This window comes from Streptomyces sp. NPDC050422, assembly GCF_044458665.1.
Lineage (GTDB): Bacteria > Actinomycetota > Actinomycetes > Streptomycetales > Streptomycetaceae > Streptomyces.
Map to the genome: position 1 here is coordinate 1 of NZ_JBITIE010000007.1, position 57,671 is coordinate 57,671.

At 70.7% G+C, this 57,671-nt stretch carries 44 protein-coding genes, 1 tRNA gene and 1 pseudogene (1 of these 46 running past the window's edge); 21 read left to right on the forward strand and 25 right to left on the reverse strand.

Annotated elements, in window-relative coordinates:
- The 4 genes from ACIBJG_RS11745 to ACIBJG_RS11760 form a co-directional block, all read right to left on the reverse strand.
- A partial coding sequence (locus tag ACIBJG_RS11745) for a LamG-like jellyroll fold domain-containing protein (RefSeq protein WP_399307230.1) occupies positions 1 to 8,538 on the reverse strand: 8,538 nt, incomplete at its 3' end.
- A 236-nt stretch (positions 8,539 to 8,774) separates the two neighbouring features.
- The gene (locus ACIBJG_RS11750; RefSeq protein ID WP_399307232.1) at positions 8,775 to 9,347 is read right to left on the reverse strand and encodes a BMP family ABC transporter substrate-binding protein; all 573 of its coding nucleotides are present in this window, start codon (positions 9,345 to 9,347) and stop codon (positions 8,775 to 8,777) included.
- A 47-nt stretch (positions 9,348 to 9,394) separates the two neighbouring features.
- Complete coding sequence (locus tag ACIBJG_RS11755) at positions 9,395 to 9,766, reverse strand: hypothetical protein (protein ID WP_399307234.1); 372 nt, start codon at positions 9,764 to 9,766, stop codon at positions 9,395 to 9,397.
- A gap of 317 nt (positions 9,767 to 10,083) precedes the next feature.
- On the reverse strand, positions 10,084 to 10,695 hold the full coding sequence (locus tag ACIBJG_RS11760; RefSeq protein WP_399307236.1) for a TetR/AcrR family transcriptional regulator: 612 nt from the start codon (positions 10,693 to 10,695) through the stop codon (positions 10,084 to 10,086).
- Positions 10,696 to 10,780: 85 nt separating this feature from the next.
- Between ACIBJG_RS11760 and ACIBJG_RS11765 the strand changes: the two genes are divergently transcribed.
- The gene (locus ACIBJG_RS11765; RefSeq protein WP_399307238.1) at positions 10,781 to 11,554 is read left to right on the forward strand and encodes an SDR family oxidoreductase; all 774 of its coding nucleotides are present in this window, start codon (positions 10,781 to 10,783) and stop codon (positions 11,552 to 11,554) included.
- A 105-nt stretch (positions 11,555 to 11,659) separates the two neighbouring features.
- Here ACIBJG_RS11765 and ACIBJG_RS11770 read toward each other — a convergent pair whose 3' ends face one another.
- On the reverse strand, positions 11,660 to 12,418 hold the full coding sequence (locus tag ACIBJG_RS11770; RefSeq protein WP_399307240.1) for an HNH endonuclease family protein: 759 nt from the start codon (positions 12,416 to 12,418) through the stop codon (positions 11,660 to 11,662).
- A gap of 132 nt (positions 12,419 to 12,550) precedes the next feature.
- The gene (locus ACIBJG_RS11775) at positions 12,551 to 13,429 is read right to left on the reverse strand and encodes a hypothetical protein (RefSeq protein WP_399307242.1); all 879 of its coding nucleotides are present in this window, start codon (positions 13,427 to 13,429) and stop codon (positions 12,551 to 12,553) included.
- Positions 13,430 to 13,545: 116 nt separating this feature from the next.
- Here ACIBJG_RS11775 and ACIBJG_RS11780 point away from each other — a divergent pair, with 116 nt between their 5' ends.
- Entirely contained in the window at positions 13,546 to 14,124 is a 579-nt protein-coding gene (locus tag ACIBJG_RS11780) for a TetR/AcrR family transcriptional regulator (protein ID WP_399307244.1), read from the forward strand.
- A 260-nt stretch (positions 14,125 to 14,384) separates the two neighbouring features.
- Here ACIBJG_RS11780 and ACIBJG_RS11785 read toward each other — a convergent pair whose 3' ends face one another.
- The 4 genes from ACIBJG_RS11785 to ACIBJG_RS11800 form a co-directional block, all read right to left on the reverse strand.
- The gene (locus ACIBJG_RS11785; protein ID WP_399307246.1) at positions 14,385 to 15,695 is read right to left on the reverse strand and encodes an MFS transporter; all 1,311 of its coding nucleotides are present in this window, start codon (positions 15,693 to 15,695) and stop codon (positions 14,385 to 14,387) included.
- On the reverse strand, positions 15,692 to 16,312 hold the full coding sequence (locus ACIBJG_RS11790) for an ArsR/SmtB family transcription factor (RefSeq protein WP_399307248.1): 621 nt from the start codon (positions 16,310 to 16,312) through the stop codon (positions 15,692 to 15,694). Before ACIBJG_RS11790 ends, ACIBJG_RS11785 begins: the two co-directional genes overlap by 4 nt.
- An 81-nt stretch (positions 16,313 to 16,393) precedes the next feature.
- Positions 16,394 to 19,924, reverse strand: coding sequence for a transcription-repair coupling factor (gene mfd, locus ACIBJG_RS11795; RefSeq protein WP_399307250.1), 3,531 nt, complete (start codon positions 19,922 to 19,924; stop codon positions 16,394 to 16,396).
- A 319-nt stretch (positions 19,925 to 20,243) separates the two neighbouring features.
- Positions 20,244 to 20,576, reverse strand: coding sequence for a helix-turn-helix domain-containing protein (locus ACIBJG_RS11800; protein WP_399307252.1), 333 nt, complete (start codon positions 20,574 to 20,576; stop codon positions 20,244 to 20,246).
- 322 nt (positions 20,577 to 20,898) lie between these two features.
- Here ACIBJG_RS11800 and ACIBJG_RS11805 point away from each other — a divergent pair, with 322 nt between their 5' ends.
- On the forward strand, positions 20,899 to 21,438 hold the full coding sequence (locus ACIBJG_RS11805) for a phospholipase (protein ID WP_399307254.1): 540 nt from the start codon (positions 20,899 to 20,901) through the stop codon (positions 21,436 to 21,438).
- Between the two features lie 106 nt (positions 21,439 to 21,544).
- On the opposite strand, the gene ACIBJG_RS11810 is transcribed toward ACIBJG_RS11805, so the two are convergent.
- From ACIBJG_RS11810 to ACIBJG_RS11820, 3 genes are all read right to left on the reverse strand, one after another.
- Positions 21,545 to 24,130 (reverse strand): ABC transporter permease, encoded by a 2,586-nt coding sequence (locus ACIBJG_RS11810; protein ID WP_399307256.1) that lies wholly within the window; start codon positions 24,128 to 24,130, stop codon positions 21,545 to 21,547.
- Positions 24,127 to 24,915, reverse strand: a complete 789-nt coding sequence (locus ACIBJG_RS11815) for an ABC transporter ATP-binding protein (RefSeq protein ID WP_399307258.1) — start codon at positions 24,913 to 24,915, stop codon at positions 24,127 to 24,129. The genes ACIBJG_RS11810 and ACIBJG_RS11815 overlap by 4 nt, the downstream gene beginning before the upstream one ends.
- 336 nt (positions 24,916 to 25,251) lie before the next feature.
- Positions 25,252 to 25,857: a TetR/AcrR family transcriptional regulator gene (locus ACIBJG_RS11820; RefSeq protein WP_399307260.1), complete on the reverse strand. Its 606-nt coding sequence runs from the start codon at positions 25,855 to 25,857 to the stop codon at positions 25,252 to 25,254.
- A 75-nt stretch (positions 25,858 to 25,932) separates the two neighbouring features.
- Between ACIBJG_RS11820 and ACIBJG_RS11825 the strand changes: the two genes are divergently transcribed.
- Both ACIBJG_RS11825 and ACIBJG_RS11830 read left to right on the forward strand, forming a co-directional pair.
- Positions 25,933 to 26,625, forward strand: a complete 693-nt coding sequence (locus ACIBJG_RS11825) for an NAD(P)-dependent oxidoreductase (RefSeq protein ID WP_399307262.1) — start codon at positions 25,933 to 25,935, stop codon at positions 26,623 to 26,625.
- Positions 26,622 to 26,894, forward strand: a pseudogene (locus ACIBJG_RS11830) (pyridoxamine 5'-phosphate oxidase family protein); the annotation flags it as partial. The gene ACIBJG_RS11825 and the pseudogene ACIBJG_RS11830, both read left to right, overlap by 4 nt.
- Positions 26,895 to 27,032: 138 nt before the next feature.
- On the opposite strand, the gene ACIBJG_RS11835 reads toward ACIBJG_RS11830, so the two are convergent.
- Entirely contained in the window at positions 27,033 to 27,707 is a 675-nt protein-coding gene (locus tag ACIBJG_RS11835) for a helix-turn-helix domain-containing protein (protein WP_399307264.1), read from the reverse strand.
- A gap of 288 nt (positions 27,708 to 27,995) precedes the next feature.
- Between ACIBJG_RS11835 and ACIBJG_RS11840 the strand changes: the two genes are divergently transcribed.
- On the forward strand, positions 27,996 to 29,444 hold the full coding sequence (locus ACIBJG_RS11840; RefSeq protein ID WP_399307266.1) for an NCS2 family permease: 1,449 nt from the start codon (positions 27,996 to 27,998) through the stop codon (positions 29,442 to 29,444).
- 100 nt (positions 29,445 to 29,544) lie between these two features.
- Here the strand turns inward: ACIBJG_RS11840 and ACIBJG_RS11845 are convergent, their stop codons facing one another.
- Entirely contained in the window at positions 29,545 to 31,002 is a 1,458-nt protein-coding gene (locus ACIBJG_RS11845) for an MFS transporter (protein WP_399307268.1), read from the reverse strand.
- Between the two features lie 193 nt (positions 31,003 to 31,195).
- Here ACIBJG_RS11845 and ACIBJG_RS11850 point away from each other — a divergent pair, with 193 nt between their 5' ends.
- Positions 31,196 to 31,651: a MarR family winged helix-turn-helix transcriptional regulator gene (locus tag ACIBJG_RS11850; protein WP_399307270.1), complete on the forward strand. Its 456-nt coding sequence runs from the start codon at positions 31,196 to 31,198 to the stop codon at positions 31,649 to 31,651.
- A gap of 56 nt (positions 31,652 to 31,707) precedes the next feature.
- On the opposite strand, the gene ACIBJG_RS11855 is transcribed toward ACIBJG_RS11850, so the two are convergent.
- The 3 genes from ACIBJG_RS11855 to ACIBJG_RS11865 all read right to left on the reverse strand — a co-directional run bounded on the left by ACIBJG_RS11855 (position 31,708) and on the right by ACIBJG_RS11865 (position 36,228).
- Entirely contained in the window at positions 31,708 to 32,601 is an 894-nt protein-coding gene (locus ACIBJG_RS11855) for a cellulose-binding protein (RefSeq protein WP_399307272.1), read from the reverse strand.
- 226 nt (positions 32,602 to 32,827) lie between these two features.
- The gene (locus ACIBJG_RS11860; protein ID WP_399307274.1) at positions 32,828 to 35,245 is read right to left on the reverse strand and encodes an SUKH-4 family immunity protein; all 2,418 of its coding nucleotides are present in this window, start codon (positions 35,243 to 35,245) and stop codon (positions 32,828 to 32,830) included.
- 5 nt (positions 35,246 to 35,250) lie between these two features.
- On the reverse strand, positions 35,251 to 36,228 hold the full coding sequence (locus ACIBJG_RS11865; protein WP_399307276.1) for an SMI1/KNR4 family protein: 978 nt from the start codon (positions 36,226 to 36,228) through the stop codon (positions 35,251 to 35,253).
- A gap of 304 nt (positions 36,229 to 36,532) precedes the next feature.
- Here ACIBJG_RS11865 and ACIBJG_RS11870 point away from each other — a divergent pair, with 304 nt between their 5' ends.
- Both ACIBJG_RS11870 and ACIBJG_RS11875 read left to right on the forward strand, forming a co-directional pair.
- Positions 36,533 to 37,066 carry a YwqJ-related putative deaminase gene (locus ACIBJG_RS11870; RefSeq protein WP_399307278.1) on the forward strand — a complete coding sequence of 178 codons (534 nt, stop codon included), beginning with the start codon at positions 36,533 to 36,535 and terminating at the stop codon, positions 37,064 to 37,066.
- 10 nt (positions 37,067 to 37,076) lie between these two features.
- The gene (locus tag ACIBJG_RS11875; protein WP_399307280.1) at positions 37,077 to 37,610 is read left to right on the forward strand and encodes an SUKH-3 domain-containing protein; all 534 of its coding nucleotides are present in this window, start codon (positions 37,077 to 37,079) and stop codon (positions 37,608 to 37,610) included.
- 188 nt (positions 37,611 to 37,798) lie between these two features.
- Here the strand turns inward: ACIBJG_RS11875 and ACIBJG_RS11880 are convergent, their stop codons facing one another.
- Positions 37,799 to 39,100, reverse strand: a complete 1,302-nt coding sequence (locus ACIBJG_RS11880) for a sensor histidine kinase (RefSeq protein WP_399307282.1) — start codon at positions 39,098 to 39,100, stop codon at positions 37,799 to 37,801.
- A 201-nt stretch (positions 39,101 to 39,301) separates the two neighbouring features.
- Here ACIBJG_RS11880 and ACIBJG_RS11885 point away from each other — a divergent pair.
- The 6 genes from ACIBJG_RS11885 (at position 39,302) to ACIBJG_RS11910 (ending at position 44,073) form a co-directional block, all read left to right on the forward strand.
- Positions 39,302 to 39,373 (forward strand) — tRNA-Gln (locus ACIBJG_RS11885).
- Positions 39,374 to 39,482: 109 nt separating this feature from the next.
- Entirely contained in the window at positions 39,483 to 40,931 is a 1,449-nt protein-coding gene (glmU, locus tag ACIBJG_RS11890) for a bifunctional UDP-N-acetylglucosamine diphosphorylase/glucosamine-1-phosphate N-acetyltransferase GlmU (protein WP_399307284.1), read from the forward strand.
- Between the two features lie 121 nt (positions 40,932 to 41,052).
- On the forward strand, positions 41,053 to 42,027 hold the full coding sequence (locus ACIBJG_RS11895) for a ribose-phosphate diphosphokinase (protein ID WP_148019072.1): 975 nt from the start codon (positions 41,053 to 41,055) through the stop codon (positions 42,025 to 42,027).
- Between the two features lie 195 nt (positions 42,028 to 42,222).
- Positions 42,223 to 42,801 (forward strand): 50S ribosomal protein L25/general stress protein Ctc, encoded by a 579-nt coding sequence (locus ACIBJG_RS11900; protein WP_399307286.1) that lies wholly within the window; start codon positions 42,223 to 42,225, stop codon positions 42,799 to 42,801.
- Positions 42,802 to 42,907: 106 nt separating this feature from the next.
- The gene (gene pth, locus ACIBJG_RS11905; protein WP_399307288.1) at positions 42,908 to 43,501 is read left to right on the forward strand and encodes an aminoacyl-tRNA hydrolase; all 594 of its coding nucleotides are present in this window, start codon (positions 42,908 to 42,910) and stop codon (positions 43,499 to 43,501) included.
- A 101-nt stretch (positions 43,502 to 43,602) separates the two neighbouring features.
- Positions 43,603 to 44,073: a hypothetical protein gene (locus tag ACIBJG_RS11910; protein ID WP_399307290.1), complete on the forward strand. Its 471-nt coding sequence runs from the start codon at positions 43,603 to 43,605 to the stop codon at positions 44,071 to 44,073.
- 100 nt (positions 44,074 to 44,173) lie between these two features.
- Here ACIBJG_RS11910 and ppc read toward each other — a convergent pair whose 3' ends face one another.
- Positions 44,174 to 46,903 carry a phosphoenolpyruvate carboxylase gene (ppc, locus tag ACIBJG_RS11915; RefSeq protein WP_399307292.1) on the reverse strand — a complete coding sequence of 910 codons (2,730 nt, stop codon included), beginning with the start codon at positions 46,901 to 46,903 and terminating at the stop codon, positions 44,174 to 44,176.
- 344 nt (positions 46,904 to 47,247) lie between these two features.
- On the opposite strand from ppc, the gene ACIBJG_RS11920 reads away from it, so the two are divergent.
- From ACIBJG_RS11920 to ACIBJG_RS11935, 4 genes are all read left to right on the forward strand, one after another.
- Entirely contained in the window at positions 47,248 to 48,228 is a 981-nt protein-coding gene (locus tag ACIBJG_RS11920; RefSeq protein WP_399307294.1) for an acyl-CoA desaturase, read from the forward strand.
- The gene (locus ACIBJG_RS11925; RefSeq protein ID WP_399307296.1) at positions 48,225 to 48,911 is read left to right on the forward strand and encodes a TetR family transcriptional regulator; all 687 of its coding nucleotides are present in this window, start codon (positions 48,225 to 48,227) and stop codon (positions 48,909 to 48,911) included. The genes ACIBJG_RS11920 and ACIBJG_RS11925 overlap by 4 nt, the downstream gene beginning before the upstream one ends.
- 213 nt (positions 48,912 to 49,124) lie before the next feature.
- Positions 49,125 to 50,855, forward strand: a complete 1,731-nt coding sequence (locus ACIBJG_RS11930) for an FG-GAP repeat domain-containing protein (RefSeq protein WP_399307298.1) — start codon at positions 49,125 to 49,127, stop codon at positions 50,853 to 50,855.
- Positions 50,856 to 50,962: 107 nt separating this feature from the next.
- Positions 50,963 to 52,711: an FG-GAP repeat domain-containing protein gene (locus ACIBJG_RS11935; protein ID WP_399307635.1), complete on the forward strand. Its 1,749-nt coding sequence runs from the start codon at positions 50,963 to 50,965 to the stop codon at positions 52,709 to 52,711.
- Between the two features lie 66 nt (positions 52,712 to 52,777).
- Here the strand turns inward: ACIBJG_RS11935 and ACIBJG_RS11940 are convergent, their stop codons facing one another.
- Both ACIBJG_RS11940 and ACIBJG_RS11945 read right to left on the reverse strand, forming a co-directional pair.
- Positions 52,778 to 53,134: a VOC family protein gene (locus ACIBJG_RS11940; RefSeq protein ID WP_399307300.1), complete on the reverse strand. Its 357-nt coding sequence runs from the start codon at positions 53,132 to 53,134 to the stop codon at positions 52,778 to 52,780.
- Positions 53,134 to 53,931, reverse strand: coding sequence for a trans-aconitate 2-methyltransferase (locus tag ACIBJG_RS11945; protein ID WP_399307302.1), 798 nt, complete (start codon positions 53,929 to 53,931; stop codon positions 53,134 to 53,136). The genes ACIBJG_RS11940 and ACIBJG_RS11945 overlap by 1 nt, the downstream gene beginning before the upstream one ends.
- Positions 53,932 to 54,019: 88 nt before the next feature.
- On the opposite strand from ACIBJG_RS11945, the gene ACIBJG_RS11950 reads away from it, so the two are divergent.
- Positions 54,020 to 54,520: a MarR family winged helix-turn-helix transcriptional regulator gene (locus ACIBJG_RS11950; protein ID WP_399307304.1), complete on the forward strand. Its 501-nt coding sequence runs from the start codon at positions 54,020 to 54,022 to the stop codon at positions 54,518 to 54,520.
- Here the strand turns inward: ACIBJG_RS11950 and ACIBJG_RS11955 are convergent.
- Complete coding sequence (locus tag ACIBJG_RS11955) at positions 54,476 to 55,300, reverse strand: LuxR C-terminal-related transcriptional regulator (RefSeq protein WP_399307306.1); 825 nt, start codon at positions 55,298 to 55,300, stop codon at positions 54,476 to 54,478. The two genes, ACIBJG_RS11950 and ACIBJG_RS11955, sit on opposite strands and share 45 nt — an antisense overlap.
- A gap of 267 nt (positions 55,301 to 55,567) precedes the next feature.
- On the opposite strand from ACIBJG_RS11955, the gene ACIBJG_RS11960 reads away from it, so the two are divergent.
- Entirely contained in the window at positions 55,568 to 56,008 is a 441-nt protein-coding gene (locus tag ACIBJG_RS11960; RefSeq protein ID WP_399307308.1) for a GNAT family N-acetyltransferase, read from the forward strand.
- A gap of 40 nt (positions 56,009 to 56,048) precedes the next feature.
- Here ACIBJG_RS11960 and galK read toward each other — a convergent pair whose 3' ends face one another.
- Both galK and galE read right to left on the reverse strand, forming a co-directional pair.
- Entirely contained in the window at positions 56,049 to 57,215 is a 1,167-nt protein-coding gene (galK, locus tag ACIBJG_RS11965) for a galactokinase (RefSeq protein WP_399307310.1), read from the reverse strand.
- On the reverse strand, positions 57,212 to 57,671 hold the 3' portion of the coding sequence (gene galE, locus ACIBJG_RS11970; protein ID WP_399307312.1) for a UDP-glucose 4-epimerase GalE. 521 nt of this gene lie beyond the right edge of the window; the window shows 460 of its 981 coding nt (coding positions 522–981); its start codon lies beyond the right edge, outside the window; its stop codon occupies positions 57,212 to 57,214. The genes galK and galE overlap by 4 nt, the downstream gene beginning before the upstream one ends.

The following is a 57,671-nucleotide window of genomic DNA, read 5'->3' on the forward strand; positions in this document are numbered from 1 at the left end:
GATGCCCATCAGCGAACCGTCGACGTTGCGGCTGTACGACGTGCCGCCGTCGGACGCCACGTCGTTGCCGGCCCCGCTGTACGCGAAGTCGTACAGCGTGCCGCCCTGGCCGTCCGTGGCGGTCAGCGTCCGGTCCAGACCGTCGTACGTGTACGTCCGCTGGCCCTCGCTGATCACCCGGTTGAAGGCGTCCGCCTTCACCGAGGTCTGCACACCACCCTCGTCCGTAACCGAACTCATCGTGCCGCGCGCGGTGTACGTGTACGTGCTCTGCCCGTCCGAGCTGAGTCGGTTGCGGGCGTCGTACGTGTACGTGTCACCGCCCACGCGGGTCCGGTTGCCGGACGCGTCGTAGCCGTACTGCTCGGTCGCACTCCCGTTGTTCCAGGACGACAGGCGGTTCGCCCAGTCGTACGTGTACGTGTTCGTGGCCGCCCCGGCGACACCCGTCGTCGTCTTCGACGTCTCGTTGCCGTTCAGGTCGTAGCCGTACGTGAACGACGCCAGGGACTTGCCCGTCGGCGACGTCAGCCTGTCCGTCGTGAGCTGGCCCAGAGAGTCGTACGAGAAGTCACGCCTCCCCTTGCCCTGCCCGTACTCGATCGACGTCACATTCGACTCGGTGTCGTAGCCGTACGTCATCGACGTACCGCTCGCACCGTCCACCGCCGACTTCAGGCGGCCCGCCGTGTCGTACCCGAAGGTCGACGTGCCCGACGCGTCCTTGCGCGAGGTCATCGCCCCGTTGCCGTCGTAGGCGAAGGAGGAGCTGCCGGAAGGGCCGTTGGCGCTCAGGAGCAGGCCGCGGTCGTCGTAGGAGAAGGTGTTCTTCTCCTCGTCCGTGCCGGCCACCGAGGTGACCTGGTCGTCCTCGTCGTAGGTGTACGTGTGGTCGGTGGTCGCCGCTTCCGCGCCCGTGCCGTGCTGGCGGACCAGCCGGCTCCGGTCGTCGTACTCGTTGCTGACGACCACCCCGCCCGGGGAGCGCTGCTCCTGGGGGCGGCCCGCCGCGTCGTAGACCATCGTGAACGTACGGTCCACGAGGTCCGGATGCGCCGGGGTGGACGGCTCGATCTCCTTCTCCGCCATGCCCCACGTGTTGTACGTGGTGAGGAAGGCGTTGCCGCGGCCGTCGGTAAAGCGCGTGCGGTTGCCCGCCGCGTCGTAGCCGAAGGTCGTGGTGATCGACTCGGTCTCCGAGACCGGCTGGACGGCCTTGGTGATCAGGCCCGTCGCGTCGCTCGTGAGCGTGACCGTGTGGCCCCGGTAGTCCGTCACCGACGTCGGGTTGCCCGCACGGTCGTAGGTGGAGCTGCTGGTACGCAGCACCTTGCCCGTCGCGTCCAGGTCCTTCGTGGCGGTCAGCTGGCCGTAGCCGTCGTAGGTATTGGCGGTGCTGGTGCCGTCGGCGTCCACCGACGTGAGCGGCCGGCCGTCCATGTCGTACGTGAAGCGGCTGGTGGCGCCCGCGGCGTCGGTCACCTCCGTCGTCTCGCCGAGGACGTTGTACTTGTAGGACTCGCTCACCCCGGTCGGGCTGACCGTCCGGGAGAGTTCACCTCCCGGTGCCTTGTACTCGTTGATGGACGTGTACGCCCGCTCGGTCGGCTGGCGCACGATGTCCGTGTCCGTGACCGGGCGGCCGAGGTAGTCCCAGGTCGTCTCCTGGCGGGCGCCGCCGGGCCGGGTGGCCGACAGCTGGTCACCGTTGGCGGTGTACGTGTACCGCGTCGTGGCGCCGCCGGGCTCCTTGACCGAGGCCAGGTCGCCGAGCTGGGTGTAGGCGTACTCGGTGCGCTTGCCCAGCGGGTCGACCTCGGCGGTGACCTGGCCGAGCTTGTTGTACTCGTTCCAGGTCGCGGCCGTGATCGGGGCCGAGGCCCCCGGCGGGGTGTAGTCCGGCATCGTCGTCGAGGACTCCTGGCCCTCGGCGTCGTACGCCGTCGTCACCACGTTGCCCAGCGCGTCGGAGGACTCGGTGTCCTCGCCGAACGTGTTGTAGCCGATCATCGACACCGGCCGGACCGACACCGCCGTGCCGCCTCCGGTCTCGCTGTTGACTGCGGGCTCGGTGACGCTGGTCTGCTGACCGGCCTCGTCGTAGCCGTAGTCGGTGGTGACTCCGTTGTCGTCGGTCATGGACAGCGGCAGTCCGCGCTGGTCCAGCTTCCAGCTGTTGGTGCGGACGGAACTGCCCGCGGCCGGCAGGGTGCCGCCCTTGAGTGCGGTCACCTGGGCCGCGGTCAGTGCCTCGCCGTAGACCTGGATGTCGTTGAGCGAGCCGTTGGTCTCTTCGCCGTAGCTGCCGTCATACAGCCTCCGCCCGATCTGTAGGGGGCCGGTGGCGTCCCAGGGAGTGGTGAAGGCTGCGGGGGTCCCGGACAGTACGCCGTTGACGTACAGCCGGATCTGGGCGGCCTCCTTGTCGTACACACCCGCCAGGTGGGTCCACGTACCGGCGGTCGCGGCCGCGGTACCGGAGCTGGTCCGCACAATGGTGGGCTTCAATGCGTCCGTACTGTGCCGGTTGAAGGTCCACCCGAGGCCTGTCGAGTAGTACAGCTGGAAGCCGCTCGCGGTCTCACCGTCCTGCGCGAGGAACGTGCTGTTGGCCGCAGTGGAGTTCAGCTTGACCCACGTGGAGACGGTGAAGGAGCCGCCGGTGTTGACCGCCGCGCCCTTCGTCCGGCCGTAGGCGTTCGCCGTACCGTCGAAGACGGCCGAGCCGCCGCGTTCGGTGGAACGGGTGACCCCGCTGCCGAAGGTGGCGGTGTTGTTACCGCCGGAGGAGTCCGCGGCCGACGTACCGCTGGTCTCGGCCATCTTCCATCGGGCCACCGGTGCGGTGGTGCCGTCGTGCAGGGTGGATCCGGTGACGTTGCCGAGGTTGTCGTAGAGCGTGTCCTCGGTGCTCGTACGGCCGTTGGCCGGGTCGAGGTCGGTCTCGGATACGACGTTGTCGTCCGGGTCGTAGCTCACCTTCGTGGTCCGGGCGAGACCGCCCGGGTCCAGGACCGACGACGTGGTGCGGTCGGACGCGTCCACCGTGAACGTGGAGACGGTCTGGCCGTCGTTGGTGACCTGCTTGACCAGGTTGCCGGCCGCGTCGTAGGTGTTGGCCTCCTCGGTGAAGGAGAGCCCGTTGGCAGGGTCCTTGCGCACCACCGAGGCGGCGAGACCGTCGTCGGTGTACGTGTACGCCGTGACGTGGCCCATCGCGTCGGTGATCGACGCGAGGCGGCCCGCCGGGTCGTAGGCGCGGGACTCCTGCACGAGGGTCGTGGGCGACGAGGGGTTCGCCGGGTCGCCCGTGTAGTTCAGCAGGTTGGTGGTGAGGGGCCTGCCCTCTCCGTCGAAGGTGTAGGTGTTGACGTTGCCTGCCGGGTCGGTCTCCTTGACCTTGTTGCCGTACACGTCGTACTCGAACGACGTGGTGTCGCCGCCCGGGTCGGTCCTCGACGCCATGCGGTTGTACGCGTCGTACGTGATCGAGGTGGCGCGGGAGGCGTCACCGCCGGTCAGGTCGGCGATCGTCTGCGAGGAGACGTTGCCGTCGGCGTCGTACACCGTGCTGGTCCGCCCGGTGTGGACGGCGCCGGTGACCCGGTTGGTGACCGGCGGGTCGGTCTCGGTGAGGACCTGGTCGTCCTTGTCGTACGTCAGCGTCGTGGTGAGGCCGGCCGGCTGGGCGTCGGTCACCTCGGTCCTGGTCAGCTGACGGCCGAGGCTGTCGTAGGTGCTCTTCTCCTTGGCGCCGTTGGCGTCGGTCACCTCGGCGACGTCACCGTTGGCGAAGTAGGAGTACGCGGTCCTCCTGCCGCCCGGAGTGACCACTTCGGCGACCAGTCCGGCCGGCGCCTTCGCGGTGCCGCCCTCGGCCGCCGCGGTGGTGGCGGTCGTGTACGCGGTGGTGGCGGTCCGCCCGTCGGGGTGGCCCGGCACCGGTGGCGTCGTCACCGAGGTGAGGTTGCCCGCCGTGTCGTACGCGTAGCTGGTCAGGTAGGTGTTGTCCGTCGGCCCCGAGGAACGGCCGTCGCGCTCGGTGAGCACCAGGTCGTTGCGCGGGTCCATCGGCGGGAACGCCGTGGTCGAGTCCGGGTAGTACGTGTAGTAGTCGGTGGCGCACTTGTCCGCCGCCGTGTCCTGGCACATGGTCTGGGAGACCGTGTTGCCGCGGATGTCGTGGCCGGTGATCGAGCGGTTGCCGTTGGCGTCGGTCACGGTGCGCAGGAAGCCCGCCGTGTCGTATCCGTAGGTGGTCCGCTTGCCGTTGGTGTCGATCGCGGTCAGCAGACGGTTGCCCATCTCCGCGTCGTACACGTAGGTGAGTGTCTTCTCGGTGGGGTCGGTGAGCTTCACCGTCCGCACCGGGGCGACGCCCGAGGATGCCTTGTACGCCGACCAGTGCTGCTCGACCTGCTCCTCGGTGAGGCCGGCCGCGTGGACGGCGACCTCGGCTATGGAGCCGGTGAAGTAGCTGATGTCGGCCGGCGCGCTGAACCAGCCCTTGGCGTAACCCGCGCCGATGTAGGTGTGCTTGTTGTTCTCGTCTCCGGCCGCCCCCTTGAAGACGCCCTGCTTGACGCCGTCCAGGTACATGGTCTGTGTGCTGCCGGCGGCGGAGAGAACGGCGTGGTGCCAGCCGTTGTCCGTGACCGTCGACTTGGAGCCGAAGTCCGTCGCCGCACCGGCGCTCGCGCTCCACCAGTGGCCACGCAGCTTGCCGTCGGCACCGACGTACAGCACCGGGGACCGTGAGCCGCCGAGCCCTGCCGGATCATCGATCGCCTGGTCCTGCTCGGTGATCAGTACGCCGGGCTTCGCCGTCTTGAACCACAGCTCGACGGACCGGTCGCCCTTGGCGTGCCAAGACCCGTAGGGCACCTCCGCGTACGAGCTGGTGCCGTTGAACTGCGCCGCCGTGACATCACCGGCACCGAACGGCCCGGCCACGCCCTGGGTGACGCTGTTGTACGTACCGAAGCCCGTATGCAGCTCGTTGGCGGCCTGCGCGGCTCCCTGGGTGTCGTCCAGGCGCCAGTAGCCGGCCGGAGCCGAACCCATCACCGAGGAGCGGTAGACCTGGGACGAGCCGGTGACCGTGGCGGGGTTCAGCTTCCAGGTACCGCCGTCGCCGTCGGTGGCCTGGAGCACCAGGTCGTCCGTGGTGCCATAGGTGACGGCCGACTGGACCTTGCCATTCGGCGTGGTGATCTTGTTGAGCAGTCCCGCGGACCTCTTGGCGGCCTGGTACTGCGCGGCGATGGCGGACGGATCGAGCGCCTCGGTGTAGATCGCCACCTCGGCGATCTGACCCGTGTAGTGCCCCAGTGTGTCGTTGGGGTTCATGGCGGGCCAGCCCGCGGTGTTCTTCCCGGCGCCCAGAGAGAGGTAGGGCTGCTCCCAGTCGTTGATGGCGCCGGAAAGGGTGCCCTGCTTCGCGCCGTCCAGGTAGAGCGTCTGGCTGTTGCCCGCACCGGTCAGTGCGGCGTTGTGCCACTGGCCGTCCGTGACGGTGGGCGTGGAGACGATGGTCGTCGCGCATGACGCCATGGCCAGACAGCCTCGGAGCTTGCCGTCCGTGCCGACGTACACCGCCGGGGTGTTCTTCTTCGTGTTCGCGACCGGGTCGGCGTCACTGAGCGGCTTGTCCCCGTAGTAGAAGAGGACACCGCCCGCCTGCGTGGTCTTGAACCACAGCGACACCGTCGTGTACGAGGGCGTGGCGCCGGGGGCGCTCGGCATCTCGACGTACGACGTGGTGCCGTTGAACGTGGCGGCCTTCTGCGTGGAGCCGGCCAGCGGGCCGGTCCCGCCGAGGGTCACGTTGCGGTAGAGGCCGTTGAACTTGCCCTGGTTGAGGTCGACCGTGTCGCTCGCGACCGTGCCGCCGGTCTCCCCGAGCCGCCAGTACGCGAACGGGTCCGCGTCCATGACGGTCGTGCGGTAGTGGTTGCCCGTGGCGTAGCCGTAGACCGTGCACTTGGTGGGGTCGGCGGGCGGGCAGACCTTGGTGAGCTGGTCGCCGGTGTAGCCGTAGTTCCAGACCTGGGCGGTGCTCGCGTCCCCGGCCTTGGCGGGGTCCGTGGTCACGGTCGACACGTGCGGGGCGGTGGCCCCGGTGGGCGTCTGCCAGGCGAAGGTCAGCGACCTGTTGGACGTGGTGTTGGTGACCTTGCTGAGCTTGCCGCTCGTGTAGGTGAAGGTCTCCGCCCGGTTCGCGTAGTCCTTGATGGAGGAGATCGCGAACGTGCCGGTCCGGCCGGTCACCGCCTGCTGGAAGGCATAGGCGGTGAAGTCCTTGTCGGTCAGCGTGTAACCGCCGCCCGACGTGGCCGCTGCCAGTCGCGCATACCGTCCCATCGGCGGCACGAAGGTGCCGTCGCCGTTGCGGCCGAAGGCGACCTGCTCGCCGCCCGGGTAGGTGATCACGACGCTGGTGAGCGTGCCGGCGCCGTCCTTCACCTCCACGGCCGTCATGTCGGTGACCGTCGCCCAGCCGGCGCCGAAGGCTCCGTCGGTGCGCGGGTCACGGCTGTTGTACGAGCGCTCCACGGACAGGGACGGGCCGACGACCTCGATCTCGGCGTCGGTTTCCTCGGTGGTGTAGTTGGCGTCGCTCGGGTCGAACTCGTGGCCGTCGGTGTTCTGGGCGAGGCCCGAGGTGACCGGCGGCTGTGGCACCGCGGTGGCGAACCGGCTCGCCGAGTACATCACCGAGTCGTATCCGTCGGTGACGCTGACGTACCAGGCGTAGTTCTTGCTCCACTTGAGCTTGCCGGCGGGTATCTTCCAGCTGCTCTTGGTGATGATCCCGGAGGTGGCGACGGGCGTGGTGCTGTCGCTGTCCGCGTCGTACACCTCGAAGGCGTACGTCAGAGCGGCCATCGGCCACTTGTCGGCGTCGCTCGCGTAGACGAGCAGCTCCGGCTGGAGGGTGTTCGACTGGTGGTTCTCCGGCGGGTACTGGGCGTTGATCTGCGGCGCCTTGTTGGCCGTGTACGTCAGGTCCAGTGCGGGCCGGAAGGCCGCCGTGGTGCTGTTGTCGGAGTGGAACTTCTTCCAGTGCAGCCCGTCGGCGGTCGGCGCGGTCAGGGCCAGGCCGTAGTTGGCGCTGCCGGTGGCGATGCCGTCGAACCATCCGGTGGACAGCTTGACCGGCATCTTCGTGCCGACGCTCAGGGAGTTGGCGCTGTTGCTGCAGGAGGCTCCGGGGGCGACGGTCGCGGTGCCGATCGCGGCGCCGTACGCCGGGCCGGGGTAGGAGGTGACTCCGGCCGGGGTCCAGGACTTGGTGACCGGGTGCACCGAGAACGGCTCGGCGGTGCAGGTCGCGGACCAGATCGCGTACACGTTCAGGGTGGCGGCGGTGACCCGCTGGCCCTTGAGCGTGGTGCCCAGCGAGGAGAACTGGAGGAACGAGTTCGCCTTGTTGGTGCCGGAGTCGTAACTGCCGACCTTGATCTGGTTCTCGGTGGAGTGGTCACCGCCGATGGTGTTCTGCGCGTACGTCGTGTTGCCGGCGGTGACCGTCGGGTCCACGGTGACGGGATAGGCCCGGGCGGGATCGTCCAGCCAGTCGCGGTCGGCGGTCAGCCGCAGGGCGGGCTTGCCGTCGGCGGTGGTCAGTTCGTACGTCACCGCGCGGGACATCGCCGCGTCACCGGAGTGCGGGTCGATCCTGGAGTCCTCCATGAAGGCGTGGGGAATGGTGGCGGTCACCTCCCCGTCCCCGTCGGTGAACTCCACGTCGCCGTTGTCCGCGATGCGCGGGGTGAGCCCCTGGACATCGAGGGGGAACAGCCAGGAGTTGGGGGCGTCGGCCGACCGCAGGACCAGCCGCTCCTTGAATCCCTCGGCGAGCGGGGACAGCAGCAGGTCGGTGTCCGGCAGGACGTCGGCGTACGTGGCCGTGTTGTCGGCGTCGACGGTGACGGCGGCCTTCTTCGCGCCGCGGAGCGAGTAGGCGAGGCTGCGGCCCGCACCGAAGTCGACCGAGGCGAGCTGCTGGTCGGCTCCGTCCGGGGCGAACTCGACGTCGAGGGAGTTGGCGGCCTGCTGGAGCCTGCCGTCCTTGTCCTGCGTCAGGTCGGTGTCGATCGGCTTCCAGGTGCCGTCGGCGCCCTTGAAGTTGGACCGGCCGGCGTAGTGCCGGACGGTGGTCGATCCGTCGGTGTTGACGAAGTAGTCGGAGGTCGCCGTGGACTTCTTCGCGTTCCGCTTGCTGGTCTTCGCGTCGAAGCTCTTGGCGTTGCCCGCGACGGAGTCGGTGACCGACGTGCCGGGGCGGTCGTCGGCCCGGGTGTAGGCGTCGAGTTCGCCCTTGCCCTTGCCTGCCTTGTGACCGACCGCGAGATCGCTGCTGGTCTGGTCCGCGGTGGCGGTGTGGCTCTTGCCGCGCGCGGTGCCGCTCTCCTGGTCGGGGGTGTGCAGGGGCGACTCGTCGAGCCACTTCCACAGCCCGGACAGGGACATCTTCGGCATCGAGAGCGCCGGAAGGGTCTGGCCCGTGGCGGACGCCGTCTCGGTCGTGAGCATGCAGGAGAGCGAGACGAGTACGGCGATGGCCGTGCCTCGCGCCCTGCGTCGTCCGACGGGGCCTGGGGGGAACAACGATGATGGTCTTCGCCATCGAGCACGCATCGGGGCTGCTTTCTCTTCACAAGGCCTACATATGGCCTCGCGAGATTGCCCCATACACGGACACAGGATCTACTTATTCCTGGGTGATCTTATGCGATGTTTATCTCACCGCTCGTGTGCCGCCACCTCGCCTACTGCTGAACGGCCTTGACTGCCCGTCGGACCGCCTCCGCGACCTCGTCGGCCACCCGGTCGCCCGGCGCGACCACCGTGAGGTTGCCGGTGTCCGCGGTCCGGTCCCCCGCCTCGGATCCGACCACCACGAACCGCACCTGCGGATGACCGCCCGCCGCCTTGCGCACGGTCTCCGTCTGGGCCCGGCCGGTGGCCAGCACGACCTCGCAGTCCCGCTGGATCAGACCGTTCAGGTGCGGCAACGCGTTCGCCGCCGACTGCTCGCCCATGACCGGGACATGAGTGACCCGGGCCCGCGTGTCTCCGGAGGCCGCCTCCATGCCCTGCCAGACAGCGGCGGCGGGGCCGCCCGCCTCGATGCCGTCCTCGCCGGTGAGCAGGCACGCATCCACGTCCTGGTACTGGCGCGCCCTGGCATCCGGCGGCCCGGCCGCTTCGTCGTCGCCGCCGAACACCCACACGGCGACGAGAGCGCAGACCACCAGCAGTACGCCTCCGGCCGCCCAGGCGCCACGCCGCCCGCGCAACAGGGCCGCCGTCCGCTCAAGGAGCAGCCGCACACGAGGCATTCGGCGCCGCGGCGCGGGCGTCCTGCCCCGCCAGGTCCGCCGCGTCCTCACGCTGCGCCCTCGGCACCGGCACGGGACATCCGCCACGGGGCCCCGGCGAACAGGGCGTGCGCCGCGGCCCCCAGCGTGGTGACCAGCACCAGCAGCAGATCCGCCGCGAACTCCGCCCCCTGCGTCTCCTCCGGGGTCAGCGCCGCCCAGATCACCCAGGCCACGTTGGCGGCCGCGAAGCCGGCGAACGCCGCCCAGTCGCCTGTCCGTCGCCGCCGGGCGGCGATGACGAGGGACGGCACGAAGGACAGCATGCCCAGCGTGACCACGGGGACCGCGGCCAGCAGGACGCGGGGCGTCGCCGTCATCACCATCGCGAGCGGTGAACGCGGACCTGCCTCGACGGCGTGGGGCACAGCAGGCTTCACGCTTTGTTCCTTAGGGGAGCGACGCGGGCGGCCCGGCATGGAGCGGCCCGGACCGTTCGCACAGACGCCCGATGGATTCGGACGCCGTAGAGTACACCGCTCCTTCACAGGTCAGACACAGGGCATCCTCCGGGCATCCCCCGGGCATCCCCCGGGCATCCTGGGAGAGCGCATCCGACCGCCGCACGATCAACCGTCGCGCAGCTCCCGCACGGTCTCCCCGCCGGCCGCGGCCACCGGCGATCCGTACGTCAGCGGCCCCCCGGTCACCTCGGCGATCCGGACCCCCGCGGCTGCGGCCACCGGCGATCCGTACGTCAGCGGCCCCCCGGCCAGGCCGCCAGGGCCAGCTCGGCGATCTCCGCCAGTTCGGCCGCGTCGGCCCCGTCGCAGGACCGCTGCGACATGCCCTGGATGACCGCCGCGAAATACCCGGCCAGAACCTGCGGGTTCGCCTCCGGGGGCAGCTCACCCTCCCGCTGCGCGGCCCGCAGCCGTGCTTCCCAGGCGACGAGGTTGGCGTTGCGCAGGCCCCTCAGGCGAACGCCCACCTCGGCGTCCTGCGGGGTGACGTTGGTGGCGGCCCTGATCGTCAGACAGCCCGCCGGATGGGAGGGGTCCGCGTAGATCTGCGCGGCCTCCCGCAGGATCCGCGCGAACGCGCCGTAGGCCGTGGGCTCCTCCAGTGCCTCGCCCATGAAGGACCCGGCCGGCGTCCTCCCGTACGCAATGACCGACTCCTCGAAGAGTGACCGCTTGTCGCCGAACGCGGCGTAGAGGCTCGCGGGCCTGATGCCCATCGCCTCCGTCAGTTCGCCGATCGAGGTCGCGCCGTACCCGCGCTCCCAGAACAGCCGGGTGGCGGCCGCGAGCGCCGCGTCCCGATCGAAGGAACGCGGTCGACCGCGCGTCGCACCCGTCTCACCCATGCGCACATTCTAGAGCGCCCGCTCAAGAAGTCGTGCTAGCTTCTTTCTTGAACGATCACTCAACAAACAGGGGTGGGCAACAGCCATGCGTACGAACGGACTTGAGGGCAAGGTCGCACTGGTCACCGGCGGAAGCCGGGGCATCGGACGCGGCATCGCGGAACGACTCGGACGGGACGGCGCCGTCGTGGCCGTCGCCTACGCCCGCGACACGAACGCGGCGGACGAGGTCGTCGAGGTCATCCGCAAGAACGGCGGCACGGCGTTCGCGGTCCGCGCCGAGCTGGGCGCCCATGGCGACGCGGCCGCCCTGTGGGAGGCGTTCGACGCGCAGATCGCGGAACACGCACCGGGCGGCGGGGTGGACATCATCGTGAACAACGCCGCCTCGGGGCTCTTCTCCGGCCTGAGCTCCCTCACGGAGGATGCCTTCGACGACGTCTTCGCCGTCAACGTACGGGCACCGTTCTTCATCGTCCGGCACGGTCTCGAACGGCTGCGCGACGGCGGCCGGATCATCAACATCTCCAGCGGCGCGGTCCGGGTCGCCATGCCGGAGATCATCGCCTACAGCGCGACGAAGGGCGCGCTGGACACCTTCACGCTGACCCTCGCCAAGGAGCTGGGCCCGCGCGGCATCACGGTCAACTCGGTGGCCCCCGGCATCACCGACACCGACATCAACGCGGACTGGCTGCGCGGCAACGCCGAGGCCGAGGAACAGGCCGCCTCTCTGGCCGCCCTCGGCCGGGTCGGGCAGCCGGAGGACATCGCGGGCGTCGTGGCATTCCTCGCCTCGGACGACGCCCGCTGGGTGACCGGCAGGGTGATCGACGCGACCGGTGGCTCAGGCCTCTGACCACGCGGACCGGCCCCGGGGGACGAGCATCCGACCACCAGGACCGGACCCGGGGCTCGGGCCTCCGAACGCCCCGGCCGGCCGGCCGGGGGGCGGGGCCGGCCGTCAGCCTCCGCACAGCTCCAGCATGACCTTCTTGTCCGCGGTGGTGACCGGAAGTTCGTACTTCAGCGAGACCTGGGCGAACCGCAGCGCGTACGAGCAGCGCACCGGCTTGTACGGCGGCAGCCAGGACGCGGGGCCCGAGTCGCGCTTGGCGTTGTTGGCCGGGCCGTCCACGGGCAGCAGATTCAGCGGATCATTCGCGATCTGCTGACGCTTGGCCTCGTTCCAGCGGGCCGCGCCCATCTGCCAGTCGTACGAGAGCGGCATGACGTGGTCGATCTGGACCTTGGTGGCCTGCTGCTTGCGCCAATCGATGGCCGAGCCGGTGTACGGGTCCATGAGCGTCATGGCGACGACCACGCAGTCCGAACCGTCCCGGAACTTCACCTTCTGCCCATCGCGATTCAGCAAATCGTTCCGTGTGTCGCAGCCGTTCCGCGAGAGCGGGATGCCGTCGACCGAGTCCTTCCAGGCGTACCCGAACTTGTCGCGCTCATAGCCGGTCTTGGGGCCGCGGCCCTTGGTCGCCACCTTCTCGATGACCTTGCGGGCCGCCGCGCGGTCCGCGTCGGAGGTGAGGGGGGCGAGACCCGGCTTCGTACCGTCCGGGTTGTCCAGCGGGCTGGCGCCGAAGCCGGTGGCGGACCGGCCGCCGCCGTTCGCGCTGCCGCTCGACCGGTCGGAGCCGGAAGCCACCTTTTCCGGGTCGCAGCCGGCCAGGGCCAGCACAGCCACCACGCCCAGGGCGGGCACGATCACTCGACAAACGCGGGGAGATATCACTCGTAGCCGTCCTGACGGGGAGAAAGCCGAACCAACCCGGGAATCCTACGGATGTCTTCCCCGCGAGGACGTGTTCATGGCATCCGTTCGCTCCGGATGCGGCCCGAATCACACCTTGCCGATACCCAGCGTCGTCTCCATCGGCAGCAGCCCTGAGCCGATCGCCGCCACCCACAACGGGCCCAGCAGCTCCACGAGCCGTTCCCGTTCCTGATCGGTGAGGACCTGCCAGGGAGCGGCCGCCGCCTCGTCCGTGCGCCGCTCAACCTCGGCGCGCAACGCCCGGCCCGCCTCCGTCGCCGTACCGTCGTCCGCCAACAGGCCGCGCTTCACCAGCCGTTCGCCGGCCTGCGACCACTCCTCGTCGCTCCACCGCCGGCTCGCGAACACCTCCCGGCGCGCCGCACCGATCGCGGCGAACGAGACCAGCGCCTCGACCGGATCGAGCTCCGCGCCGGCGAGCGCCGCGAGGTGGCCGTCGCCGCGGTGTTCGCGCAGGACGGTCGCCGCCTGCCAGAGCACGAGGTGCGGCTCGTCCGGCCAGGGCAGGGCGGCGTTGGCGGCGGCGAGCGGGCGGCCGGTCGTGTCGGCGGCCTCCGCGACGCGACGTACGAGCGCGGCGGCCTCGGCCGTCTCCGGAGTGGTGGCCGCCTCCCCCAGCAGCGTCCGGTACGCACGGTCGACGGCGCGGCCGCGGGCTTCGAGCACGGCGGCGGGCGAGGCGACGGACCAGACGGCGGGAACGTACGCGTCCACCATCGCCGGGCTGAAGCTGTAGAAGGCCTCCGCGACCCTGTCCGCACCGGCCCCGACCCCTTCCTCCCCGAGGGGCGCCGCCCGCCAGGCGAAGTAGCTCGGCCACCGCTCGTCGACGGCGTATCCGAGCGCGGCGGCCTCCTCGAAGGCCTCCGGCGCGTAGTAGAGAACAGCGTGCAGGGGCTCCAGCAGGTGCCACATCTGCCGTACGCGACCCAACTCGTCGGACATGTCTCCGCCTTCCGCGATCGCTTCGATCTAGTCACCGACTAGATCCCCGATGGCAGCCAGAGTGCACCTCACCCCGCGAACTTGTCAATGCCTAGATTCTGCGTACTGTGCTGTCCATGAGCAGTGACCGCACCTACCACCACGGCGACCTGCGACGGGCCGTCCTCACCGCCGCCCTCGACGTGATCCGCACCGAGGGTCCAGCCGCGCTGAGCCTGCGCGATCTTGCCCGGCGGGCCGGCGTCTCCCACGCCGCCCCCGCCCACCACTTCAAGGACCGCACGGGCCTGCTCACCGCCATCGCCACCGAGGGCTACGCCCTCTTCGCCGACGCCCTCGCCGACGCCCCCGACCTGAGGGAGCGGGGCGTACGGTACGTACGGTTCGCCGCCGAACACCCGGCCCACTTCCAGGTGATGTTCCAGCCCGACCTTCACCGCGCCGACGATCCGGACCTGATCGCCGCGAAGGAGCGGGCGACGGTGGAGCTGCGCGCGGGCGTCACGGCGCTCCCCTCCGGCGGCGGGGAAGACGCCCGGCTCACCGGCGTGGCCGCCTGGTCCCTGGCCCATGGCTTCGCCACGCTGCTGCTCAGCGGCAACCTGAGCGCGGCGTTGGGCGACCGGGACCCGGAGGAGGTGTTCCGGGCACTCGCCACGCCGGTCTTCGCGCCGGAGGGACCTGCAGGCGAGTGACCCGCCGGAGCGAAGAGGCGCGCGGCCGTCGAAGACGCAGGCCACCGCCCCGGTCCCGCGCCGGGGAAACGCACCCGCAGCCACGACGAACCCCAGGCGAATCGGGCAACGGGGCGCCTTCTCGCACCACCTCCACCGCCTCCGGAAAACGCCCACATCACTCCCGACTTCCCGAGCTACCCACCCCCGCGGCACCCATAAGGGGACAAGGCGCCCAGTCGGCTTGAGTGGAGAGCGATATGGGCGGATCACCCCCGCCGTCAACGCACCACCGGCCGGTCGACGCCATCCGTATCCCCGGCCTCCGCCGCGACCGCGTCCAGGGAGCGGGTGCGGGGCACCGGCGAGGGAAGGAGCCACAGCACCGAAAGAGCTCCGCCGACCGCGGCGACGAGGAGCGTCGGCCGCAGGCCGACGAGCGTGGCCAGCACGCCGCCGACGACGGCTCCGACGGGGCGTACGCCGTAGTTGACCGTGCTGTACGCACCCGCGACGCGACTGCGCATCCCGTCGGGGATCACTGCCGCCTGGAGCGAGTTGAGGTTGACGTCGAACAGCATGACGCCGAAGCCGGAGGCGAACTGTGACGCCGCCAGCACCCCGGCGCGGAGCCAGAGCGGACCGTCCGCCGCGGCAGCGATGGCGATCGGCGCGGGGAACAGCACCGCGCCCACGACGATGCTGCGGCCCACCCCGTGCCGGCGCGAGAGCGCGGGGGCGGCCACCGCACCGAGCAGGGCGCCTGTCGCACCGGCCCCCAGCGCGGCGCCGATCACCCCTGCGGGCAGGCCGAGGCTCCGGCTCGCGAAGAGCACGAGCAGGCCGCTGCCCGCGACGAAGGTGAAGAAGTTGACGGTGGCCGCGCAGCCGAGCGTGGCCCGCAGCACCGGGTGACGGACGACGAACGCGAGGCCCTCCCTGGCGCGCCGCAGCAGCGAGGGTGCGGTGGCCACGGCGGCCGCCGGTGGTTCCTCGACCCGGATCCGGCCGATCAGGACCGCTGAGACCAGGAACGTCAGGGCGTCCACCACGATCGCCACCGGTGCGGTGAGCGCCTGGACCAGCGCGCCGCCGATCGCAGGGCCCGCCACCTGGGAGACCGAACGGCTCGCGCTGAGCTTGCTGTTCGCGTCGATGTAGGAAGCACGCGGAACAAGGCGTACGAAGAACGGCGGGTAGGCGGTGTTGAACAGCACGCCGGCCGCACCCGCCAGGATCGCCACGACGTACAGATGTGTCAGCGTCACCGCGCCGAGTACGTACGCCACCGGCAGGCTCAGCAGGACCGCGGTGCGCAGGAGGTCGGCGAGGATCATCAGGCGCCGTTTGCCGGCCTGTTGATCGACCCAGGCCCCCAGAACGATCGCGAGCAGGTTGGGGGTCCAGACGAGTGCGGTCAGCCATGCCACCTGGTTGGCCGAGGCGTTCAGTGCGCCGACGGCGATCAGGGGCAGGGCCAGTTCGGTGATCCGGTCGCCGAACTGGGACACCGATTGTCCGGCCCAGAAGCGGGCGAACCGCCGGTCCCGCCACAGCGATATGGCGGGCGGCCGGCCCCGCCCACCGTTCATGACGGCTGCCCTGCCCGCTCGTCACCCTGTTCCCCGTCGCCCTCCGGCAGGACGTACCGCATCAGCCGGACGCCACGGCTGCCCGCAGGGCGGTCGGCCGCGTCCCGGGTGACGTACGGAGCGAGCACACGCTCCATCTCGTCCTGGATCGCGGCGAGTTCGGCGGCGGAGACCGTGACGCGGGTGTACGCCAGCCCGGCCGGGCCGCCCCATGCCGGATCGAGTCCGGGCTCCACCTCGGCGGCCCAGCGGCCGGGGACGTCCGCGTAGCGCAGAAACATCTGCCGCGAGAGCTCGCGCGCGGCCGACCGGCCTTCCTCGTCCGCCGGGTCCTGTGGCGCCTCGAACCTGAAGCCGCGCGCCACCGCCTCCCACCGCCGGCTGCGACGGTCGGGGCCGGGCTCACTGTCGCGGACCAGTCCGAAGGTCGCCAGGTGGCGCAGGTGCCAGCTCGTCACCGAAGGGGTGGCCCCCACATCCGGCGCGAGCTCGGTCGCGGTCGCCGGGCCGTTCCGGTTCAGGTGGTCGAGGATCGCCAGCCGCACCGGATGAGCCAGAGCACGCATCGCCTGCGGATCGGTGACCTCGACATCGCCCATGCGGTTACTGGAGTCCATGACGTGAGAGCATCCTCTCACAATTCGTGAGAGTCAACTCTCATATCGGCCGTCGCCCGTCCGCCGCACCCGCGGCCCCCGTCACGACCCCAGGATCGTCGTAAGGAACTCCCCCGTCCACGCCAGCAGTTCACGCCCCACGACCGGCTTGCCGCCGATCTTGCCCGCAGTGGGGCGCGGCACCAGGATCTGGTGCAGGGCCGGCTTGATGATCGTCTTCGGGTACAGACGCTTCAGGCGCAGCTCCTGCGACTCGCGCAGCTCCACCGGCGCGAAGCGGATGTTCGACCCCTGGAGCACGATGTCGCCGACTCCGCAGGCGCGGGCCAGCATGCGCAGGCCGGCCACCAGGAGGAGGTTCTCGACCGGCTCCGGGAGCTTGCCGTAGCGGTCGGTGAGCTCCTCGCGCACCGCCCTGATGTCGTCCTCCGAGTTGGCCGAGGCGATGGAGCGGTACGCCTGGAGGCGCAGCCGCTCGCCGGGGGCGTAGTCGTGCGGGACGTGCGCGTCGACCGGGAGCTCGATCTTGACCTCCAGCGGCGGCTCCTCCTCCACTTCCCCTTCGAGGGAGGCCCGGTAGCCGGCGACCGCCTCGCCGACCATGCGGATGTACAGGTCGAAGCCGACGCCCGCGATGTGGCCGGACTGTTCACCGCCCAGAAGATTTCCGGCGCCGCGGATTTCGAGGTCCTTCATCGCCACGTACATGCCCGCGCCCATCTCCGTGTGCTGGGCGATCGTGGCTAGGCGCTCGTGGGCCGTCTCGGTGAGCGGCTTCTCCGGCGGGTACAGGAAGTAGGCGTAGCCGCGGTCGCGGCCACGGCCGACGCGGCCGCGCAGCTGATGGAGCTGGGAGAGACCGAAGTTGTCGCCGCGCTCCACGATGAGGGTGTTGGCGTTGGAGATGTCGATGCCGGACTCGACGATCGTCGTGGAGACCAGGACGTCGAACTTCTTCTCCCAGAAGTCCACCACCACCTGTTCCAGGGCCTGTTCGGACATCTGGCCGTGGGCGGTGGCGATCCTCGCCTCGGGGACGATCTCGCGCAGCCGGGCGGCGGCGCGGTCGATGGACTCGACGCGGTTGTGGATGTAGAACGCCTGACCCTCGCGGAGCAGTTCGCGGCGGATGGCCGCGCCGATCTGCTTCTCCTCGTACGGGCCGACGAAGGTGAGGACCGGGTGGCGCTCCTCGGGCGGGGTGGTGATCGTCGACATCTCGCGGATGCCGGTGACCGCCATTTCGAGCGTACGGGGAATGGGCGTCGCGGACATGGTGAGGACGTCCACGTTGGCGCGGAGCTTCTTCAGCTGCTCCTTGTGCTCCACACCGAAGCGCTGCTCCTCGTCGACGATGACCAGACCCAGGTCCTTGAACTTCGTCTCGGAGGAGAACAGGCGGTGGGTGCCGATGACCAGGTCGACGGCGCCCTCGCGGAGCCCTTCGAGCGTCGCCTTGGAATCGGACTCCGACTGGAAGCGGCTCAGCGCCCTTACCTTGACGGGGAACTGGGCGTAGCGCTCGGTGAACGTATTGAAGTGCTGCTGGACGAGAAGCGTCGTCGGGACGAGGACGGCGACCTGCTTGCCGTCCTGGACCGCCTTGAAGGCCGCCCGCACGGCGATCTCCGTCTTGCCGTAGCCGACGTCGCCGCAGATCAGCCGGTCCATGGGGACGGACTTCTCCATGTCCTCCTTGACCTCGGCGATGGTGGTGAGCTGGTCGGGCGTCTCCGCGTGCGGGAAGGCGTCCTCCAGTTCGCGCTGCCAGGGGGTGTCCGGGCCGAAGACATGGCCGGGGGCCGCCATCCGGGCCGCGTAGAGCTTGATCAGGTCGCCGGCGATCTCCTTGACGGCCTTCTTGGCGCGGGCCTTCGTCTTGGTCCAGTCGGCGCCGCCGAGCCGGTGCAGGGTGGGCGCCTCGCCGCCGACGTACTTGGTGACCTGCTCCAGCTGGTCGGTCGGGATGTAGAGCCGGTCACCGGGCTGGCCGCGCTTGGCGGGGGCGTACTCGACGAGGAGGTACTCGCGGGTGGCGCCCTGCACCGTGCGCTGCACCATCTCGATGTAGCGGCCCACACCGTGCTGCTCGTGGACGATGTAGTCGCCCGTCTCCAGCGTCAGCGGGTCGATGCTCTTGCGGCGGCGGGCCGGCATCCGGCCCAGGTCCTTGATGGCGGTGCGCTGGCCGGTCAGGTCCGTCTCGGTGAGGACGGCGAGCCTGAGCTCGGGGTCCACGAAGCCGTGTTCGATCGCTCCGCAGGAGACGTGGACGAGGGACGGGGTGATCTCGGCGAGGTCCGCGTCCAGCCGGGCCGCGATGCCTTCGCCGCCGAGCACCTCGACGGTACGGGAGGCGAGCCCCTGGCCCTCCGTGACGTACACCGTGCGCCAGCCGTCGGCCAGCCACCCCTTGGTGTCGGCGAGCGCCCGGGCGGTGTCGCCGCGGTACGCCTCCGGGGCGTGCATGCGGAGCTTGAGGGTGTCCTCGTCCAGCTCGTCGTCGGCGGCGAACGGGGAGATGGACCACCACATCATGTTCAGCTCGCGGGCCCGGTCGCGTACGTCCGCGATGCCGCGCAGCGAGGCCGCACCGACGTCGATCGGGGCCTCGCCGCCGCCCGCCGTGGCCGCCCAGGACGCCTCCAGGAACTCCTGGCTGGTCGCTACCAGGTCCGCGGCCCGGGCACGGACCCGCTCGGGGTCGCAGACGACGGCCATGGAGCCCTTGGGCAGTACGTCGATCAGCAGTTCCATGTCGTCGACGAGGACCGGGGCGAGGGACTCCATGCCCTCGACCGCGATGCCCTCGGCGATCTTGTCGAGGAGTTCGCCCAGCTCGGGGTGGGCCTCGGCGAGCGCGGCGGCCCGCTCGCGGACCTCGTCGGTCAGCAGCAGCTCCCGGCAGGGCGGCGCCCACAGCCCGTGCTCGGCGATCTCCAGCGACCGCTGGTCGGCGATCTTGAAGTAGCGGATCTCCTCGACGTCGTCGCCCCAGAACTCCACCCGCAGCGGGTGCTCCTCGGTCGGCGGGAAGACGTCCAGGATGCCGCCGCGCACGGCGAACTCGCCGCGCTTCTCTACCAGTTCGACCCGGGCGTACGCGGCTGCCGCGAGCGCCTCGACGGTCCTGCCGAGATCCGCGCTCTGCCCGATCCGCAACGCCACCGGTTCCAGGTCTCCCAGCCCCTTGACCTGCGGCTGGAGCACGGACCGGATCGGCGCGACGACGACGGAGACCGGCCCGGTCTCCGGGTCGTCCTCCCTCGGGTGCGCCAGGCGCCGCAGCACGGCCAGCCGGCGGCCCACGGTGTCGGATCGGGGCGAGAGCCGCTCGTGCGGCAGGGTCTCCCAGGACGGGTACTCCGCGATCGTGTCCGGCGGCAGCAACGTGCGCAGCGCGGCCGCCAGCTCCTCGGCCTCGCGCCCGGTCGCGGTGACGGCGAGCACGGTCCGCCCGGTGTCCCGGGCGAGCGCCGCCACGGAGAAGGGCCGCGCGGCGGGCGGGCCCACCAGGTCGATGTGCATCCGGTGGCCGTCCCCGGCGGCCCTCACCGCTTCGTCGAGCGCCGGATCACGTACGACGACATCCAGCAGACCGTGCAGGCTCATGAAGGGCTTCCGTCCGGGTAACGAGGGTGGGGTCCGACAGCCGGCTGCTGTCGGGGGCGACGCTGCCCCCAAGGGCAACGCGAAGGGCCCGACACGTCAGACGGGCCGGGGGTATCCCCAGCGTACGACTCCGGGGTGACAGTCGCCCCCGCAACAGGGCTGAGCCGCGCGAGGGAGAGCGGAGGGAGGACGGAACCGCACGCGTCGCGGGCAAACGGAAAGCGGCAACCGGGCGGGCCCGTACACACGCGGCAGCGGACCGTACGGAGGCAATCCGGCCTCCGGGGCGTTTGGAGGAACGCCCCGGAGGCCGGAGCCGTCAGTCTACGACGGCCACCGCGTCCCCGGCCCGTGACGGCCAGGTGCGCCCCACCGCCTCCACGGCCCCCGGAACACACGCCCGGAAACGGACGACCACCCGGCGGCTGGGCTCGATCGCCACCAGAAGGACCGAGTCCAGCGCATCCGCCACCCGCTCCAGCAGATGAAGGGTCGGCAGACACCTTCCCCGCTCCAGCCGGGAGATCGCCGCCTGGGACATCCCGGCGAGTTCGGCCAGCCTGGCCTGGGTCATTCCGACCTCACGACGCCGGTCGCGCACCGCACGGCCGAAGAACTCCTCCAACGCCGGCTTGCGCCGTCCGCTGCCCACCGTCCCCATCCGTCCCCGACTCCCACCACTGTCCACGCGTGCGCTGCACCGCGCCCGCTTCCCCGAGTCCGACCGGGCCCGAGCGTATCCGCGCTCCACGCCCCCATCCTTTGCTTGAGCGAAATATGAGCTTGCCGCCGACGGCTCCCCCTCGCATACCAGAAGTGGCATATTTTCCGCCCCTTCGGAAAAGCTCCTGGCCAGGGCCCCGGAATTGAAGTCTCCGTTTCGGACCACCTCTCGCCTGCCTCTGAAAAGGGTTGCTCACCAGGACTTCACATGTCACGGTTTCCCCTCCAACGAACGGGAAGGAAACGCAACCTTGACCACCTTGCGTCAGTCGATTTCCGCATTAGCCGTCACCGGCACGCTCGTTCTCGGGGTGGGCGCCCCCGCGCTCGCCCAGTCTCCGCAGGCCGCCGCCACTGCGACGGCGAAGGTGACGACATCGCAGAAGCTCAAGAAGATGTCCTCCATCACCGGGGATTCGGCGGCCTCCCAGGACCGCTGGTTCGCAGCCCTGGGGGCGCGCAAGAAGGCGTCCATCACGAAATACAAGTTCAACTGGAACACCGACGGCTGTTCCTGGGCGTCCGACAAGATCCCGGGAGGGTACGACTTTCATCACGCGTGCTGGCGTCATGACTTCGGCTATCGCAATTACAAGAAGACCGTGGGTGTGACGAAGTTCCGGTCCGCACACAAGAAGCGCATCGACAAGGCGTTCCTGCACGACATGAACCGTGCGTGCTCGCGGTTCTTCTGGGCCGACCCGGTGGGCAAGGCCATGCGCAAGAAGCTGAAGGCGGCCTGCAACAAGACCGCCACGAAGTACTACGACACCGTCCGGTCCTTCAAGTGACGCACCGCTGACGATCCGCCGCTCCGAACGAAGGCACGCAGCCGACGGCCCGAAGGGGCTGCCGGCTGCGTGCTCCTCGTTCCCGGGCCCGCGGACGGGCCCCGCCTCACCCGTCCGCGGCGATGGCGTTCAGGACGTTCATCCGTCCGGCCCGGAAGGCGGGGACCAGCGCCGCGAACAGTCCGACGAAGGCCGAGGCGACGAACACCGTGATGATCGTCGGCCACGGGATCTCCAGGACACCAAGGCCCTCCAGCGCCAGCAGCTTCTGGGCCGAGGTGCCCCAGCCCATGCCCAGGCCGAGGCCGAGCAGGGCGCCGAACAAGGCGATGACGACCGACTCCAGCCGGATCATCCGGCGCAGTTGGCGGCGGGAGAGACCGATGGCGCGCATCAGGCCGATCTCGCGGGTCCGCTCGACGACAGAGAGGGCCAGGGTGTTCACGACCCCGAGCACCGCGACGATGATCGCCAGGGCGAGCAGACCGTAGACGATGTTCAGCAACTGGCCGATCTGGTCCTTCAGCTCCTGCTTGAAGTCGGTCTGGTCGAACACCTTGACCGTCGGATCGGAGGCCACGGCGGCCTTGAGCGACTCGTACGCCTGATCCTGCTCATCCGCAGCCGCCTTCGCGAAAACGATCGAGTCGAGAGGCATGTGGTCGGCCGGAACGTACCGCGCGGCCGTGGTGAGGTTGGTGTACATCGCCCCGGAGTCGAGCGCGGAGTCGTCGGAGGTGATGGCGGCGATCTTGAGCCGGGCCGTCCTGCCGTGGTCGAAGGCGGCTGTCAGCTCGTCACCGACCTTGACGCCGTGACGCTCGGCAAACTTCGAACCGACGGACATCGCGTCCTTGCCGTAGGCGGCGGAGAGGTCTCCCGAGAGCGTGTCGCGTGACAGATCATCCGTGTACGTCGGATCGGTGGCGCTCAGGCCCACCTTCGCAGTGGAGCCGTCCGGCAGGGTCAGCCTGGCCGGTACTTCCTTCGCGTGCGTGACATGCGCCAGGTGCGGGGCTCCTTCGACCGCCGCGCTGGTCTGCTTGGTGAGCGGCCTCCCGTCACCGCCGCCCACCTGCACGATGAAGTCCGCGCCCACCGACTTGTCCAGTTCCTCCGTGGCCGAGGCGACCATGGAGGAACCCACCACCGAGAGGCAGGCCACCAGGGCCAGGCCGATCATCAGGGCCGCACCGGTCGCACCCGTGCGGCGCGGGTTGCGCAGCGCGTTGCGCTCGGCCAGCCGGCCGACCGGGCCGAAGAACCTGAGGACGACGACGCTGAGTGCCCGTACGACGATCCTGGCGAGCAGCGGGCCGATCACGATGAAGCCGATGAGGGTGAGAACCACGCCCAGGCCGAGGTAGAGGGAGCCTTCGCTCGCCTTGTCCACCTGCGTCGTCACCCACAGGGCTGCCGCGCCGCCGCCGGTGAGGACCAGGCCGATCCCGGCCCGGATCCATCCGGACTTGGCGTCCGCCGGCGTTCCGGCATCGCGCAGGGCGGCCATCGGGGAGACCTTGCCGGCCCGGCGGGCCGGGACGTAGGCGGCGAGGACGGTCACGATGATGCCGAGCGCGAGACCGATCGCCGGGGTCGTCCAGGCGACGGTGAGGTCGCCGGTGGACAGCTCCATGCCGATGGCGCCCATGACCTTCATCAGGCCGACGGCCAGGCCGACGCCGGCGGCGACGCCGAGGACCGATCCGACGATGCCGAGGAGCACCGCTTCGAGCAGCACGGACCGGTTGACCTGCTTGCGGCTGGAGCCGATGGCCCGCATCAGGCCGATCTCGCGGGTCCGCTGGGCGACCAGCATCGAGAAGGTGTTCACGATGAGGAAGATGCCGACGAGGAAGGCGATCCCGGCGAAGCCGAGCATCGCGTACTTCATCACGTCGAGGAAGGAGCCCATCGAGTCCTTGTTGGCCTCCGCGGCCTCCTTCTGGGTCTGCACCTTGTACGTGGCCGGGTCGGCCAGCGCCGCGGTGACGCTCTGCTTCAACCGGGCGTCGCTGACGCCCGGTTCGGCGGTGATGGAGATCTGGGTGAAGACGTCGGCGCTGCCGAGGAGCTTCTGCTGGGCGGTGGCCGTGTCGAGGTAGACGATGGCCGCGCCCGGGTTGGTGACCTTGAAGGTGGCGATGCCGCTGATGCGCGCCCTGATGTCGCCGGTGACCGCGATGGTGCGCAGCTCGTCACCGATCTTCAGGTCGTGCTTGTCCGCGGTGTCGGCGTCGACCATGACCTCGGTCGGGCCGCGCGGGGCGTGTCCGGAGGTGATCTCCATGGAACGCAGGTCGTTCTGCGTCCAGTTGCCGGCGAGCGTGGGGGCTCCGGAGTCGGAGCCCATGTTCTTGTTGTGGCTGTCGACGACCGTGACCGACGAGCTGGAGACGGCACCCTCGGCCTTCTTCACCCCGTCGGCCTTCTCGACCCGGTCGATCACGGAGGCGGGCAGCGACTGGGGCTTGCCGTTCTCGGGGGTGTCGTCGACCTTCGCCGTCTTCGGACTGACGGTGACATCGGCCGACGTCGCGGCGAAGAGCTTGTCGAACGTGGTGTTCATCGTGTCGGTGAAGACGAGCGTGCCGCACACGAACGCCACCGACAGCAGGACGGCGACGGCGGACAGTGCCATGCGTCCCTTGTGCGCGAAGAAGTTGCGCATCGAGGTCTTCCAGACAGTCATGACGTCCGCCCGCGCGCGTCGAAGTCCTTCATGCGGTCCAGCACCTGGTCGGCGGTCGGGTTGAGCATCTCGTCGACGATGCGCCCGTCCGCGAGATACAGCACGCGGTCGGCGTAGGAGGCGGCGACCGGGTCGTGGGTGACCATGACGATGGTCTGGCCCAGCTCGTCGACGGACTTGCGCAGGAAGTTCAGCACCTCGGCGCCGGCCCGCGAGTCCAGGTTCCCGGTCGGCTCGTCACCGAAGATGATCTCCGGCTGGGCGGCGAGTGCCCGCGCCACCGCGACGCGCTGCTGCTGGCCACCGGAGAGCTCGGTCGGCCGGTGCCCCAGCCGCTCGGCGAGGCCGACGGTCTCGACGACCTGCCGCAGCCAGGCGGCGTCCGGCTTACGGCCCGCGATGTCCATCGGCAGCGTGATGTTCTCCAGCGCGTTCAGCGTCGGCAGGAGGTTGAACGCCTGGAAGATGAACCCGATGCGGTCGCGGCGCAGTTGGGTGAGCTTCTTGTCCTTGAGGCCGGTGATCTCGGTCTCGGCGAGGTGGATCTGCCCGGAGGTCACGGTGTCCAGACCGGCGAGGCAGTGCATCAGCGTCGACTTGCCGGAGCCGGACGGGCCCATGATGGCCGTGAACTGCCCGCGGGCGATGTCGACGTCGACGTGGTCGAGTGCGACGACCCGGGTCTCCCCGACCCCGTACGCCTTGACGACCTGTCGCGCCCGCGCAGCGACGGCCGTACGCCCTCCAGTGCCCCCGTGCCTGGGAATGGTTACAGCCGTTGTCACGGTTTATCTCCTATGTCGGTCGGCGACGGAGCGTCGCCGTCTGCTGTGAAGTCTGGTTGCTGGAGGGGGTCGGGCGCGCTGGTGCCCAGCGCAGTCTTCGGGTGGGGTTTTCCCCACCCCGCCCCCTGTGGCCTGCCGCAATCGCGGTGCGATCGCGGTACATGACCACGCTACGGAGCGGGCGGGGCCGGGCACGTCCTCCGGCGGGAGGAACGGCCCCTGGCCCGAAGTAAGGAGCTACCCCTAGGGGTCTGCGCCCGGGGGCGGACATGTATCTCAGGGACTGCGCCCTTGGGTCCACACCGCCGGGTGGAGCGGCAAGCCCCACCGGGGGCTTCAGGGCCTGCGGCCCGCTCCGGCTCTCGGGGCCAGCGCCGCGCGCAGGGCCGGGGTGAGGACGGTGCGCGCCTCGGCCGGGGTCAGGGCGGCGGGGGTCGCGAGCGGATTGAGGTAGCGGGTGTAGATGAGCCCGCCGAGGATCGTCACGACGGCGGTGGCGCGGGCGGTCGCGTCCCGGCCGCCGAGGAATTCAACAAGGCGGCCCAGCAGCTCGCGCTCCAGGTACTCGCGGATCACGTCGGCGGCCTCGTCGCCCCGCTTGGTCAGCCGGCGGAAGTCGGCGTCCTCCCACAGGTCCGTCACCGCGTCGATCAGCCGGCCGGGAAGCGTGGCCGGGTCACCGCCCAGGACCTCGTCCACCGCCAGCGCGTCGGCGCACTGGAACTGCATCACGTCCGCGAACAGGCCCTTCTTCGAGCCGAAGTGGTACGCGATCAGCGCCGGGTCGACCCCGGCGGCCCCGGCCACCGCGCGCAGGGTCGTGGCCCGGTAGCCGCGCTCCAGGAACAGCGCACGGGCCACCGGAACGATCGACTCGCGGGTCGGCGGATTGCCGCGGGGCCGGCCTCGGTTGCGCGCGGGGGCGGGGGCGGCGTTATTCATCAGCGTTGAGCGTGCGTTGCGTGATCGGCACAGTCAAGGGCGTTCCGGCCACCACACGAAGGAATGACCGACACCATGCGTATCGCAGTCTTCGGCGCCAACGGACCGACCGGCCGCCACCTCATCGAACAGGCCCTCGCCGCCGGTCACGAGGTCGTCGCCGTGACCCGACGCCCCGGCTCCCTGCCGGCCCGCCCCGGCCTCACCGCGGCCGTCGCCGACGCCACCGACCCGGCGGCCGTCGACTCCGCGATCGGCGGCACGGACGCGGTCCTCTCCGCGCTGGGCGCCCGCTTCAGCAAGGAGACCGTCACCACGTACTCGGCGAGCGCCTGCGCCATCACCGAAGCCATGGGCCGCCACGGGATCAAGCGACTCCTCGCCATCAGTTCCAGCATCGCCGACCCCGGCTGGCGTCCCACCGGCGCGCACTTCTTCAACCATGTGCTCGACCCGCTGGTGAACCGGCGCCTCGGCCGCACCCTCCACCAGGACATGCGCCGCATGGAGGACCGGATCCGTGAAACCGGCCTCGACTGGACCCTGGTCCGGCCCTCGGGCCTCTTCGAACACCCCGTCGTCACGGACTACCGCACCGCGCCGGTCAGCGCCGACGGGGTCTTCACCGCCCGTGCCGACCTCGCTGCGAGCATGCTGCGCGAACTGGAGGAGCGGCGCTATGTCCGTACCGCCATGGGCGTCATCACCACCGCCGTGAAGCCGAACATCGCCAAGCTGATCTGGAACGAGGGCGTGAGGAAGAGGTGAGCCGGCCGGCCATCGGACTACCCGCTGCCGACCGGCAGTTCCTCACCCTTCCCCGCCCGGCCACCCTCACCACGCTGCGCCCCGACGGCACCCCGCACGTCGCGCCCGTCCGCTTCACCTTCGACGCGTCCACGGGTCCGGCCCGGGTGACCACCAGGGCGGGGGCCCGCAAGGCCCGCAACGTGACGGCGGCCGGCTCGGCGGCCCGTGTCGCGCTCTGCCAGGCGGACGGCTTCCGCCGGATCACCCTCGAAGGCCGGGCCGAGGTCAGTGACGACCCCGTACGCCTGGGCGAGGCGGTCTCCCGGGAGGAGGCCCGACTCAGGGTCGGCGAAGAAGCAGGAACCCGCCGAGACGGTCAGCCGGCCGTGGCAGGAGTCCCCGCCCTCCGGGGCGAGGAGCGGAAGTCAGTCCGGCAGCCGGGTCCAGAAGTGGTCGACGATCTCCTCGACGTAGCGTCGCCCGTCCTCGCCCGAGGCGGTGCTGCCGCTGGCCCGGCTGAGGGTGGCCGCCATGAGGGCCTGGTACTCGTGGTACATGGAGTCCAGCGGCTCGTGCAGCAGTTTGCGGTCCACGGAGATGAGCTTGGCGATGGCGCGAACATGCGCCTGCCACCGGGTGCTGACGGCTTCGGTGAGCAGGCGGGCGAGTTCCTCCTCGAGCCCGGTGATGGCGATGTGGTCGCGCGGCGGGAGGCCGAGCAGGCTGCCGAGTTTCGCGGACTGCCTCTGGTCACCGGTCCACCGCCCGGTCTCCTCCATGCGGACGTAGGCGTCCAGGGACAGGCCCGTCGCGCGAGCAACGTCCTCGGCCGGTATCCCGCAGGAGACACGGTGCTCGCGCAACGTACGCGGGTGTCCCATGATCTCGCTGGGGTGGCACCACAACGCGCCTGCCAGCGCCGCGAGTTCATGCGGCTCGGGCAGCGCGGTGCCGCGTTCCCACGCCGCGATGTGATCAGCGGTGACGTGAGCCGTCCCGAAGGACGATCTCATTGCGTACGCGACGTGGCCGGGGGCCATTCCGAGCTTTTCGCGCAGGGCCCGGGCAGCGCGCGCGTTGAAGGGGGGTGGAGGGTGCACGCACAGAACGTATGGGCATCGTCACCAGAAAATCCATGACCCCTGTCGCCTGAATCACGGTTTGGCTCTATAGATCACCGGTGATTCCGTAGGAACCGACAGACGTTTTCGAGTCAGCAACGGCGTTATGCGGCAAGGCCCTTGAGGCCTGAGCCATGGCACGTATGATCCGCTCGCAAGGCGCCGCATGTGTGTTCGCACGACTGCCTGTCACCTGTGCCGGGCAGCAGCGGCTCCACCTCTTTGCCCCCTTCCCCCTTGTCCGTTGCAGGCCCAGGAGACGTCCCCATGCACCCCAGCAAGACCAGCCCGGCCGACATACCGCCGACCAGATCCGGTGGTGGTGCCCTCGACCGGTTCTTCCGCATCACCGAACGCGGATCGACCTACGGCCGGGAAGTTCGCGGTGGCTTCGCCACCTTCTTCACCATGGCGTACATCCTCGTGCTCAACCCGATCATCCTCGGTGGCGCGAAGGACAAGTTCGGCGACCAGCTGGACACCGTCCAGCTGGTGACCGCCACCGCCCTCGTCGCCGCGGTGATGACCCTCATCATGGGCGTGGGCGGCAATCTGCCGCTCGCCCTGGCCGCGGGCCTGGGCATCAACGCCGTCGTCGCCTACCAGGTCGCCCCACTCATGGCCTGGGACGACGCGATGGGCCTCATCGTGCTCGAGGGCCTGCTGATCTGTGTGTTCGTGGCGACGGGTCTGCGCGAAGCGATCATGCACGCCATCCCGCAGGCCCTCAAACAAGCCATCAGCGTCGGCATCGGCCTGTTCATCGCGTTCATCGGCTTCGTCGACGCCGGGTTCGTCACGCGCATCCCGGACGTCGCGAGCACCACCGTTCCCGTCCAGCTGGGCTCCGGCACCCTCTCGGGCTGGCCGATGCTCGTCTTCTGCCTCGGCGTGATCATGACGATCGTGCTCCTCGCCCGCAAGGTCAAGGGTGCCATCCTCATCAGCATCGTCGTGATGACCGTGATCTCCGTCGTCATCAACTCGCTGGCCGACGTGAAGTCCTGGGGTCTGACCGTCCCCTCCATGCCCGACAAGCCGGTCGCCGCACCCGACTTCGGGCTGCTCGGCCAGTTCGACCTGCTCGGCTCGTTCGGTCAGATCAGCGTCCTTACCGTCATCCTGCTCATCTTCACCCTCATCCTGTCGGACTTCTTCGACACGATGGGCACCGTCGTCGGCGTCACCGCCGAAGCCGGACTCCTCGACGAGCGCGGGCAGGTGCCGGGCCTGGGCCGGGTCCTGCTCATCGACGGCGCGGCCGCGGTCGCCGGTGGTGTCGCGTCCTCGTCGTCCGCCACCACCTATGTCGAGTCCGCCGCAGGTGTCGGCGAAGGCGCCCGTACCGGCTTCGCCAACCTCGTCACGGGCGGCATGTTCGCCCTGGCGCTCTTCTTCTCCCCCGTGCTGACCATCGTGCCCATGCAGGCCGCGTCGCCCGCACTCGTCGCGGTCGGGTTCCTGATGATGACCCAGGTCAAGCACATCGACTGGGACCGCTACGACCTCGCCATCCCGGCGTTCCTCACCATCACCGTCATGCCGTTCACCTACTCCATCACCAACGGCATCGGTGCCGGCTTCGTCACCTACGTCATCATCAAGGCGTGCCTGGGCAAGGCCCGTGAGGTCCACTGGCTGCTCTGGGTCACCGCGACACTCTTCCTCGTCTACTTCGCGATCGACCCGCTGGAACAGCTCCTCGGCCTCAAGTAGGCGCGCCGGCCGCCGCCTCGGCGGCCAGGACACGCAACTGCCCGGCTCCGACCCCGTCGAAGGGGTGCGGAGCCGGGCAGTCCGGCGTGCGGGGTCCGGGTCAGCCCTTGGCCGCGGCCACCTCCGGCGAGGCGGCCGCTTCGGCCTTCTCGCCGGCGTCACCCGAACCGCGTACGGCCGGGATGAACGTCGCGATCACCAGGGCGATGAGGGCGACACCGCAGCCGAACATCAGGCCGGTACGGAACCCGGCCTCGGAGGTGAAGCTGTAGCCGGCCGTCTCCGTGGTCATCTGCGCGAGGACCGCACCGATGACAGCGGCGCCGATCGACGTGCCCAGCGCGCGCATGAGGGTGTTGAACCCGTTGGCTGCGGCCGTCTCGGACGCCGGGACCGCGCTCATGATCAGGGCGGGCATCGCCCCGTACGCGAGGCCCACACCACTGCTGCTGACCATGAGGAACAGCATCAGGCCCCAGGCGGATCCCATCAGGAGAATCCCGATCCCGTAGGCCGCGGCGATGACCAGCACACCGGAGATCAGCGTGAACTTCGGGCCGCGGGCGTCGGTGAGCTTTCCGCCGAACGGGGAGACGATCATCATCATGATGCCGCCGGGGGCCATCCACAGACCGGCCTGCAGCATCGACTGACCCAGGCCGTAACCGGTGGCCTCGGGGAACTGCAGCAGCTGCGGCGCGATCAGCATGCCGGCGTACATGCCGAAGCCGACGAAGAGCGACGCGAGGTTGGTGATCAGCACGCGGGGGCGGGCCGTGGTGCGCAGGTCGACCAGCGGGTCCTTGGTGCGCAGTTCCCAGAAGCCCCAGCCGATGAGCACCACGACGGAGGCGGCGAACAGGCCGATCGTCGTCGCGGAGGCCCAGCCCCACTCGGCGCCCTTGGAGACGGCGAGCAGCAGGCAGACCAGACCGACGGCCAGGCCGAGTGCGCCGGGCATGTCGAAACGCTGCCCCTTGGCGGCGGCCGGCACATCCGGGATCAGGAACCAGATCAGCGCGGAGATGGTGAGGGCCAGCACCGCCGAACCCCAGAACAGCACCCGCCAGTTCGCGTACTGGGCGACCGCCGAGGCGATCGGCAGGCCGAGGGCGCCACCGATACCGAGGGAGGCGCTGACGAGCGCGATGGAGGAGCTCAGCTTCTCGCGCGGCACCACGTCACGCAGCAGCGCGATGCCGAGCGGCACCATGCCCATACCCATGCCCTGCAGACCGCGTCCGACGATCATGGGGACGACGGTGGACGAGAGCGCGCACACCACCGAGCCGGCGAACAGCGGCACCGAACAGACGAGCAGCATCCGTCGCTTGCCCAGGAGGTCACCCAGCCGACCGGAGACCGGCACGCACACCGCGGAGACCAGCAGGGTGACGGTGATCACCCAGGCGGCGTTGGACGACGACGTGTCGAGGAGTTTCGGCAGCTCGGCGATGAGCGGCGTGACCAGGGTCTGCATGACCGCCGCCACGGTGCCGGCGAAGGCGAGCGTGGCGACCACACCGCCTGATCTGGCTGTCGGCTGGGGGGCATCCATGAAGAGGAACTCCTTGGGGTCGTGGTCCCGTCTACCGGGATAGCGACGTGCATCGTACATGCCTGATGTGTCATACACACCACGTGTCCAATACACACCCCGTGAGAGCATGAGCCGCCGCTCAGAACCCGACGCACGCCGCTCAGAACCCGACGCACGACCGACCCCGGCGCAGAAGCAGGAGGCCGCAGACATGCCCAGGCCCACAGAAGAGGTGGAGTACGAGCAGATGCTGCTCGGACGCCACAGCCTCGCCGACCACCGGGGCGGACGCCACAAGTACGCCCTCCTGGACCGCAGCGCCTACATCCTGCTGAGCCGCCTCCGCGTCCAGGGCCCCATGTCCAACGGCGAACTGAGCGACGCCTTCGGCCTCGACGCCTCCACCCTCAACCGCCAGACCGCCGCGGTGACCCGCGCCGGACTCGCCGAACGCATCCCCGACCCCGACGGCGGCATGGCCCGCAAGTTCCGCATCACCGAGCAGGGCACCAAACTCCTCGACACGGAACGCGAACGCGTCGTCCAGTCCCTGGACCAGGTCATGCACGACTGGCCGGACGACGACATCGCGGCCTTCGCGGCCTACCTCAAGCGCTTCAACAGCAGCATCGAACAACTCTCCAAGCGCCCCTGGCCGCGCCCCTGACCCGCCGTCGGGCGTGACGGCCCCCTGGGGCCTGGTGACCCCTGGCCGGGCGGCCCTCAGTCCTCCGCCGGAGCCACCCGCCCGGTCAGCGCCGCCAGCGAGTTACGCACGTGCGCCATGTGCGCCTGCACGTCCTCGCGCCCCTCCTCGTGCTCCCGCAGGATCCGCTCCGTCTCCCGCACCACCCGCTCCTCCCGCACCCGGGCCCCCGCGATCAGCTCGGCCCCCTGCGCCTGGGCGTCCTCCTGGCCGTGCCGCGCGGCCTCCTCGGTCTCGGCCAGCGCACGCCGCGCCCCGGCGAGACCGGCCTCCGCCCGCTCCGTCAGCGCCTCGTGCTCCGCCGACTGCGCCGCCTCGGCGTCCGCCAGCTCCTGCCCGGCCGCCTTCCGGCGCTCGCCGTGCTCCTGCTCCTGATGCGCCAGCACACTCGCCGTACGGCTCACGGTCGCCGCCATCGCGGCCTCCGCCTCCTCACGCACCTGCGCCACCTCCAGCCGGGCCGCGGCCAGCGACTCACCGGCCGCACCCTCGGCGGCCGCCAGCACCTGCTCCGCATGACCCGTCGCCGCCGCACGCATCGCCTCCGCATCGGCCCTCGCCGACTCGCGCAAGGCCCGCGCCGCCGCGTCCACCTCGTCGCGCAGCGCCTGCGACTCCTCCGCCGCAGCGGCCAGGACAGCTTCCGCCTCGCCCTCGGCCAGCGCCAGAATCTGCTGCGCCCGCTCCCCCAGCGACGCGTAGTCCTGCGGCGCCAGCGCGGCGACGACCTCGTCCAGCCGCGCCGACTCGGCCACCAGCGTCTCCGCCAGGGCCGTCAGCCGCGCCACCTGCTCCCGCGCCCCGTCCCGCTCCGCCGACAGCGCGGCCACCGTCCGGTCCACCTGCTCCGGACGGTAACCACGGCCGCGCACCCCGACGAAGCCATGCGCGGACACCGGTGCAGAACTCATCCTTGACGCCTCTTTCCGACTCTCCGACCACCGAGCAATACGTCAAGGATGCGGCAATTGGCCAAGAAGTCGGAATCGTTTCGATGCTTTCAGGACGGAAGCGACAGGCATCACAACCCACAGAAGGGGGGTGGGGGGCCCCCCCCCCCCCCGGGGGGGGGGCCCCCCCCCCCCCCCCCCCCCCCCCCCCCCCCCCCCCCCCGGCACTACCGCACGGACCGGCCCGTCAGATCAGCCCGTCCCACATCTGCTCCAGCAGCACCGACCACCAGCTCTCCGGCGACGCCAGGGCCGCCGGGTCCACCGCCGCCAACTGCGCCTGGAAGTCGACCGTCCAGCGACCCGCCTGCTCAGGGTTCAACCCGAACCGCAGCCGCCACATCCGGCCCAGCAACGCCATGGAACGCGCGAACTCCGGCAGCCCCGTGTTCACGAACTGCGGCGGCACCGACTGGCCGCCCGGACCCGCCTCCACCGGCACGGCCACGATGTTCGCCGTCCCGTACTGCACACAGATCGCCCGGCCGAAGTCCGACCCCATCACCAGGTACGACCCCGCGTCGGGAGCCGCCTGCACCTGCCGCTGCGCCGCCAGCTCCGCCAGCGTCGGCACCACCGGCTGACCCGGCTGCGCCCAGAAGAACGGCCCGAAGTCGGCGGGCAGCCCCGCCCACACCAGCGTCAGCGCCACGATCTCCGGCACACCCTGCCGGGACACCGCACGCTGATCGAAGCGCAGCACCCCCTGCGGACCGAACGTCTGCAGCATCTCCTCCGCGATCGCCTCCGGCGGCACCGGCATCGCCGGCGGCACCTGCGGCACCTGCGGCAACGGAGCCCGCACCGGCGCCGGACGCGCCGGACCGTCCGCGACCTGGTGCAGCTCGCCCTGATGCGTGAGCAGGTGCTGCATGCCCTGCTGCCTGCTCGCGTGATCCGTCCCGTACGGGGCGACGCTGGTGATCCGCACCTGCGGCCACGTCTCACGGATCATCCGGGCGCAGTAACCACCCGGCAGCTCACACGACTCCAGCTCCGTGTGCAGCTCGATGACCTGCTGCGGCGGCACGTTCATCGCCCGCAGCTCGTGCAGCATCTGCCACTCGGGGTGCGGGGTGCCCGGCGCCGAACGGCGGATCAGCTGCTGCTCGCTGCCGTCCGGCCCGCGGTACCGCAGCACGGCCTGGTAGCCGGGTCCGACGGTCGGCTGACCCGTCGGCGCCTGCGGATACCCGTACGAGGGCGGCGGGGTGTGACCGGGCGGCGGTACGGGACCCGGGGCCCCGCCCAGCGACGCGCCCGGGCCCATCGGCGCACCCGGCGGACCGGGCGGACCGGGCGGCTGCGGAGCCGATGGACCCACCGGACCCGGACCCGGGCCCGCGAGCATCGTCGCCGCATGGTGGACACCGCCCCCACCGGGCGGCGGCGTGGAACCGGGCGGCGCGGGCGGCTGCGGCGCACCAGGAGCACCGGGCGGACCCGGCGGCCTCGGTGCCGACGGCCCCACCGAACCCGGCTCGGCGAACATCGTCGCCGCATGATGCACGCTGCCCCCACCGGGCGGCGGCGTCGAACCGGGCGGCGCGGGCGGACCGGGCGGCGCGGGCGGACCGGGCGGCTGCGGCGCACCGGGCGGACCCAGCTGCGACACGAGCTGCGTCGGCACGTACCCACCCGCCGGAGCACCCGGCGTACCCGGCCCCGAAGGCGGCGGCAGGGGCGCGCCCGGCCTGGCACCCGGCGTACCCGGGGCACCGGGCGGCGGCGGAGTCGTCGAGCCACCGCCACGCGCACCGCGCGGCGGGACGACGGCCTTGCTGGTCGCCTCGTCCGAGATGTCACCGGCACCGGGGCCCCGGCCCGGGCCTGCCGGACGGCTCGGCGCGGGAGCCGGCGGAGCACCGGGACCGCCGTGCACGGGCGCGGGCGGGCCCGCGGGCCCGCCCTGCGGGGGCAGTCCCGGAGCGATCGCCGTCGGCGGCAGCTGGCTGCCGCCCGACATCAACGCCGTCGGGGCGTCGGCCGCCACCACCCGGGGCGGCGCGCCCTCGTCGTCCGCACCCGAGAGCGGCGGCGCGAACACCGTGGCCGGCAACCCGACCTCGCCCTCGTCGGACCCCGCGTGGGTATTGGTATCGGTCCCCGCCCACGGAGTGGCCCCGACCGGCGGCTGCGGCGCGGACGCCTGGACACCCGCCGTCGGCTCGTACCCAGCGGCCGCGGGAGCCGGCGCAGGTGTCTGCCCCGCCGCTTCCGCCCGCCGGTCCGGGATGCCCAGCTTGTCCGCCGCCTCCTGGAGCCACTCCGGCGGGCTCAACAGGAACGACGTCTGATTCAGATCGATGCGCTGCGGCGGCTCGGGCGCCGACGGCGCACCGGCCGGGGAGCCGTACTCCTCCTCGTACCGCCGGATCACCTCACCCACCGGCAGGCCGGGCCACAACGTCGCCTCGCCACTGTCCCGGGCGATCACCAGGCGCTGCCGCCCGCCGTCCGACACCGGGCCCTCGGCGCGGTCCTCGGCCCACACCACGAAACCCAGCTCGAACTCACGCACTCGCACCTCCCGGTGCTGGTACGCCGGAACGTCGCCGTTGACCCACTCGTCCGCGCGCTCCTGCGCCTGCGCAAAGGTCACCATCGCGCTCACCCCTCCACCGGGACGGCGCGCGCGAAGCCACCGTCCACCATCAGGTTCGCCACCGTCTCCAGCTCCGGCGGGTTACCCGCGAGCCGCTGGAGGAACGCGTCGAAGTCGGCGCCGCACGGCAACAGCAGCCGCTCCACCCGCTCCTGCACGCTCCAGCCGTCCTGGTCGCGCGCATCGTCGTACGCACAGAACCAGACCGAACCGACGCCGTCCCCACGGACCTTCACCGCGAGGATGCCGCCCTGGACGAAACCGACGCCCAGGTAGTCCTTGGTCAGGTGGTCCCGCAGGCACTTGTTCACGTACACCAGGTCGTTCACGCCGGCTTCCTCGCGCACCGTGAAGAACGGCTGGTCGACCAGCAGGCCGAGCTCCGCGTCGAGCGCCGCGCCGACCGGGGCCGAGCCGCCCGCCGCCTTCAGGAACGAGCGGTACGCACCCGGCAGCCGGTAACCGAGATCCTCCTCGACACCCTGGATCTGCTGCTCGCTCACCGCCACGGCACCCTTCGGCAGCCGGAAGTGCGCGGGCCGGGTCTCCTGGAGCGGACGCGTGCCCCGCTTGTTCTGATCGACCGCGGTCGTCGCCAGACCACCGTGGTGCCGGAGCAACGCCTTCACCTCGACCGGAACGAGCTCCATCCGCCGGCCACCCGGCACGTGGTGCCAGGTCCAGCCGTGCGGAGTGGCGACCGCGGGAATCGTGCCCCACAGATCGTGCCCGCTCGCCGCCAGCGCCGCGTTCGCCGACACATAGTCCGTGAGCCGCAGTTCGTCCACGCCGAACCCCTGCGGGGGCTCGGCGATCTCCGCGGCGGCACGCGCGTACGGCGCGAAGTCCGGACAGCCGTTCCCGTCCATACGCACACCTCTGGGGTGGCGGGACGCCCGGACCGGGTCCGGGAAGTGCACGAGCTGCCCGGCGTAGGCCGCGTTCGGTGGCGCGGCTTGCTGCCCGAGCCGACCTGTCGTCATGGCGGTTGCCCCCTGCTGCGTCTGGCTGATGAGGACCGACCTGCCCATGGGGGCGGTCCAGGCACAGCCTATGCGGTGAGCCCGTGACAGGCCCCGCCCCTCCGCCCCACGGCCACATCCGTCACCAACCGTCACAACGGGGTGACGGACGAGCGACGAACAGGCCACCGAATCGCGACACGCGGACACGTTTCACCGACCCAGCTTTCACAGGACCCGACACATTTGGCAGGCTGTCACCCGCATACACGGGGGCGTGCACATTCGGCAGCAGCCGCTGCGGGCACGGGAGGGACACAGCACCATGCACACCGCACACTCTGCACAGACCGTCACGACCGGGGACCCCCGACTCAGCTGGAGCAGCAGCGAGAACGGCCACGCCCCCCGTCTGACCCACCGCCGCGACGGCATCCTGCCCGCGGTGGCCGCAGCGCTGTCCGTACGCGGGGAAACGCTCACCTGCACCGCGGGCAAGGGCGACCAGCCACCCGTACTCCACCACCTCGTCCAGGACTTCCTCGACACTCTCCCCACCGGACAGCGCGAACGCTTCACCGGCCGCTGCCCCGAAGCCATACTCCTCTCCCGGCACCTCACCGCCGCCGAGACCGGCCGCTCCAAACGAGCCCAGCGCAAGCCCCTCACCAACGGCGAGGCCCGGCGCGCGCTCAAGCACGCCCGGCTCACCGCACGCCGCATCCGGGAGGACGGCGACCCTCTCCACGGCAGCTACGCGGCACCCTGCCGCTCCTGCTCCGTCATGCTCGCCCACTTCGGCGTACGTCCCGTCGACCTCACCACGACCGGAGCGGCGACGACCGCCGAGAAGGGCTGACCGCGCCCCCATGCACGACCGCACCGACCTCCCCGCGCAAGCGGGCCCGTCGAACCACGACCGCCACAGCTCCACCCGCTTCCCCGTCGCCGTCGACGCCGCCCTGCGCACCGCCGGCTGGCAGCCGGGCCGCTGGGACATCCGCCAGGCGGAGGAGTGGGCCGACGCCCTGCGCTCGCACGCCTCGCCCGCCGGACACCAGCACGCCGTCTTCCCCGCCGCCGTGGAGGCCTGGGCCGAGTTCGGCGGACTCCACATCACCGCCACCGCACCCGGGCGGCAGATCGCCCCGCCGGCCGTCCGGATCGACCCGCTGAGCGGACTCCACCTCGCGCGGACCCTGGGAGACCTCGGCCGCGCCCTGGAAACCGAGGTCGCGCCCCTGGGCGAAGAAGGGGACGGACAGGCCGTCCTCGCCATCGACGCGGAGGGACGGGTCTACAGCGTCGACCACACCGGCGACTGGTACCTCGGACCCGACATCGACAGCGCTCTCGCCACACTCGTCACCGGCATCCAGCCGGAACGCCTGGTCTCGGGCTGAGGACGCGGCCCGATCCACACAGGCCCCAAGGGCCTTTCGTTTGGATCAGGCCGGATCAGGGAGCGGGGTCCGGTGCGTGCAGCGGCAAGGCGGAGGAGGGAGTCACTGCGGAGCATTGGCGACCGACGACAACGCCGCAGATGCGCGTGCCGGACCCCGCGAGCCCGGCATGATCCAAACGAAAGGCCCTAGGCCGCTTCGACGTCCGGCAGGACCGCCGACACCCGGAAGCCACCCGCGTCCGTCGGACCGGACACGAAGACACCGCCCAGCCCGAGCACCCGCTCCCGCATCCCGACCAGTCCGTTGCCCCCGCTGGGCAGCCCCGCGTCCGCCGTCGCCGCGTCCGACGGGCCGTTCTCCACCTGCATGGCGACCTCGGCGCCGCGGTGCGCGAGGCGCACCCACGTCCTGGCGCCCGCCGCGTGCTTGTGCACGTTCGTCAGGGCCTCCTGCACCACCCGGTACGCCGTCTGCTCGACCTCGGGCGCGTACGAACGCGCCTCGCCCTCCACCGACAGCTCCACCGTCATCCCCGCCGCCCGCGACTCCCCCACGAGCGTCTCCATCTCGTCCAGCCGCGGCCCGTCCTCCGTCACCATCGGCACCGAGCGCCCCACGGAGGCCAGCGGCACCTTCGTCACCCGCGTCACCATCGGCTCCCCCGTACGCAGCACCCCGAGCATCTCGCGCAACTCCGTCAGCGCCTGCCGCCCCATGTCGCCCACCAGCGCGGCATTGCGCACCGCCTTCGCCGGATCCTTCGGCGCCACCGCCTGCAGAGCCGCCGCGTGGACCACCATCAGGCTCACCCGGTGCGCGACCACGTCGTGCATCTCACGGGCGATCCGGTTCCGCTCCTCCGTACGCGCCCACTCGGCGCGCTCCTCCGCCCGGTCCGCGAGCAGGGACAACTCCCGCTCCAGCGAGTCCGCCCGCTCCCGCAGGCTCTCCATCAGCCGGCGCCGCGCCCCTATGTAGAGGCCGAACAGCACCGGCGGCGCGCTCAGGCCGAGCGCCATGAAGAGGGACAACATCGGCACGTACCAGTCGCCGGGCCCGAAGTCCGCGTCGGCGTCGACGCCCTGCCGCAGCCGCACGTACGTGACGATGAACGTCCCCACCAGCGACATGCCCGTCAGCACCGCGGTGATCCGCCGCGGCACGTCGGACGCGGCCAGCGTGTACAGGCCGACCAGGCCCATCAGGAAGCCCATCTCGGCCGGCGTCGTCGCGATCGACACGAGCACCACGGCGATCGGCCACTTCCGGCGCACCAGCAGCACGGCCCCGGCGAGCAGCCCGAACAACACCCCCAGCGGCACCGGCAGCCCGGTGTCCCCCGCGAACACCACCCCTTCCAACGCGCACTCCAGCGCCGAAACCAGCGCCAGTCCTCCATCCAGTGCGACACTCCGTCGCCGTTCCCACCACCAGTAGCCGCGGGTGGTCGGTCCCGCCGCCTCCCGGTCTGCCCCCGTTGCGGTCATGGCATCCAGCGTACGGGCGGGCGCACCTCATTTTCGGGTGACCTGCGCAGCACGTCGCGCTGTCGAACGGATTCGAATCAGCGGCGGTTCACGTGAACGAAAGCGGGGGACCTATACCGTCGCATTGTGGGTCGGCGGTACGGCATAGTGTTGCGTGCCGATCGGACAGCCTGGCGCAATGTCCGGCTAGTTCGGTTTTATTCCCCCATGGTGTAATTGGCAGCACAGTAGCTTTTGGTGCTATTTGTCCGGGTTCGAGTCCTGGTGGGGGAGCACCTCGCTGCGGGCCCCGACCGAACCGGTCGGGGCCCGCACTCATGCCCGCCCCAACGCCCCCCGGTATCCTGCGGATGTCCATCACCTGAAGCCGAAGGGCCTATCCGTGAGCTCCGTACGCCCGGCAGCCGTCGTCGTCCTCGCAGCGGGTGAAGGCACCCGCATGAAGTCGAAGACCCCCAAGGTCCTGCACGAGATCTCCGGGCGTTCGCTCGTCGGACATGTCGTCGCGGCCTCCCGCGAACTGGAACCGCAGCACCTCGTCGTGGTCGTCGGCCACGCGAGCGAGCAGGTCACCGCCCACCTCACCGCCGCGGACGCCCAGGTGCGCACCGCCTACCAGGCCGAGCAGAAGGGCACCGGGAACGCGGTGCGCGTCGGCCTCGACGAGCTGGGCGGGACCGTCGACGGCACCGTGATCGTCGTCTGCGGCGACACCCCGCTGCTGTCCGGTGAGACGCTCGCCGCGCTCGCCGCCACCCACACCGCCGACGGCAACGCCGTCACCGTGCTCAGCGCCGAGGTCCCCGACTCCACCGGCTACGGCCGGATCGTCCGCGACGCGGCGACCGGCGCGGTCACCGAGATCGTCGAGCACAAGGACGCCACCGACGCCCAGCGGGCGATCCGGGAGATCAACTCCGGGGTGTTCGCGTTCGACGGGCAGCTGCTCACGGACGCGCTGGGCAAGGTCCGTACGGACAACAGCCAGGGTGAGGAGTACCTCACGGACGTGCTGTCCATCCTGCGCGAGGCCGGGCACCGGGTCGGCGCTTCGGTCGCCGGTGACCACCGGGAGATCCTCGGGATCAACAACCGCGTGCAGCTCGCCGAGGCGCGCCGGCTGCTGAACCAGCGGCTGCTGGAGCGGGCGATGACCGCGGGCGTGACCGTGGTGGACCCGGCGTCGACGCTGATCGACGTGACCGTGACGTACGAGCGGGATGCTCTTGTGCACCCGGGCACCCAGCTGCTGGGGACGACGCATCTCGCGGAGGACGCCGAGGTCGGTCCGAACTCGCGGCTGAAGGACACCGTCGTCGGGGCGGGTGCGCGCGTGGACAACACGGTCGCGGACGGGGCCGAGGTCGGCGCCGGTGCGACGGTCGGTCCGTACGCGTATCTGCGGCCGGGGACGCGGATGGGAGCGAAGTCCAAGGCCGGTACGTACGTGGAGCTCAAGAACGCGACGCTCGGCGAGGGCACGAAGGTCCCGCACCTGTCGTACGTGGGCGACGCGACGATCGGTGAGTACACGAACATCGGTGCGGCCAGCGTCTTCGTGAACTACGACGGCGTGAACAAGCACCACACGACGATCGGCTCTCACTGCCGGACCGGTTCGGACAATATGTTTGTGGCGCCTGTCACGGTCGGGGACGGCGTCTACACCGCGGCGGGCTCGGTCATCACGAAGGACGTGCCCGCCGGTTCGCTGGCCGTGGCCCGTGGCCAGCAACGGAATATCGAGGGCTGGGTGGCCCGCAAGCGTCCGGGGAGTGCGGCCGCGCAGGCGGCTCAGGCCGCGGCGGAGGACACCGGCAGCGAAAGCTGACCGGAAACAGGCGCGTCGCGCACGGCGTACCGTGATAGTTGCTCACCCCATTTCGGCTGGCTCGTTGCACTTCGGGACATCTGTGTGCAGCGCCAGAAACACGTCTGAGGAGACTGTTGCTGTGACCGGGATCAAGACGACCGGCGAGAAGAAACTGATGTTCTTTTCCGGCCGCGCCCACCCCGAGCTGGCCGAGGAGGTTGCGCACCAGCTGGGTGTGGGCCTCGTGCCGACGAAGGCCTTCGATTTCGCCAACGGTGAGATCTACGTCCGCTTCCAGGAGTCCGCCCGCGGCGCCGACTGCTTCCTGATCCAGAGCCACACGGCTCCGATCAACAAGTGGATCATGGAGCAGCTGATCATGCTGGACGCGCTGAAGCGCGCGTCGGCCCGTTCCATCACGGTGATCGTGCCGTTCTACGGTTACGCCCGCCAGGACAAGAAGCACCGCGGCCGCGAGCCGATCTCGGCGCGTCTGATCGCGGACCTGATGAAGACGGCGGGTGCGGACCGCATCCTCACCGTCGATCTGCACACCGACCAGATCCAGGGCTTCTTCGACGGCCCGGTCGACCACCTCTTCGCGCTGCCGATCCTGGCCGACTACGTCGGTGCGAAGGTCGACCGCTCGAAGCTGACGATCGTCTCGCCGGACGCCGGCCGTGTCCGGGTCGCCGACCGCTGGTGCGACCGTCTGGACGCTCCGCTGGCGATCGTGCACAAGCGCCGCGACAAGGACGTGCCGAACCAGGTCAGCGTTCACGAGGTCGTGGGCAACGTGAAGGGCCGGGTCTGTGTCCTGGTCGACGACATGATCGACACGGGTGGCACGATCTGCGCCGCCGCTGACGCCCTGTTCGCGCACGGTGCCGAGGACGTCATAGTGACGGCGACGCACGGTGTGCTGTCGGGTCCGGCCGCCGACCGGCTGAAGAACTCGAAGGTCAGTGAGTTCGTCTTCACGGACAGCCTGCCGACCCCGGGTGAGCTGGAGCTCGACAAGATCACGGTGCTCTCGATCGCGCCGACGATCGCTCGCGCGGTGCGCGAGGTCTTCGAGGACGGCTCGGTCACGAGCCTCTTCGAAGAGCAGTAGGAACGGCAGGCGCGCAAGCGTCACAGAAGATCCACTTTGGGCGCGGCCTCCCCGCCGGGTAGACTCAGCGAGTTGCTCGGCGAGGGAGGCCGTACTCATAGGTACGGCGGTCCGTTATCGACGCGCTCTTCGTAGCAGGCCTGTCGTGGGCCGGGTGACCATCCGCAGTTTTGTCACCTTACGAGGAGTGCAGTCATGGCCGAGATCAAGCTCAACGCCGCGGTCCGTTCCGAGTTCGGCAAGGGCGCTGCCCGCCGTACCCGTCGCGCCAACCTGGTTCCCGCGGTCATCTACGGCCACGGCGCCGAGGCGGTCCACATCACGCTGCCGGCCCACGAGCTGCACCTCGCGCTCCGTACCGCCAACGTCCTCATCGGTCTCGAGATCGACGGCAAGGACGCCCTGGTCATCCCGAAGGCCGTGCAGCGCAACGCCATCAAGGGCAACATCGAGCACGTCGACCTGCTGACCGTGAAGCGCGGCGAGAAGGTCGACGTCGAGATCGCGGTGCACGTCGAGGGCGAGCTGGCCCCGGGCGGCAACCTCCTCGAGTACGTGCAGAACACCCTGCGCGTCGAGGCCGAGGCGACCAACATCCCCGAGTCCGTCACGGTCTCCATCGCGGGCCTGGACGCCGGTGACTCGATCCTCGCCAAGGACATCCCGCTGCCCAGCGGTTCGGTCCTGGCCGAGGACCCGACGGCCGTCGTGCTCCAGGTCGTCGCCGCCCAGGTCGAGGAAGCCCCCGCCGAGGACGCTCCCGCCGAGGCCTGATCCTCACCTGCTTGACTGACGGGGCGGCGGTCTCCCTCCGGGGGATCCGCCGCCCCGTTTCCCTGTTCCTGCCGCCACCCGCCCGTACGCGAGGAGACCCAGCGCGATGTCCGACGCCACCGACCCCTGGCTGATCGTGGGCCTGGGCAATCCCGGTCCCGAGTACGCGGCGAACCGGCACAACGTCGGCTTCATGGTCGCCGACCTCCTCGCGGAGCGGATCGGCGGGAAGTTCAAGCGGGCCCCCAAGGCTCAGGCGCAGGTGCTGGAGGGGCGGATCGGTCCGCCCGGGCCGCTCAGCCGCCGGGTCGTGGTGGCGAAGCCGATGTCGTACATGAATCTGTCGGGCGGCCCGGTCACGGCGCTGCGCGACTTCTACAAGGTGCCGCTGGACCATGTCGTGGCGGTGCACGACGAGCTGGACATCGACTACGGGACGCTGCGGCTGAAGCTGGGCGGCGGCGACAACGGGCACAACGGGCTGAAGTCGATGACGAAGTCGATGGGCCCCGGCTATCACCGGATCCGGTTCGGGATCGGGCGTCCGCCGGGCCGGATGCAGGTCGCGGACTTCGTACTGAAGGACTTCTCGTCCACGGAGCGCAAGGAGCTGGCGTTCCTGGTGGACCGGGCGGCGGACTCGGTGGAGTGCCTGCTGGCGGAGGGTCTCGAGCGCGCGCAGAGTGCGTACAACTCCTGAGCCGCGTGGGCGGGCCCGAATCCCGACATACCCGCCGGTAAGTGGGCTGTTTTCGGCCACGGCTTGACCGACCGCAGGGCCCTGGCCAAGGATCGGCCCCCATGAAGCGCAGCTCCTCCCACCGTGCCGTGCAGTACGGCCGCAGCGCAGCGCTCGGCTGTGTCGTCCTGTTGTTGCTCGTCGCGGGTGTGCTGTCCTCGTGGGACACGGCGCATCACATCGTGCTGGCGAAGGGCCGTGAGCACGGGACGATGACGGTCACGGGGTGCGGCAGCGAGGTCTGCACGGGCCCCTACACACCGTCCGACGGCGGGGCGGCACGCTCCCGGGTCTCGGTCGAGAAGTCCGTGGCGGCGAAGAAGGGTGACCGTTTCCCCGTCGTCGTGAAGCCGGACACCTTCGAGGTCGTACGCACCGGGACGCCGGGTTTCCTGCATGCGTGGGTGCCGCTGGGCGGGGCGCTGATCCTGGCCGGGCTGGTGATCGGTGGCGGGCTGCGGCTGACCCGGGTCGGCTGGGGTGCCGGGATCGCGGGCGGGGTCCTGCTCGTGGCGACGTTCATCGCCCTGTGACGGGGCCCCGCCCGCGACCGTGTTCTCAGCCGGTCAGCCGGTGCTGATCAGCGGTGTTGATCAGCGGTGTTGATCAACGGTGGTGGTCAGCCGATGGTGATCAGCCGGTGTTACGCAGTCCCGCCGCTACACCGTTGACGGTGAGCAGCAGGGCGCGGGCGAGCAGCGGGTCGGCTTCCTCGCCGCGTTCGGCCGCCTGGCGCTGGCGGGCCAGCAGGGACACCTGGAGGTAGGAGATCGGGTCCAGGTAGGCGTCGCGGATGGCGAAGGTCTGCTGGAGCACCGGGCTGGTGCCGAGCAGTTCGGCGTTGCCGGTGATCTTGAGGACTTCCTTCACCGTCAGCGCGTGCTCGGCCTCGATGGCGTCGAAGACGTGCTTGAGCTCATCGGGGACGAGGGTGTCGACGTAGTGCCGGGCGATGCGCAGGTCGGTCTTGGCCAGGGTCATCTCGACGTTCGAGAGGAAGTTCTGGAAGAAGTGCCACTGCTCGTGCATCTCTTCCAGGACGGTGTCCAGACCGGCCTCGCGCAGCGCCTTGAGGCCGGAGCCGACGCCGTACCAGCCGGGCACGATCTGCCGCGACTGGGTCCAGCCGAAGACCCACGGGATGGCGCGCAGGCCGTCGAGCGAGACGCCCGAGCCGGGGCGGCGGGAGGGCCGCGAGCCCAGGTGCAGGTCGGCGAGCTGGTCCACCGGGGTCGAGGCGAGGAAGTACGTCGGCAGGTCCGGGTCCTCGACCAGCTTGCGGTACGCGGCGTGCGCGGCGTCCGAGACGGTGTCCATGGCCGCGTCCCAACGGGCCAGGGCCTCGTCGGACTGGCGGGGTGCGGTGTGCAGCGCGGAGGCCTGGAGGGTGGCCGCGACGGTCAGTTCCAGGTTCTCGCGGGCGAGGGCGGGGATGAGGTACTTGTCGGAGATGACCTCGCCCTGCTCGGTCACCTTGATCTCGCCCTCCAGCGTCCCCCACGGCTGCGCGAGGATCGCGTCGTGCGAGGGGCCGCCGCCGCGGCCGACGGTGCCGCCGCGGCCGTGGAAGAGGCGCAGGCGCACACCGTAGCGGTGGGCGACGTCGCGGAGCCGGCGCTGGGCGCGGTGGATCTCCCACTGCGAGGTGGTGATGCCGCCGAACTTGGACGAGTCGGAGTAGCCGAGCATGACCTCCTGGACGTCGCCGCGGAGCGAGACGAGGCGGCGGTAGGAGGGGTCGGCGAGCATCTCGTCGAGGATGACGTCGGCGGCCTTGAGCTCGTCCGTGGTCTCCAGGAGCGGGACGATGCCGATCTTGGCCCAGCCGCCGTGCAGGTCGAGGAGTCCGGCCTCGCGGGCGAGGACGGCGGCGGCGAAGACGTCGTCGGCGCCCTGGCACATCGAGATGATGTAGGACTCGATGACTTCGGGGCCGAAGCGCTCGAAGGCCTGGCTGATGGTGTGGAAGACACCGAGGGTCTTCTCGCCGGCGGCGTCCAGCGGGGCCGGGGTCGGGGCGAGCGGCCGGCGGGAGCGGAGCTCCTTGGCGAGGAGCTTCTGCCGGTAGTCGCGCGGCATGTCGGCGTAGCGCCAGGACTCCTCGCCGAGGCGGTCGAAGAGCTGGCCGAGCGCGTGGTGGTGGGCGTCGGCGTGCTCGCGTACGTCCATGGTGGCGAGCTGCAGACCGAACGCGGAGAGCGTGCGGATGGTGCGGTCCATCCGGCCGTCGGCGACGATGCCGCCCTTGTGCTCGCGCAGCGAGGTCTGGATGAGGGCCAGGTCGGCGATGAGCTCGGCGGTGCCGAGGTAGTCGCAGCCGGGGCGGTGCGGGGTGCCGGAGGCGAGGCGCTCGCGGGTGTTGACGAGCTTCTGCCGGATGCAGGTGGCCTTGAGCCGGTAGGGCTCCTCCGCGTTCAGCCGCTTGTAGCGGGGGCTGATTTCGGGGAGCGCCTCCAGGTCGGCCTGGAGGGAGGCGAGGAGCTCGTCGGTGGCTCCGGTGTAGCGGATGGAGTTGGAGAGCAGTCCGCGCAGCTGGTCGACGAGTTCGAGGGCGTCGGTGATGCCGTGCTCGTGCTGGAGGATCAACACCTCCCAGGTGACGGCGGGCGTCACGTTGGGGTTGCCGTCGCGGTCGCCGCCGATCCAGGTGCCGAAGGTGAGGGGGCGGGTGCCGGCGGGCAGTTCGACGCCGACGCGCTCCAGTTCGGCGGCCAGGTCCTCCAGGACGTCGCCCACGGCGTTGGCGTGGAGCTCGTCGAGGTAGTAGATGGCGTTGCGGGCCTCGTCGGCGGGCTCCGGGCGGACCACGCGCAGCTCGTCGGTCTGCCAGATGAGGTCGATGTTCTCGGCGAGCCGGATGTCCTGGCGGCGCCGGTCGGCCTCGATGACCGGGGTCTCCAGGAGCGCGGCGATGCGGCGGAGCTTGTTCAGTACGGAGCGCCGGGCGGCCTCGGTGGGGTGCGCGGTGAAGACGGGCCGTACGTTCAGGTTCTTGACGGTCTCGCGCAGGTGCTCGGGGTCCGCGTCCTTGAGCCGGTCGGCGGTACGGGCGAGGAGCCCGCCCTCGGCGGCGCGCCGGTCGCGCATCTCGTGGGCGCGGTGGACCTGCTCGGTGACGTTGGCGAGGTGGAAGTAGGTGGAGAAGGCCCGCACGAGCTGTGCGGCGGTCTCCAGGTCCGTGTCGCCGAGAAGCTCGGCCGCGGCCTCGCCGTCGGTGCGGGTGAGGGCTCGGACGCGCTCGACGAGGTCGAGGAGCTCCTGCCCCTCCTGGCGTACGAGGGTCTCGCCCAGCAGGTCGCCGAGGCGGCGGATGTCGGCGCGCAGCTCGGTGCTGGCGGCAGGGGTCTGGTCGGCACTGCTCACAGTGTGCGGCTCCTTGCAGTGGTTGAGCACGGGATCCGGGGCCCGCGGCCGGCTGCGGTGCCGACGCGACCCCCCGGGTGGCAGGGTGCGGACCGCGCTGTCCGACGCCCCCAGGATAGGTGTCCGTGCTGTCGGCGCGGTTCGCGCCCCGAGAGCGTGCCCGCTGTTCATCGCGGGTACGTGCGGGGTGCGCTCCCTGTCCCCTACCCCGTACGGCACCGGTCCGTGTCCGGGCGATCGTCCTCTCGTGTGGCGGGCCTTCGCGCTGCCATACTTACGACGCCGTAGGTTACGGGTGCGTAGCCCCGACTGTCCGTCGCTTTCCTACCCACAGGGGACTCCCCATGAAGTCCAGCCCCGAAGTGATCGAGGCCGCCGAGGCGGCTGACGGTCAGGTTCTTCCCCTCGCCACGCTTGGCGGGGACAACAAGCGGTCGATCGAGCAGATCGCGCTCCTGCTGTTCATCGTCGTACCGTTCGTGGCTCTGGTCGCGGCGGTGCCGCTGGCCTGGGGCCGCGGTGTGAGCTGGCTCGACCTGGGTCTGCTGGTGGCGATGTACTACATCGGCTGCCATGGCATCACGATCGGTTTCCACCGGTACTTCACGCATGGTTCGTTCAAGGCGAAGCGTCCGCTCCGTATCGCCCTGGCCGTGGCCGGTTCGCTGGCCGTGGAGGGCCCGGTGGTCCGCTGGGTGGCCGATCACCGCAAGCACCACCGCTTCTCGGACGCGGAGGGCGACCCGCACTCGCCGTGGCGTTTCGGTGAGACGCTGCCGGCTCTGATGAAGGGTCTCTGGTGGGCGCACATCGCCTGGATGTTCGACGAGGAGCGGACGCCTCAGCAGAAGTACGCCCCCGATCTGATCAGGGATCCGGCGATCCGCGGGATCTCCCGCCACTTCCTCTTCTTCACGATCGTCTCGCTGGCCATTCCGCCGCTGGTGGGTGGCCTGGTCACGATGTCGTGGTGGGGTGCGGCGACCGCGTTCTTCTGGGGCTCGCTGGTCCGGGTGGCGCTGTTGCACCACGTGACGTGGTCGATCAACTCGATCTGTCACGCGGTCGGCAAGCGCCCGTTCAAGTCCCGTGACAAGTCCGGCAACGTGTGGTGGCTGGCGATCCTGTCGTGCGGTGAGTCCTGGCACAACCTGCACCACGCCGACCCGACGAGTGCGCGGCACGGCGTGATGCGAGGTCAGATCGATTCGAGTGCCCGGCTGATCCGCTGGTTCGAGAAGCTGGGCTGGGCGACCGATGTGCGCTGGCCCGACTCCGCCCGTATCGAGTCCCGGCGCCACCCCGTGCGGGCCGACGCGGCATGATTGACGACGTGGCGACCGATGGAAGCACAAGCAGCGAGAACACCCGTGCACCCTCCGCCCGGCGGACCCGCCGGGTGCGGATGACCGGGAAGGAACGCCGCGAGCAGCTGCTGGACATCGGTCGCACCCTCTTCGCCGACAAGGGCTTCGAAGGCACGTCGGTGGAGGAGATCGCGTCGCGTGCCGGGGTCTCCAAGCCGGTGGTGTACGAGCACTTCGGCGGCAAGGAGGGGCTGTACGCCGTGGTGGTCGACCGGGAGATGCGTCAGCTCCTGGACATGGTGAACACCGCGCTGACCGCCGGTCATCCGCGTGAGCTGCTGGAGCAGGCGGCGTTCGCGCTGCTGGACTACATCGAGACGTACACGGACGGATTCCGCATCCTGGTCCGTGACTCGCCGGTGGCCCAGTCGACGGGCACGTTCGCCTCGCTCATCAGTGACATCGCCACCCAGGTGGAGGACATCCTGGGTCTGGAGTTCAAGGCCCGGGGCTTCGATCCGAAGCTGGCGCCGCTGTACGCGCAGGCGCTGGTCGGGATGGTGGCGCTGACGGGCCAGTGGTGGGTGAACGCGCGCAAGCCGAAGAAGGCGGAGGTCGCGGCCCATCTGGTGAATCTGGCGTGGCACGGGCTGGAGAACCTGGAGTCGAAGCCGCGGCTGATCGGGCATCGCAAGAGTTGAGCGGGAGTGTCCGGATTACGCCCCTCAGCGTGTCCGATCCGAAACGTCGTTCACTGCTAAAGCACTTCAGTCCCGCTGGTCACAGTTGTAGAGTCTGTGACCATCCCGGGAATGCTTCAGCGTGCATGTAGTGCACCTGTGAAGGCGTTTCTCCCGGTTCCACCACTTACCCCTGGGGGGGCTTTGTCTTCTGTGGAACCCGGCCGTCGTGCCATGCCCGCGCGCTCGAAGCGCGCCGGCCGGATCGCGGCCTGCACCGCACTCGTCCTCTCGGCCGGCATGCTGCTGGCCGCCCCGGCCTCGGCCGATGACACCGCACCGCGCCGCACCGCCGTCGAGCAGCCCGCGCCGGCTCTCGGCCAACTGCCGTCCCTCACACTCCCGAAGCACCCGGCTCAGAAGTCGCGTGCGGCGGGTGTCGAGGGTGCCGGTGCCGCCGCGGTCGTGCCCGCGAAGCCGCGCCTCGACGTGGACGGCGACGGTTACAGCGACACGGTCTACCGCGCTATCGACGGCGTCGTGTACGTCGCGACCAGCAACGCCGATCACGAGTTCACGATCAGCGGCGACCCGTACGAGCAGTACAAGGACCTCGTCGCGCCCGGCGACCTGGACGGGGACGGCAACCCCGAGATCCTGGCGCTGACCGCCACCGGCACGCTCCAGCTCCTTCAGGGCCAGGGCGAATCCGGCACCGGTTACGCCACCTGGACCGGCAAGGGCTGGCAGATCTACAACAAGCTGGTCGGCGCCGGCGATGTGAACGGTGACGGCCGCGGCGACGTGCTGGCCCGCACGCCGTCGGGCGAGCTGTATCTGTACGTCACCAACGGCTCGGTCACCAGCAACCCGTTCAAGTCCCGGGTCAAGGTCGGCAACGGCTGGGGTGGCTACGACCAGTTGGTCGGCGCCAACGACGTGACCGGCGACGGCATCGGCGACCTCTTCACCCGTACGCCCGCCGGAGAGCTGTACTTCTACGCCGGTACCGGCAAGGCCGCCAAGCCGTTCGCGGGGCGTGTGAAGGTCGGCAACGGCTGGAACGGCTACAACCAGATCGTCGGCGTCGACGACGCCAACGGTGACGGCCTCGGCGACATCATCGCGCGGACGACGGCCGGCGCCGTGTACTACTACGAGTCGACCGGAGTGGGCAGCTTCCTCACCCGTTCGGGCGGCGGCACCGGCTGGAACGTGGCGTCGCTGTTCGTCGGGGCGGGCGGCAACCCCGACTTCGGCAAGAACGAGATGTTCGGGCTCGACACCAAGGGCAGTCTGTTCTGGTACTACTCGAAGAACAACGGCCTGTTCGCCGCACGGCAGGCCATCGGCAACACCGGGGCCTGGCGCGGGGCCAACATCACCTTCGCGTCGTCGCTCGACAACGACGGCCAGGGCGAACTGCTGGAGTCGTACGCCGGCACGCTGTACAGCGACGGCTACGTCATCGGCAAGGGCTGGGGCGTCTACAACAGCCTCGTCGGCCCCGGTGACCTCAGCGGCGACGGCAAGGGCGACCTGCTGGCCCGCACCTCCGGCGGCACGCTCTACCTCTACCGGGGCAACGGCACGGCTACCGGGTTCGCCTCCCGGATCAAGGTCGGCAGCGGCTGGAACGCGTACAACAAGCTGGTCGGCGCCGGTGACTACAACGGCGACGGCCGCACCGACCTGCTCGCCCGCACCAAGGGCGGCACGCTCTACCTCTACCCGGGTACGGGCGTCGCGTCGAAGCCGTTCAAGTCCCGCGTGAACATCGGCGGGGGCTGGAACACGTACAAGAAGCTGGCCGCGCCCGGCGACATCAACGGGGACGGCAAGGCCGACCTCGTGGGTATCGACGGCAAGGGCGACCTCTACCGCTACACCTCGACCGGCACCGGCAAGTTCGGCGCCCGGGCGAGGGTCGGCGGCGGCTGGGGAACGTACGCCAACCTGTACTGATCCGTCGCACGACCGCAGCACCGCGCCCGACGTGGCCCGTCACCGGATTTCGGTGGCGGCGCCCGTCGGGCGTTTCACTACTCACCCCTGGGGGGGCCTTGTCTTCTGTGGAACCCGGCCGTCGTGCCACGCCCACGCGCGCGAAGCACGCGCGCCGGATCGCGGCCTGCACCACCCTCGCTCTCTCGGCCGGCATGCTGCTGGCCGCCCCGGCCTCGGCCGATGACACCGCACCGCAGCGCACCGTGACCGAGCGGCCCGCGTCCTCGGCGGGTCCGCGGCCGGTCCTGAACCTGCCGAAGCACACCGCCCAGCGGCAGTCGGCCGCGGCCTCGGCCGCGAAGCCCCGCGCGGACTTCGACGACGACGGCTACTCCGACCTGGTCTACCGGACGTACGACGGCGAACTCGGCATCTCGCCGAGCAGCGTGGAGGGGTCGTTCGCGTTCGAGATCCCCGGCAAGGACGCGACCGCGCACAAGGACATCATCCCGGTCGGCGACCAGACGGGTGACGGGTTCGCGGACCTCCTGACCCTGTCGCCGTACGGCTCGCTCACCTTCCGTGCGGGCATGTCGGGCGCGGGCACCGGCAACGCCGAATGGACCGGCAAGGGCTGGCAGATATACAACAAGGTCCTCTCCCCCGGTGACCTCACCGGCGACGGGCGCGCCGACCTGCTGGCCCGTACGCCCGCGGGCGAGCTGTACCTGTACCCGGCGACCGGCAACACGTCCACCGCGCCGTTCGCCGCCCGGGTCCTGGTCGGCAAGGGCTGGCACATGTACGACCAGATCATCGGGGCGAACGATGTCACCGGGGACGGCATCGCCGACCTCTACGGCCGGACCAGGTCGGGCGAGCTGTACTTCTACACGGGCACCGGCTCCGCGGCGAAGCCGTTCACCGACGCCGACCACGTCGGCCGCGGCTGGAAGATCTACAACCAGGTCATCGGCGCCGACGACCTGAACGGCGACGGCCGCGGCGACCTGATCGGCCGCACGGTCGAGGGTGACGTCTACGTGTACCTCGCGACCGGTACCGGCGAACTCGCCACGCGCGTCGCGGCAGGCACCGGACTGAACGTGGCGTCGCTCCTCGCCGGCGCGGGCGGCGCCCCCGACTTCGGCAAGAACGACCTCCTCGGGCTCGATACCAAGGGCACGCTCTGGACCTACTGGTCGCTGAACAACGGCACGCTGAGCCCGCGTGCCAGTGTGAGCAACGCGGGCGGGTGGAAGGGCACCAAGCCCCTCATCGCGTCCTCGCTCGAGGAGAACACTCTGGCCGACCTGCTGGAGGTGTACGACGGCGGGCTCTACAGCTACACCTACACGCCGGGCAGCATTCACCGGATGAGCAGCGCCTGGGGCAGCTACGACGTCACCGTCGGTCCCGGCGACCTGACCGGCGACGGCAAGGCCGACCTGCTGACCCGCGACACCGGCGGCTACCTGTACATCCACCCCGGCAACGGCACGGGCAGCGGCCTCGGTGCGCGGATCAAGGTCGGCGGCGGCTGGAACGCGTACGACGTGATCATCGGTGCCGGTGACTTCACCGGCGACGGCCTCACCGACGTGCTGGGCCGCACCTCTGACGGGGTGCTCAAGATGTACCGGGGCACCGGTGACAAGGACAAGCCGTTCCAGTCCCCGTTCCCGGTCGGCAAGGGCTGGAACACCTACACGAAGCTGGCCACGCCCGGTGACCTCACCGGGGACGGCAAGGCCGACCTCGTCGGGGTCGGCCGCGACGGCGGCCTCTACCTGTACGTCTCGAACGGCGCCGGCCAGTTCACCGTCCCGGTCAGGCTCGGCGGCGGCTGGAACACGTACAGCGTCCTGAACTGATCCACCGCACGCGGCCGCGCCCGCGACCGCGTCCGACGGGGCCCCTTCACCGGATTTCCGGACCCTCTAGGGTTCCAGGAACTCCAGCCGGTTGCCCACCGGGTCGTGGCTGAAGAAGCGGCGGTGGCCGGGCAGGTCCCCGTCCCATCGCACCTCGGCGCCGCGCTCCGTCAGCCGGGCCGCGTACGCCTCGATGTCCCGCACCCGCAGGCCCGGGTGGGCCTTGCGGGCCGGCCGGAAGTCCGCCTCGATGCCCAGGTGGAGCTGGACCGGGCCGGTCTGGAACCAGCAGCCGCCGCGGGCGGCCAGGACCGGTGGCTTGGGGATCTCCGTCATGCCGAGGATGTGCACGTAGTACGTGCGCAGCGCCTCCTCCGAGCCCGCGGGGGCGGCCAGCTGGACGTGGTCGACGGCGGCGATCATCACTTCTCCCGGTGGGCGACGGCGAAGATGCGGCGGAACGGGAAGACGGTGCCGTGCGGGCCCGCGGGGTAGGCGGCGCGGAGCAGGTCGCGGTATTCGGCGAGGAAGGCGTCCCTGGCCTCCTCGTCGTCGGCGAGGGCGGTGAGGACGGGGCGCAGTCCGGTGCCCTTCACCCAGTCGAGGACGGGGTCCTCGCCTTGCAGGAGGTGGAGGTAGGTGGTCTCCCAGACGTCGGCGGTGCGGCCGGGGCCCGTGAGGCGGTCCAGGTATCCGGCGGGGCTCAGGACCGCGTCGGCGTGGCGCAGCCGGCCGGCCAGGCGGGAGCGCCAGCGCGGGGACTCGGTGAGTTCACGCATCAGGGCGTGCGAGGGCTGGTCGAAGTTGCCCGGGACCTGGAGGGCGAGGGTGCCGCCGGGGGTGAGGGCGTCCAGCCAGCCGGGGAGGCGGTCGGCGTGGCCGGGGACCCACTGGAGCAGGGCGTTGGAGACGATCAGGTCGTACGGCTGGGAGGGCGTCCAGGTCGCGGCGTCGGCCTCGGCGAAGTCCAGCAGGGCGGTGGCGTGGGCGCGGGCGCGTTCCAGCATCTGCGGGGAGTTGTCGTAGCCGGTGATACGGGCCCGGGGCCAGCGCTCGGCGAGCAGGGCGGTGACGTTGCCGGCGCCGCAGCCGAGGTCGGCGACGCGGGGGGCGGGGGCGTGCGGCAGCTCGGGGACGCGGGCCAGCAGGTCGTGGAAGGGGCGGGTGCGATGGTCCGCGTGGCGCAGGTACTGCTGCGGATCCCAGGTGGGTGCGGTCATGCCGTCCAGGATCGACCCGAAGTATCTTGATGTCAAGACACTTGAATTCAAGAGACTTCATGTCGACAGACCCTCTACACTGATCCACATGGAGGACGAGGTCGACCGACTGGTCGCTGCATGGCGCCGAGAGCGCCCCGACCTCGACGTGGAACCACTCGAGGTCCTCAGCCGCGTCTCACGCCTGGCCCGCCACCTCGACCGGGCCCGCAGAATCGCCTTCGCCGAGCACCATCTGGAGCCGTGGGAGTTCGACGTCCTCACGTCGCTGCGCCGCGCGGGCGCCCCGTACCAGCTCTCCCCCGGCCAGCTCCTCACCCAGACCCTGGTGACGTCGGGCACGATGACCAACCGCATCGACCGGCTGACCAAGAAGAATCTCGTCGAGCGGCTCCCCGACCCCAGCGACCGCCGCGGCGTGCTGGTCCGGCTCACCGCAGAGGGCCGCGACAAGGCCGACCAGTCGCTCGCCGGCCTGCTCGCCCAGGAGCGCGCCATCCTGGGCGAACTCTCCCGTCACCAGCGGGGCGAACTGGCGGGACTGCTACGCCAGTTGACCGCCCCGTTCGACAACATCCCGCCCTCCTAGGGCCGGGACCGGGACCGCCGCCTCCAGGTCTGCGGGGCCGACACCCGCCCGGCGGGCCAGCGCGACGGCCGCCAGCGTCGAGTGCACGCCCAGCTTCCCCAGCACGTTCTGCATGTGGGTACGCACCGTGTGCGGGGAGAGGAAGAGCCGCTCCGCCACCGCCTTGCGGCCGAGCCCCGCCACCATGCAGCGCAGCACCTCGCGCTCGCGCGGGGTCAGGGACTCGACGAGCTGTTCGCTCTCGGTGCGGTGCTTGCGGTCCGCCATCAGCTCCCGCAGCACGCCCGTGAGCAGCGCGGGCGGCAGATGCGTCTCATCGCGCAGCACGCCCCGGATCACCGCGAGCAGCCGTTGCAGCGAGCTGTCCTTGGCGACCCAGCCGCAGGCGCCCGCCTGGAGCGCGAGCGCGGCCCGGCGCGGATCGTCCTTCTCCGCGAGCACCACCGTGCGCACCGGGGACCGCAGCGAACGGATGCCGGCGACCAGGGAGATGCCGTCGGCCGCCCCGTTCCCCCCGGCGTTCGGAGCGGGCCCCTGGGCCGGGACCACGGCCGGGCGGCCGAGCGGGTGCAGGGCGCCCAGCTCGGCGTCGACCAGTATCACGTCGTACCCACGGCCCTCGGACGCCGCGCGTTCCAGGCAGCGCAGGGCGGCCGGGCCACTGCCCGCCGCTGCCACGTCGACGTCCGGCTCGGCGGCGAGCGCCGCGGCGAGCGACTCGGCGAAAATGCGGTGGTCGTCGACGACGAGAACCCGGATACGGGCCACAGGCACCCCCATGCTGTGTGTTCTGGGGCGCGCGAAGCGTGCGACCCCCGGCAGGGACGGACCGGCGCGGGTACGACGCCCGGAGCGGGGAGTTGAACCGCAGTCCACGGCCGCCGCCGTGTACCGACTGCCACCCCGCCCGGGCGTCGCACCCGGCTGTCTCGTACCCCTGAATCAGCACCGGCCCCCACCGGTGCTGTGCATCAGGGTACGGGCGACGGCCCCGGGGGGAAGGAAATTCGCGTAACTGACGGGCAGTCGGGTCCTAGGGTGTGGTGCATGTTCCGTCTTGAGACAGAAGTGGACAAAGAACGACGTCAGCTGCTGAACAACCGGCTGCACGAGGACAACACGGCACGCTCACCGCGGCTCCGCGCCCTGCGCGATACGCCTGACGCGCTCGAAGTCCCGCTGGAGGTATGGGCGCTGGACGCCGAGGACCGGCTCGCCGCGGGGCTGACCGGCCGCACCTGGGCGCACTGGCTCCATGTGGACCTGCTCTGGGTCGACGCCCGTCTCCGCGGTTGCGGCCTCGGCTCGCGACTGCTCGCCGAGGCGGAACGGGTGGCCCGCACGGACCGGTCCTGCACCCGCTCCCGGGTGGAGACCTGGGACTTCCAGGCCCCGGACTTCTACCGGAAGCGGGGTTACGAGGTGCGGGGGCGGGTCGAGAACTACCCGCCCGGCATCACGGAGTTCACCCTCGTCAAGGAGCTCTGACCGGTCCGGGCGGGGGTTCGCCCCGACCGGACCGGCCGGCTCAGACGAGCCGGCGGGCCCCCGCGGACGGCACGGCGGGGAAGACGCCCGGGGCCGCGTAGCCCGCTGCGGCGAACGCCTCCTGCACGGACTTGGTGACCGTGTCCGCCTGCGACTCCTCGACGAGCACGATCGCCGAGCCGCCGAAGCCGCCGCCGGTCATCCGCGCGCCGAGTGCGCCGGCGGCGTTCGCCGTCTCGACGACCAGGTCCAACTCCACGCAGGAGACCCGCAGATCGTCGCGGAGCGAGACGTGGCCGGCCGTGAGGACCGGGCCGGCCGCGCGCACCTGGCCGGAGTCGAGCAGCGCGATGACCTGCTCGACGCGCTCGTTGTCGCCGACCACATGGCGTACGTAGCGCACGACGGACTCGTCCGCGCCGACCTCGGCCAGCGTGTCGAGCGCGGTACCCAGTTCCGCGTACGGGAGCTCGCGCAGCGTACGTATGCCGAGGACGCGGGCGCCCTCCTCGCAGCCGGCGCGCCGCTCCGCGTACGCGCCGTCGCCGAGCGCGTGCTTGACGCGGGTGTCGACAACCAGGAGCTTCAGGCCCTGGGCGGCCAGGTCGAAGGGGACCTGGCGCTGGGTGAGGTCGCGGGTGTCCAGGTGCAGGGCGTGGCCGTCGGTGCAGCAGGCCGATGCCATCTGGTCCATGACGCCGCAGGGGACGCCGACGAACGCGTTCTCGGCGCGCTGGGCGAGGACCGCGAGCTCGGCGGGGGCGAGTCCGAGCCCGAAGAGGTCGTTCAGGGCCAGTCCGGTCACCACTTCGAGGGCGGCGGACGAGGAGAGCCCGGCGCCGGTGGGGACGGTGGAGGACAGCTGGATGTCGGCGCCGGTGATCGCGTGGCCGGCCTCGCGCAGCGCCCAGACGACACCGGCGGGGTAGGCGGCCCAGCCGTGGCCGGAATGCGGCACCAGCTCGTCGACGCGGAGCTGGACGACGCCGCCCGGCACATCGGTGGAGTGCAGCCGCAGTTCGCCGTCGGTGCGGCGGGCGACGGCGGCGCGTGCGGTGTGCGGCAGCGCGAGCGGCATCACGAAGCCGTCGTTGAAGTCGGTGTACTCGCCGATCAGGTTGACCCGGCCGGGGGCGGCCCAGACCCCCTCGGGCGCGGTCCCGTAGAGCTCGGTGAAGGAGGTGGTCAGCTCAGCGTTGTCGGTCATGGTGCGGTGGGCTCCTCTCGGCGGGCGAACGTCCAGGCGTCGGAGACGATTCCGGCCAGGTCGGCGCGGGACGGCTGCCAGCCGAGGCGCTCCTGGGCGGTGGCGGCGGAGGCGACGAGGACGGCCGGGTCGCCGGCGCGGCGGGGGGCCGCGGTCTCGGGGACCGGGTGGCCGGTGACCTCGCGGACCGTCTCGATGACCTCGCGGACCGAGAAGCCGTTGCCGTTGCCGAGGTTGCAGATCAGGTGCTCGCCCGCGGTGGCGGCGTCGAGGGCCAGCAGGTGGGCCTCGGCGAGGTCGGCGACGTGGATGTAGTCGCGGACGCAGGTGCCGTCGGGGGTGGGGTAGTCGTCGCCGTAGACGGAGATCGACTCGCGCTGCCCGAGCGCGACCTGGAGGACCAGCGGGATGAGGTGGGACTCGGGGCTGTGCCGCTCGCCGCAGTTGCCGTACGCC

Coding starts and splice junctions, on each gene's coding strand:
- ACIBJG_RS11960 (WP_399307308.1), top strand. CDS start 55,568: ATGTTCCGTCTTGAGACAGAAGTGGACAAAGAACGACGTCAGCTGCTG.
- ACIBJG_RS11780 (WP_399307244.1), top strand. CDS start 13,546: ATGAGCAGTGACCGCACCTACCACCACGGCGACCTGCGACGGGCCGTC.
- ACIBJG_RS11750 (WP_399307232.1), bottom strand. CDS start 9,347: ATGCCTCGTGTGCGGCTGCTCCTTGAGCGGACGGCGGCCCTGTTGCGC.
- ACIBJG_RS11855 (WP_399307272.1), bottom strand. CDS start 32,601: ATGAGTTCTGCACCGGTGTCCGCGCATGGCTTCGTCGGGGTGCGCGGC.
- ACIBJG_RS11875 (WP_399307280.1), top strand. CDS start 37,077: ATGCACGACCGCACCGACCTCCCCGCGCAAGCGGGCCCGTCGAACCAC.
- ACIBJG_RS11950 (WP_399307304.1), top strand. CDS start 54,020: ATGGAGGACGAGGTCGACCGACTGGTCGCTGCATGGCGCCGAGAGCGC.
- ACIBJG_RS11820 (WP_399307260.1), bottom strand. CDS start 25,857: ATGAATAACGCCGCCCCCGCCCCCGCGCGCAACCGAGGCCGGCCCCGC.
- ACIBJG_RS11845 (WP_399307268.1), bottom strand. CDS start 31,002: ATGGATGCCCCCCAGCCGACAGCCAGATCAGGCGGTGTGGTCGCCACG.
- ACIBJG_RS11760 (WP_399307236.1), bottom strand. CDS start 10,695: ATGGGTGAGACGGGTGCGACGCGCGGTCGACCGCGTTCCTTCGATCGG.
- ACIBJG_RS11860 (WP_399307274.1), bottom strand. CDS start 35,245: ATGGTGACCTTTGCGCAGGCGCAGGAGCGCGCGGACGAGTGGGTCAAC.
- ACIBJG_RS11925 (WP_399307296.1), top strand. CDS start 48,225: ATGATTGACGACGTGGCGACCGATGGAAGCACAAGCAGCGAGAACACC.
- ACIBJG_RS11930 (WP_399307298.1), top strand. CDS start 49,125: ATGCCCGCGCGCTCGAAGCGCGCCGGCCGGATCGCGGCCTGCACCGCA.
- ACIBJG_RS11900 (WP_399307286.1), top strand. CDS start 42,223: ATGGCCGAGATCAAGCTCAACGCCGCGGTCCGTTCCGAGTTCGGCAAG.
- mfd (WP_399307250.1), bottom strand. CDS start 19,924: ATGAGCCTGCACGGTCTGCTGGATGTCGTCGTACGTGATCCGGCGCTC.
- ACIBJG_RS11765 (WP_399307238.1), top strand. CDS start 10,781: ATGCGTACGAACGGACTTGAGGGCAAGGTCGCACTGGTCACCGGCGGA.
- ACIBJG_RS11790 (WP_399307248.1), bottom strand. CDS start 16,312: ATGGACTCCAGTAACCGCATGGGCGATGTCGAGGTCACCGATCCGCAG.
- ACIBJG_RS11870 (WP_399307278.1), top strand. CDS start 36,533: ATGCACACCGCACACTCTGCACAGACCGTCACGACCGGGGACCCCCGA.
- ACIBJG_RS11880 (WP_399307282.1), bottom strand. CDS start 39,100: ATGACCGCAACGGGGGCAGACCGGGAGGCGGCGGGACCGACCACCCGC.
- ACIBJG_RS11940 (WP_399307300.1), bottom strand. CDS start 53,134: ATGATCGCCGCCGTCGACCACGTCCAGCTGGCCGCCCCCGCGGGCTCG.
- ACIBJG_RS11775 (WP_399307242.1), bottom strand. CDS start 13,429: ATGTCCGACGAGTTGGGTCGCGTACGGCAGATGTGGCACCTGCTGGAG.
- ACIBJG_RS11910 (WP_399307290.1), top strand. CDS start 43,603: ATGAAGCGCAGCTCCTCCCACCGTGCCGTGCAGTACGGCCGCAGCGCA.
- ACIBJG_RS11785 (WP_399307246.1), bottom strand. CDS start 15,695: ATGAACGGTGGGCGGGGCCGGCCGCCCGCCATATCGCTGTGGCGGGAC.
- pth (WP_399307288.1), top strand. CDS start 42,908: ATGTCCGACGCCACCGACCCCTGGCTGATCGTGGGCCTGGGCAATCCC.
- ACIBJG_RS11955 (WP_399307306.1), bottom strand. CDS start 55,300: ATGGGGGTGCCTGTGGCCCGTATCCGGGTTCTCGTCGTCGACGACCAC.
- ACIBJG_RS11825 (WP_399307262.1), top strand. CDS start 25,933: ATGCGTATCGCAGTCTTCGGCGCCAACGGACCGACCGGCCGCCACCTC.
- ACIBJG_RS11840 (WP_399307266.1), top strand. CDS start 27,996: ATGCACCCCAGCAAGACCAGCCCGGCCGACATACCGCCGACCAGATCC.
- ACIBJG_RS11945 (WP_399307302.1), bottom strand. CDS start 53,931: ATGACCGCACCCACCTGGGATCCGCAGCAGTACCTGCGCCACGCGGAC.
- ACIBJG_RS11810 (WP_399307256.1), bottom strand. CDS start 24,130: ATGACTGTCTGGAAGACCTCGATGCGCAACTTCTTCGCGCACAAGGGA.
- ACIBJG_RS11865 (WP_399307276.1), bottom strand. CDS start 36,228: ATGACGACAGGTCGGCTCGGGCAGCAAGCCGCGCCACCGAACGCGGCC.
- galK (WP_399307310.1), bottom strand. CDS start 57,215: ATGACCGACAACGCTGAGCTGACCACCTCCTTCACCGAGCTCTACGGG.
- ACIBJG_RS11920 (WP_399307294.1), top strand. CDS start 47,248: ATGAAGTCCAGCCCCGAAGTGATCGAGGCCGCCGAGGCGGCTGACGGT.
- ACIBJG_RS11850 (WP_399307270.1), top strand. CDS start 31,196: ATGCCCAGGCCCACAGAAGAGGTGGAGTACGAGCAGATGCTGCTCGGA.